Annotated in this window: 55 protein-coding genes and 1 riboswitch (2 of these 56 only partly in view); of the genes, 27 read left to right on the top strand and 28 right to left on the bottom strand. The window is 64.7% G+C overall.

Annotation, left to right across the window (positions count from 1 at the left end; translation table 11 throughout):
- Positions 1–164, bottom strand: partial view of a TrmH family RNA methyltransferase gene (locus GYH26_RS02405; RefSeq protein WP_161540338.1) — the 5' portion only. The gene continues 610 nt to the left of window position 1, outside the view; only the first 164 of its 774 coding nucleotides appear in the window; its start codon is at positions 162–164; the stop codon falls past the left edge of the window.
- Positions 165–263: 99 nt separating this feature from the next.
- Between GYH26_RS02405 and GYH26_RS02400 the strand changes: the two genes are divergently transcribed.
- The 5 genes from GYH26_RS02400 to GYH26_RS02380 all read left to right on the top strand — a co-directional run bounded on the left by GYH26_RS02400 (position 264) and on the right by GYH26_RS02380 (position 5,251).
- Entirely contained in the window at positions 264–851 is a 588-nt protein-coding gene (locus GYH26_RS02400) for a hypothetical protein (RefSeq protein WP_012842977.1), read from the top strand.
- Positions 835–2,502: an Ig-like domain-containing protein gene (locus tag GYH26_RS02395; RefSeq protein ID WP_161540337.1), complete on the top strand. Its 1,668-nt coding sequence runs from the start codon at positions 835–837 to the stop codon at positions 2,500–2,502. The genes GYH26_RS02400 and GYH26_RS02395 overlap by 17 nt, the downstream gene beginning before the upstream one ends.
- A gap of 40 nt (positions 2,503–2,542) precedes the next feature.
- On the top strand, positions 2,543–4,138 hold the full coding sequence (locus GYH26_RS02390) for an NAD(P)H-hydrate dehydratase (RefSeq protein WP_161540336.1): 1,596 nt from the start codon (positions 2,543–2,545) through the stop codon (positions 4,136–4,138).
- Positions 4,139–4,140: 2 nt separating this feature from the next.
- Positions 4,141–4,491: a VanZ family protein gene (locus GYH26_RS02385; RefSeq protein ID WP_014066160.1), complete on the top strand. Its 351-nt coding sequence runs from the start codon at positions 4,141–4,143 to the stop codon at positions 4,489–4,491.
- Between the two features lie 94 nt (positions 4,492–4,585).
- A complete protein-coding gene (locus GYH26_RS02380; RefSeq protein WP_161540335.1) occupies positions 4,586–5,251 on the top strand; it encodes an energy transducer TonB in 666 nt (221 codons plus the stop codon).
- A gap of 277 nt (positions 5,252–5,528) precedes the next feature.
- Here the strand turns inward: GYH26_RS02380 and rpiA are convergent, their stop codons facing one another.
- The 4 genes from rpiA to GYH26_RS02360 form a co-directional block, all read right to left on the bottom strand.
- Entirely contained in the window at positions 5,529–6,239 is a 711-nt protein-coding gene (gene rpiA / locus GYH26_RS02375) for a ribose-5-phosphate isomerase RpiA (protein ID WP_161540334.1), read from the bottom strand.
- 3 nt (positions 6,240–6,242) lie between these two features.
- Positions 6,243–7,466: an ABC transporter permease gene (locus tag GYH26_RS02370; protein ID WP_161540333.1), complete on the bottom strand. Its 1,224-nt coding sequence runs from the start codon at positions 7,464–7,466 to the stop codon at positions 6,243–6,245.
- A 3-nt stretch (positions 7,467–7,469) separates the two neighbouring features.
- On the bottom strand, positions 7,470–8,708 hold the full coding sequence (locus GYH26_RS02365; protein WP_012842970.1) for an ABC transporter permease: 1,239 nt from the start codon (positions 8,706–8,708) through the stop codon (positions 7,470–7,472).
- 65 nt (positions 8,709–8,773) lie between these two features.
- On the bottom strand, positions 8,774–9,280 hold the full coding sequence (locus tag GYH26_RS02360; protein ID WP_161540332.1) for a DinB family protein: 507 nt from the start codon (positions 9,278–9,280) through the stop codon (positions 8,774–8,776).
- A 170-nt stretch (positions 9,281–9,450) separates the two neighbouring features.
- On the opposite strand from GYH26_RS02360, the gene GYH26_RS02355 reads away from it, so the two are divergent.
- The 3 genes from GYH26_RS02355 to GYH26_RS02345 all read left to right on the top strand — a co-directional run bounded on the left by GYH26_RS02355 (position 9,451) and on the right by GYH26_RS02345 (position 11,342).
- Entirely contained in the window at positions 9,451–9,960 is a 510-nt protein-coding gene (locus tag GYH26_RS02355) for a hypothetical protein (protein WP_161540331.1), read from the top strand.
- 45 nt (positions 9,961–10,005) lie between these two features.
- Positions 10,006–10,206, top strand: coding sequence for a hypothetical protein (locus tag GYH26_RS02350; protein WP_161540330.1), 201 nt, complete (start codon positions 10,006–10,008; stop codon positions 10,204–10,206).
- A 275-nt stretch (positions 10,207–10,481) separates the two neighbouring features.
- A complete protein-coding gene (locus GYH26_RS02345) occupies positions 10,482–11,342 on the top strand; it encodes a hypothetical protein (RefSeq protein WP_206751736.1) in 861 nt (286 codons plus the stop codon).
- 33 nt (positions 11,343–11,375) lie between these two features.
- Here the strand turns inward: GYH26_RS02345 and GYH26_RS02340 are convergent, their stop codons facing one another.
- Both GYH26_RS02340 and GYH26_RS02335 read right to left on the bottom strand, forming a co-directional pair.
- Entirely contained in the window at positions 11,376–11,840 is a 465-nt protein-coding gene (locus GYH26_RS02340) for a GNAT family N-acetyltransferase (RefSeq protein WP_242006559.1), read from the bottom strand.
- Entirely contained in the window at positions 11,841–13,886 is a 2,046-nt protein-coding gene (locus GYH26_RS02335; RefSeq protein ID WP_161540328.1) for an ATP-dependent helicase, read from the bottom strand. It lies immediately after the preceding gene.
- Positions 13,887–14,105: 219 nt separating this feature from the next.
- Here GYH26_RS02335 and GYH26_RS02330 point away from each other — a divergent pair, with 219 nt between their 5' ends.
- From GYH26_RS02330 to GYH26_RS02300, 7 genes are all read left to right on the top strand, one after another.
- Positions 14,106–14,993: a ParA family protein gene (locus GYH26_RS02330; RefSeq protein ID WP_161540327.1), complete on the top strand. Its 888-nt coding sequence runs from the start codon at positions 14,106–14,108 to the stop codon at positions 14,991–14,993.
- Between the two features lie 18 nt (positions 14,994–15,011).
- Positions 15,012–15,965 carry a ParB/RepB/Spo0J family partition protein gene (locus GYH26_RS02325; protein ID WP_161540326.1) on the top strand — a complete coding sequence of 318 codons (954 nt, stop codon included), beginning with the start codon at positions 15,012–15,014 and terminating at the stop codon, positions 15,963–15,965.
- On the top strand, positions 15,962–16,486 hold the full coding sequence (locus tag GYH26_RS02320; RefSeq protein WP_161540325.1) for a DUF5683 domain-containing protein: 525 nt from the start codon (positions 15,962–15,964) through the stop codon (positions 16,484–16,486). Before GYH26_RS02325 ends, GYH26_RS02320 begins: the two co-directional genes overlap by 4 nt.
- Positions 16,487–16,579: 93 nt before the next feature.
- Positions 16,580–17,713, top strand: coding sequence for a glycosyltransferase family protein (locus GYH26_RS02315; RefSeq protein ID WP_161540324.1), 1,134 nt, complete (start codon positions 16,580–16,582; stop codon positions 17,711–17,713).
- A gap of 96 nt (positions 17,714–17,809) precedes the next feature.
- Positions 17,810–19,096 (top strand): aminotransferase class I/II-fold pyridoxal phosphate-dependent enzyme, encoded by a 1,287-nt coding sequence (locus GYH26_RS02310; RefSeq protein ID WP_161540323.1) that lies wholly within the window; start codon positions 17,810–17,812, stop codon positions 19,094–19,096.
- A complete protein-coding gene (locus tag GYH26_RS02305; RefSeq protein ID WP_161540322.1) occupies positions 19,083–20,252 on the top strand; it encodes a hypothetical protein in 1,170 nt (389 codons plus the stop codon). Before GYH26_RS02310 ends, GYH26_RS02305 begins: the two co-directional genes overlap by 14 nt.
- Entirely contained in the window at positions 20,227–20,949 is a 723-nt protein-coding gene (locus GYH26_RS02300) for an HAD family hydrolase (protein ID WP_014066147.1), read from the top strand. Before GYH26_RS02305 ends, GYH26_RS02300 begins: the two co-directional genes overlap by 26 nt.
- Here GYH26_RS02300 and GYH26_RS02295 read toward each other — a convergent pair.
- A complete protein-coding gene (locus GYH26_RS02295) occupies positions 20,926–21,303 on the bottom strand; it encodes a hypothetical protein (RefSeq protein ID WP_014066146.1) in 378 nt (125 codons plus the stop codon). The two genes, GYH26_RS02300 and GYH26_RS02295, sit on opposite strands and share 24 nt — an antisense overlap.
- 205 nt (positions 21,304–21,508) lie before the next feature.
- Between GYH26_RS02295 and GYH26_RS02290 the strand changes: the two genes are divergently transcribed.
- Entirely contained in the window at positions 21,509–21,946 is a 438-nt protein-coding gene (locus tag GYH26_RS02290) for a response regulator (RefSeq protein WP_161540321.1), read from the top strand.
- A 1-nt stretch (position 21,947) separates the two neighbouring features.
- Here GYH26_RS02290 and GYH26_RS02285 read toward each other — a convergent pair whose 3' ends face one another.
- On the bottom strand, positions 21,948–22,223 hold the full coding sequence (locus GYH26_RS02285) for a DUF493 domain-containing protein (RefSeq protein ID WP_014066144.1): 276 nt from the start codon (positions 22,221–22,223) through the stop codon (positions 21,948–21,950).
- 207 nt (positions 22,224–22,430) lie between these two features.
- Here GYH26_RS02285 and GYH26_RS02280 point away from each other — a divergent pair, with 207 nt between their 5' ends.
- From GYH26_RS02280 to GYH26_RS02265, 4 genes are read left to right on the top strand one after another with little or no spacing between them, the layout of a single operon-like run.
- Positions 22,431–23,420 (top strand): vWA domain-containing protein, encoded by a 990-nt coding sequence (locus GYH26_RS02280; protein ID WP_161540320.1) that lies wholly within the window; start codon positions 22,431–22,433, stop codon positions 23,418–23,420.
- Complete coding sequence (locus GYH26_RS02275; RefSeq protein WP_014066143.1) at positions 23,417–24,436, top strand: VWA domain-containing protein; 1,020 nt, start codon at positions 23,417–23,419, stop codon at positions 24,434–24,436. Before GYH26_RS02280 ends, GYH26_RS02275 begins: the two co-directional genes overlap by 4 nt.
- 4 nt (positions 24,437–24,440) lie before the next feature.
- Positions 24,441–25,175, top strand: coding sequence for a tetratricopeptide repeat protein (locus GYH26_RS02270; RefSeq protein ID WP_161540319.1), 735 nt, complete (start codon positions 24,441–24,443; stop codon positions 25,173–25,175).
- Positions 25,176–25,180: 5 nt separating this feature from the next.
- Complete coding sequence (locus tag GYH26_RS02265) at positions 25,181–26,899, top strand: BatD family protein (RefSeq protein ID WP_161540318.1); 1,719 nt, start codon at positions 25,181–25,183, stop codon at positions 26,897–26,899.
- Between the two features lie 31 nt (positions 26,900–26,930).
- Here the strand turns inward: GYH26_RS02265 and GYH26_RS02260 are convergent, their stop codons facing one another.
- From GYH26_RS02260 to GYH26_RS02250, 3 genes are all read right to left on the bottom strand, one after another.
- Complete coding sequence (locus GYH26_RS02260; protein WP_161540317.1) at positions 26,931–28,082, bottom strand: TIM barrel protein; 1,152 nt, start codon at positions 28,080–28,082, stop codon at positions 26,931–26,933.
- 3 nt (positions 28,083–28,085) lie between these two features.
- On the bottom strand, positions 28,086–29,582 hold the full coding sequence (locus tag GYH26_RS02255; protein ID WP_161540316.1) for a xylulokinase: 1,497 nt from the start codon (positions 29,580–29,582) through the stop codon (positions 28,086–28,088).
- Between the two features lie 120 nt (positions 29,583–29,702).
- Complete coding sequence (locus GYH26_RS02250) at positions 29,703–29,981, bottom strand: hypothetical protein (RefSeq protein WP_012842950.1); 279 nt, start codon at positions 29,979–29,981, stop codon at positions 29,703–29,705.
- A gap of 258 nt (positions 29,982–30,239) precedes the next feature.
- Between GYH26_RS02250 and porQ the strand changes: the two genes are divergently transcribed.
- The gene (gene porQ, locus GYH26_RS02245) at positions 30,240–31,205 is read left to right on the top strand and encodes a type IX secretion system protein PorQ (RefSeq protein WP_161540315.1); all 966 of its coding nucleotides are present in this window, start codon (positions 30,240–30,242) and stop codon (positions 31,203–31,205) included.
- A gap of 258 nt (positions 31,206–31,463) precedes the next feature.
- Here the strand turns inward: porQ and GYH26_RS02240 are convergent, their stop codons facing one another.
- Genes GYH26_RS02240 through GYH26_RS02230 form a run of 3 tightly spaced genes read right to left on the bottom strand, consistent with a single transcriptional unit; the run spans position 31,464 to position 33,993 of the window.
- Positions 31,464–32,750: a porin gene (locus GYH26_RS02240; RefSeq protein ID WP_161540314.1), complete on the bottom strand. Its 1,287-nt coding sequence runs from the start codon at positions 32,748–32,750 to the stop codon at positions 31,464–31,466.
- A gap of 24 nt (positions 32,751–32,774) precedes the next feature.
- A complete protein-coding gene (locus GYH26_RS02235; RefSeq protein WP_161540313.1) occupies positions 32,775–33,383 on the bottom strand; it encodes a YceI family protein in 609 nt (202 codons plus the stop codon).
- Positions 33,384–33,396: 13 nt separating this feature from the next.
- Positions 33,397–33,993 carry a YceI family protein gene (locus tag GYH26_RS02230; RefSeq protein WP_161540312.1) on the bottom strand — a complete coding sequence of 199 codons (597 nt, stop codon included), beginning with the start codon at positions 33,991–33,993 and terminating at the stop codon, positions 33,397–33,399.
- A 457-nt stretch (positions 33,994–34,450) separates the two neighbouring features.
- Positions 34,451–34,526, top strand: a riboswitch (adenosylcobalamin-variant (AdoCbl-variant) riboswitch).
- A gap of 207 nt (positions 34,527–34,733) precedes the next feature.
- Between GYH26_RS02230 and GYH26_RS02225 the strand changes: the two genes are divergently transcribed.
- From GYH26_RS02225 to metE, 4 genes are all read left to right on the top strand, one after another.
- On the top strand, positions 34,734–37,514 hold the full coding sequence (locus tag GYH26_RS02225; RefSeq protein ID WP_161540311.1) for a ribonucleoside-diphosphate reductase subunit alpha: 2,781 nt from the start codon (positions 34,734–34,736) through the stop codon (positions 37,512–37,514).
- 44 nt (positions 37,515–37,558) lie between these two features.
- A complete protein-coding gene (locus tag GYH26_RS02220) occupies positions 37,559–38,602 on the top strand; it encodes a ribonucleotide-diphosphate reductase subunit beta (protein WP_012842944.1) in 1,044 nt (347 codons plus the stop codon).
- 54 nt (positions 38,603–38,656) lie between these two features.
- Positions 38,657–38,869, top strand: coding sequence for a DUF433 domain-containing protein (locus tag GYH26_RS02215; protein ID WP_161540310.1), 213 nt, complete (start codon positions 38,657–38,659; stop codon positions 38,867–38,869).
- Positions 38,870–39,090: 221 nt separating this feature from the next.
- Positions 39,091–41,415 carry a 5-methyltetrahydropteroyltriglutamate--homocysteine S-methyltransferase gene (gene metE, locus GYH26_RS02210; RefSeq protein WP_161540309.1) on the top strand — a complete coding sequence of 775 codons (2,325 nt, stop codon included), beginning with the start codon at positions 39,091–39,093 and terminating at the stop codon, positions 41,413–41,415.
- A gap of 48 nt (positions 41,416–41,463) precedes the next feature.
- Here the strand turns inward: metE and GYH26_RS02205 are convergent, their stop codons facing one another.
- From GYH26_RS02205 to GYH26_RS02195, 3 genes are all read right to left on the bottom strand, one after another.
- Complete coding sequence (locus GYH26_RS02205) at positions 41,464–41,964, bottom strand: hypothetical protein (protein ID WP_161540308.1); 501 nt, start codon at positions 41,962–41,964, stop codon at positions 41,464–41,466.
- Positions 41,924–42,262, bottom strand: a complete 339-nt coding sequence (locus GYH26_RS02200; protein ID WP_014066131.1) for a nucleotidyltransferase family protein — start codon at positions 42,260–42,262, stop codon at positions 41,924–41,926. Before GYH26_RS02200 ends, GYH26_RS02205 begins: the two co-directional genes overlap by 41 nt.
- Positions 42,263–42,327: 65 nt before the next feature.
- Positions 42,328–44,886 carry a cation:proton antiporter gene (locus GYH26_RS02195; RefSeq protein WP_161540307.1) on the bottom strand — a complete coding sequence of 853 codons (2,559 nt, stop codon included), beginning with the start codon at positions 44,884–44,886 and terminating at the stop codon, positions 42,328–42,330.
- Positions 44,887–45,109: 223 nt separating this feature from the next.
- On the opposite strand from GYH26_RS02195, the gene GYH26_RS02190 reads away from it, so the two are divergent.
- Complete coding sequence (locus GYH26_RS02190; RefSeq protein ID WP_012842939.1) at positions 45,110–45,973, top strand: hydroxypyruvate isomerase family protein; 864 nt, start codon at positions 45,110–45,112, stop codon at positions 45,971–45,973.
- 3 nt (positions 45,974–45,976) lie between these two features.
- A complete protein-coding gene (locus GYH26_RS02185; protein WP_161540306.1) occupies positions 45,977–46,543 on the top strand; it encodes an HD domain-containing protein in 567 nt (188 codons plus the stop codon).
- Positions 46,544–46,649: 106 nt separating this feature from the next.
- Here the strand turns inward: GYH26_RS02185 and GYH26_RS02180 are convergent, their stop codons facing one another.
- The 10 genes from GYH26_RS02180 to GYH26_RS02135 all read right to left on the bottom strand — a co-directional run.
- Complete coding sequence (locus GYH26_RS02180; RefSeq protein ID WP_161540305.1) at positions 46,650–47,414, bottom strand: metallophosphoesterase; 765 nt, start codon at positions 47,412–47,414, stop codon at positions 46,650–46,652.
- 210 nt (positions 47,415–47,624) lie between these two features.
- The gene (locus tag GYH26_RS02175) at positions 47,625–47,906 is read right to left on the bottom strand and encodes a HEPN domain-containing protein (RefSeq protein WP_197738541.1); all 282 of its coding nucleotides are present in this window, start codon (positions 47,904–47,906) and stop codon (positions 47,625–47,627) included.
- A complete protein-coding gene (locus GYH26_RS02170; protein ID WP_161540304.1) occupies positions 47,903–48,232 on the bottom strand; it encodes a nucleotidyltransferase domain-containing protein in 330 nt (109 codons plus the stop codon). The genes GYH26_RS02175 and GYH26_RS02170 overlap by 4 nt, the downstream gene beginning before the upstream one ends.
- A 5-nt stretch (positions 48,233–48,237) precedes the next feature.
- A complete protein-coding gene (locus tag GYH26_RS02165; protein ID WP_012842935.1) occupies positions 48,238–48,591 on the bottom strand; it encodes an ArsR/SmtB family transcription factor in 354 nt (117 codons plus the stop codon).
- 71 nt (positions 48,592–48,662) lie between these two features.
- The gene (locus GYH26_RS02160; protein ID WP_161540303.1) at positions 48,663–50,465 is read right to left on the bottom strand and encodes an ABC transporter ATP-binding protein; all 1,803 of its coding nucleotides are present in this window, start codon (positions 50,463–50,465) and stop codon (positions 48,663–48,665) included.
- A complete protein-coding gene (locus GYH26_RS02155) occupies positions 50,455–51,435 on the bottom strand; it encodes a ribonuclease Z (protein WP_161540302.1) in 981 nt (326 codons plus the stop codon). The genes GYH26_RS02160 and GYH26_RS02155 overlap by 11 nt, the downstream gene beginning before the upstream one ends.
- Before the next feature lie 7 nt (positions 51,436–51,442).
- Positions 51,443–53,245 carry an ABC transporter ATP-binding protein gene (locus GYH26_RS02150; protein ID WP_014066123.1) on the bottom strand — a complete coding sequence of 601 codons (1,803 nt, stop codon included), beginning with the start codon at positions 53,243–53,245 and terminating at the stop codon, positions 51,443–51,445.
- A gap of 66 nt (positions 53,246–53,311) precedes the next feature.
- Positions 53,312–53,524, bottom strand: coding sequence for a hypothetical protein (locus tag GYH26_RS02145; protein ID WP_012842931.1), 213 nt, complete (start codon positions 53,522–53,524; stop codon positions 53,312–53,314).
- Complete coding sequence (locus tag GYH26_RS02140) at positions 53,521–54,249, bottom strand: NapC/NirT family cytochrome c (protein ID WP_012842930.1); 729 nt, start codon at positions 54,247–54,249, stop codon at positions 53,521–53,523. Before GYH26_RS02140 ends, GYH26_RS02145 begins: the two co-directional genes overlap by 4 nt.
- A gap of 16 nt (positions 54,250–54,265) precedes the next feature.
- Positions 54,266–56,339, bottom strand: the 3' portion of a protein-coding gene (locus tag GYH26_RS02135) for a molybdopterin oxidoreductase family protein (protein WP_242006557.1). It continues 197 nt past the right edge of the window; 2,074 of the gene's 2,271 nt are visible here — the last part of the coding sequence; its start codon lies beyond the right edge, outside the window; it ends in the stop codon at positions 54,266–54,268.

The following is a 56,339-nucleotide window of genomic DNA, read 5'->3' as shown; positions in this document are numbered from 1 at the left end:
CGCCTGCGGGCCGTCGCGGTCACCAGCACCTCCACCAGCGGAGCCTGTGCCTCCAACGCCGCGGCCAGCAGGCGCACGCCTTCCACCAGATATTGTCCCAGCGCTTCCCGGTCTTTGCGTCGGTGCAGTCGGGCCAGTTCCTTCAAGCGACGTCGCGTGAGCATGAAGCCATACGAAATCCGACGGGTTGGAAGCCTCTACAGAACGCCCCCGGATGACTTTGGCTTCGGAAATTCGGATCTTCAGGCAAAAGCACGGTTCGCATGCGACGCTTTCTGCTGTTCGGTCTGCTCTGCTGGGGCCTCGGCGTTCCGGCCGGCGCCCAGCCCACCAACCTGGCGCGTTTCCAGGAGCTGGCCCGCTCCTGCCTGACGCTTCCGGACACGCTCCGGGCCTTCCGACTGGAAGCGCCGGACACGCTGCCCTACATCCGGACCGCCCTCGAAGCCCGCTGGCTGCAGGAAGGCCGCCGGGTGTACCGGCGCGACACCTCGGCGCTGCCCACGGTGCGCTACCGGATCGACGCGGCCCGCGTGGCATACGCCCGCCTTGACCACGACCGCCTGCAGCGCACCGTGACGCTGGCGCTGCAGGCCGAACTGCTGGATCCCCGGGGACGCCTGCTCGACGTGCGCGCCTGCCAGCCGGTGGCCGTCGATACCATCGCGCAGGCGCTGCGCGACCGTCTGGAGCACCCGGCCTTCCCGGAAACGCAGGCCCCGCTGCCTCCCGAACGTCCCGGCCTCCTCGAACGCTACGTGATCCCGGCCGTGGCGCTGGTAGCGACCACGCTGAGCGTCTATCTGCTTTTCACCCTCCGGAGTCGTTCTGGCGATGCGTCCAGTCCGTAAGCTGCTGTGGTTGCTGCTGGGACTGGCGGCGTGCGCCAACCCGGTACCGCCCTCCGGCGGCCCCCCGGACCGCACCCCGCCGGCGCTGGTGGAGAGCATGCCACCGCCCAACGCCACCGGCGTACAGGACCCGCGCATTCGGCTGATCTTTTCGGAAGGGATCGATCCGGCTTCCGTCGCCCGGGCCCTTTCGATCACGCCCACCCCGGAGCGCCTGCCCGAAGTGCGCGTCCGGGGCCGCACCGTCACCTTTACGCTCCCCGCGCCGCTACGACCCAACACCACCTACGTGCTGACCTTCGACACCAATCTCCGCGATCTGCACGGGGTCGCCCTCCGTGAACCCATCGTGCTGGCCTTCTCTACCGGCCCCACGATCAACCGGGGCCAGCTGGCCGGACGCGTGCTCGACGCCGCCTCCGGTCGTCCCGTTGCCGGCGTGGACGTGTACGCCTACGCCCTGCCCGATACGCTCCCGCCGCATGCGTGGCCAACCGCTCCGGACTACCGCACGCAAACCGATCCCGAAGGGCAGTTCCGGTTCACCTACCTGAGCCCGCAGCCCTACTTCGTGGTAGCGCTGGCCGACCGCAACCGCAACCGCCACCCGGACCCCGGCGAGGCCTTTGCCGCGCCGCCGATTCCGACGCTGGTGGCCGACACCACCGATCGGCCATTCCCTGAGCCCTGGCTGTTGACCCGACTCGACACCATGCCTCCTGCGCCGCAGCGCGTGCAGCCGCTTTCGAATCGGCGCCTGCAGGTGCGCTTTTCGGAACCGGTCCGGCTTCAGACGCGCGACCCCTCCCGCTGGCGGCTATTCACCGGGGACGCCACCGTGCCCGTCGACGTCGTGTACCAGGTGCCCGAGCGACCGCTCGACGTGCTGCTCTACACGGCTCCGCTTCGGGCCACCACGTATTTCCTGCGTCCAGGCGGCGTGGTGGACACGGCCGGCAATCCGGTGCGGCCGGACACCCTCCGCTTTACAGGAAGCGAACGGCCCGACACACTCCGCCTTCGTTTTCTGGGATTCGAGCCGGCCGCCGAGGCCCTGCTGTTGCCGGACCAACCGCTTCGGCTTCGGTTCAACCAGCCCCCGCCCGATCTGACGCCTTATCTGAGCCTGACCGATACGGCCGGAGCCCCCCGGACCTTCCACCTGGAAAGCGCCGACGGAACGACCTATGCGCTGTGGCCGGACCCGCCGCTGCGCCCAGACGAACGGCTGCACCTGGTGCTGGAGGGGCGGATCGTCGGCCGGCCCGACACGCTCTGGCGCGCCACGCTGGCCCGGATGCCCGCCGCCATGCTGGGCAGCCTGAGCGGCGTCGTGCAGGCGGCCGACACCACCGCGCCGATCGTCGTCGAATTGCTTCCGGAAACGCCTACCTTACCCGTTCGCCGACAGACTTTACCGCCCGGCGGCGGTGCGTTTCACTTCAAACAATTGCCCGAAGGGCGCTTCCGCGTGCGGGCCTTTCTGGACCGCAACGGCAATCGACGCTGGGACGGCGGCCAACTGCTGCCCTACGAGCCGCCCGAACCGCTGCGCCGGTTGCCCGAGCCGCTGCAGACGCGTCCCCGCTGGGAAGTAGCTGCGGCCGACACGCTGCATTTTCCGTCGCTTCATTTGCGCCAGACGCCCTGATGTGCGTTCTTTTTTTGAAAAGCCTGTTCCGAAAAGACCCATGGAAGCCATGCCGGAAGCCCTGCCCGAGCCGGTACTCACGGCCCGGGCCATGCGCGAAGCCGACCGCCGGACCATCGAAGAGCTGGGCCTGCCGGGCCGGGTGTTGATGGAAACGGCCGGACGCGGCGCGGCCGACGTGGCCGCCCGCATGCTGGGCACGGTGGCCGGACGCACCGTCGTGTGCCTCTGCGGCCGGGGCAACAACGGGGGCGACGGCTTCGTGCTGGCGCGCGTGCTGCATGCCCGGGGCGCCCGCGTGCACGTGGTGACGCTGGCCGACGTCTCGGCCATGAGCGACGATGCCGCGGCCAACTACCGACTGCTGGAGCAACTGGCCGCGGCCGACGCTTCCGGACGCCTGCACCTGCACCGCCTGGACGCGCTGGTCGGGCTGGACCACCTGCCGCCAGCCGATCTCTACGTGGACGCCCTGCTGGGCACGGGGCTTTCCAGTCCGCTCCGCTCGCCCATCCGGGAGCTGGTGCAGTGGCTCAACGAACGGGCGGCGCCTGTGCTGGCCATCGACATTCCGACCGGGCTCGACAGCGATACCGGCGAAGTGCTGGGTGCGGCCGTTGCCGCCACCCGTACCGTGACGATGGGCGCGCTCAAGGTGGGCCTGCTGCTGGGCGAAGGACCCCGCCTGTGCGGCGCCATCGACGTGATCGAGATCGGCATTCCCCGCCACGTGCTGGAGCAGGTCGCCCGACAACCGGGTTGCGCCTGGCGTGCCACCGACGCACTCATCCGGCAATGGCTTCCGCGCCGGGCGCACGACGCCCACAAGTACAGCGCCGGAATGGCGCTCGTCGTGGCCGGCTCCCGCGAGTTCACCGGCGCGCCGGTAATGGCTGCCACGGCGGCGGCCCGGATCGGCGCCGGCTACGTGCTCTGCGCCTGTCCTTCGGACGTGCGCCCGATCCTGGCCACCAAGCTGACCGAAGTGGCCCTGCTGGGCCTGCCCGAGACCGAACGCGGCGGCATCGACCAGGAAGACGCCTTCGACGTGCTCGACGGCTGGCTGGAACGCGCCCGCGCGCTGCTCGTCGGACCAGGCCTGGGCCGCCACCCCGACACGCAGCGCTTCGTGCGTGCCCTGCTGGAACGGACGCAACTCCCCACGGTTATCGATGCGGACGGGCTGAACGCGCTGGTCGGTTTTACCGACCTGATCCGCGAGCATGCGCAGGGGCGCTGGATCCTCACGCCACACACGGGTGAGTTTCGCCGGCTGGCGGGCGAGGTGGATCTGACCCGGCGTATCGAAGTTGTGCAGGAGTATGCGCGGGCGTGGGGCTGCGTGCTCCTGCTCAAGGGAATGCCCAGTGTGGTGGGCTGGCCCGACGGCACGGTCTGGATCAATGCCACGGGCAATCCGGCGCTGGCCACGGCCGGCACCGGCGACGTGCTGGCTGGCCTGTGCGTCGGCCTTGTAGCCCAGGGCCTGCCGCCCACGCAGGCGGCCGTCTGCGCGCTACACGTGGGTGGCGCTGCAGCCGACCGCTACGCGGCCCACTACGGCACGGCTTCCATGATGGCACTGGACTTGCTTGCGCACCTGCCCGTTGTCCTTCGCGAACGCTTCGACCGATAAGCATGCGGTTGTTTCGACTGCTGGCGGTGGGCTGGACGCTGGGCGTGCTGGTCGCCTGCTTCATCCCCGGCAAACTCGTCGAGCCCATCGTCTTCGAATGGATCGACAAAATCGCCCATTTCGTGCTGTTTGCCGGGTTTGCCGGGTTCTGGCTCCCGGCCCTTCCCGGAAATCGTCGCTTTGCGCTGGTGCTCGGGACGGGTCTGCTGCTGGCCCTGTTTACCGAAGTCGGCCAGTATGTGCTGTCGATCGGCCGTTCGGCCGAGTGGTTCGACCTGGCGGCCGACGGACTGGGCCTGCTGGCCGGCTATGCCTTCGATCGCTGGCTGATCATTCCCACCACCCGTTCCTGAATGGAACTTCAGCAATCCTTCATGCATAAGCACGGTTGCTTCCATGCTGAAAACACTGTATCTTCGCCGCTACACCAACCAGTAGCTATCTGTCATGGGGATTGTTCGGAAGACGGAAGAGGCCGATCTGCGAAAGCGGTATCCGCTCTATATCGAGATCGGTCTGATCATCACGCTGCTCCTTTTGATCGTCGCCTTCCGCGTCGACTGGCGGCCCGAGCAGGAAATGCAATTTGTGATGGAGGAGCAGGAAGTGGTGCAGATGGAAGAGATCGTGCAGACCAAGCAGGAGGTCAAGCCACCGCCACCGCCGCGGCCGCCCGTCCCGGTAGAGGTGCCGGATGAGACGACGCTGGAGGAGGAAGACCTGAACCTGGACGCCGCGCTGGACATCAACGAGACGGTCACCAACGTCCCGCCGCCTCCGCCGCCTCCTGAGGAAGAAGAAGAGCCCGAGCCGGAGGTGTTCGTGGTGGTCGAGGAGATGCCCGAGATCATCGGCGGCCAGAAGGCGCTCTACGACTGCATTAAGTATCCGGAAATTGCCCGCAAGGCAGGCGTCGAAGGCCGCGTGATCATCCAGTTCGTGGTGGACGAAAACGGCAACGTGACCAACCCGCAGGTGCTGCGCGGCGTCGGAGCCGGCCTCGACGAAGAAGCGCTCCGGTGCGTCAGCCAGCTCAAGTTCAAGCCGGGACGTCAGCGTGGGCGTCCGGTGCGCGTGCGCTTCACGCTGCCGGTGATCTTCCGTCTACAGTGATAATCAGGTCTGTCGAAACAAAAAAGCGCGGTCCGATGGGCCGCGCTTTTTTATTGCACAGCGTCAGGGGAATAGACGCTTATACGATTTCTGAAAAATCGTATCGTAGTGCATGCGAAAAAGCACGGGCGCACACTGTGGTGCGCCCCTACCAGATCATTGACAGTTTCCCTATCCCGTAGGGGCGGACCATTGTGTCCGCCCGATCATACCCGCCGGATCACGTCCGCCACATGGGGTGTGGCCCCTCATGCACCAGTAAAACAACGATTCCATATTACGGACGCCGGATGTGACGCACCTGGCCGTCGGCCTGCCCGACCAGCACGTCGGTGGCCAGTCCCAGAAACAGGCCATGGTCCAGCACGCCGGGCATCGTCGAGAGCGTGACGGCCAGCGCATGCGGATCGTCGATGCCATCGGGAAAGCGCGCGTCGATCACCCAGAAGCCCTGATCGGTCACCACCGGCCCGTCCTTGCACTTGCCCATCCGCAGCACGGGCTCGGCCCCCATGCGTCGGAGCTGTCGCAGCACCGGCTCGGCCGCCATCGGCAACACCTCGATGGGCACAGGCCAGCGCGTGCCCAGCCGATCGACCAGCTTCGACGCGTCCACCAGCACCACGAAGCGCCGGGCCAGCGAGGCCACCACCTTTTCCCGCGTGTGGGCGGCCCCGCGGCCTTTGATCAGGTTCAGCTCCGGACTGACCTCGTCGGCCCCGTCGAAGGCCAGGTCCAGCGCCTCGACGTCCGCCAGCGTCACCAGCGGAATGCCCTCGGCACGGGCCAGCTGCTCCGCGGCATACGAAGTGGGCACGCCCACCACACGGAGCCCTTCTTCGCGCACGCGCCGCCCCAGCGCCCGGATGGCCCAGGCAGCCGTCGAGCCCGTTCCCAGTCCCAGCCGCATGCCCGGCTCCACCATGGCCGCCACCTTTTCGCCCGCGGCCTTCTTGGCCCGATCGGCCGCCGACAGCGTCTCTTCCATAGGCTATTCGTAGCGCAATGCCTCAATGGGATTCAACCGAGCCGCCTTGTACGCCGGGTAGCTACCGAACACCACGGCCACCAGCGTCACCAGCAGCATACCACCCAGCGCCCAGTCCCAGGGAAAGACGGCCGAAATGTCGAAGTACACCGCCACCAGATTGCCCCCCAGCGCACCCAGTAAGATACCGACAAGGCCGCCGATCTGGCACAAGAAAAATGCTTCAAGCAGGAATTGCCGTAGAATGTCGCGTCGCCGGGCGCCCACGGCCTTGCGGATGCCGATCTCGCGTGTGCGCTCGGTGACCGACACCAGCATGATGTTCATGATTCCGATGCCGGCCGCCAGCAGTGCAATCAGCCCGATCCCGGCCCCGCCGATCGAAAGCGTGCGCGTGAACGCCTCGAAAACGCTTCGCATCGAGTCGTTCGTGCTGATCTCAAAATCGTTGGGCTGGCCGGGCGGCACCTTGCGGATGACGCGAAACTTGCTGATCACCTCGTCCATCGCCGCACCCAGCCGTTCCGGACTGCTGACGCGCACGCTGACGGCCGCCAGGTTGCGGTCCGGCTGTCCGTAGCGGGCAAACGCCGTCGTGATCGGAATCAGCACGCGCCGGTCCTGGCTGAAGCCCAGAAAGCTTCCCTTGGTTTTCAGCACGCCGATCACCTCGTAGCGATGCCCGCCGAAGCGCACCACCTTGCCCAGCGGCGTCTCGTTCGGAAACAGCTCCTCGGCGATCACCGAGCCCAGCACAATGACCGGCCGCGCGTAGTGCACATCCTGCGCCGTAATGAAGCGGCCCTCGGCCAGCTCGTAGCTGAAGTTTTCCAGAAAGTTTTCGTCGGTGCCCAGGAGCTGCACGTTCGGCTCGGTCTCCCGGTCCCCGTAGCGCACGGACCCCAGATCGAAATCCTCCAGAATGCTGATGAAGACCGGTTGCGAGAGACTCCGCTTGAGGCGTTCGATCTGTTCGTACGTAATGGGCTGGCGGTAGTCGAACTGCTCGTTGCTCACCCGGATGCTCGGGTAGCGGCTGATCGTGAAGGTGGACGACCCCAGAAAGTTCATCGACTCGCGGAAGTACACGTCGATCACTTCGACGGCCGTCACCGAGCTGATGATCGCGAAGACGCCGATCACCATGCCCAGCAGCGTCAGTCCCGAACGCAGTCGGTTGGTGCGCAGGGCCGTCCAGGCCATCCGGAAGGCTTCGACAAATTCCATGGCTCACTCGTAGCGTAACGCTTCAATGGGTTGGGCACGGGCGGCCGTCCAGGCCGGCGCCAGCCCGAACGTGATACCGGTCAGCACGCAGATCAGGAAGGCAAGGGCGACCGTCGTGGCCGGCAGGAAGGCGTCGATGAACAGGTTGACCACGCCGGTCAGTGCCATGGCCAGCAGCACGCCGATCACGCCTCCGATCATGCAGACCAGGATCGCCTCGATCAGAAACTGCACGAGAATGGCCCGGCGCGTGGCGCCCACGGCCTTGCGGATGCCGATCTCGCGCGTGCGTTCTTTGACCGACACGAACATGATGTTCATCACGCCCACGCCGCCCACCAGCAGCGACAGACCCGTCAGAAACAGCCCCACGCCGTAGATGGCGGTCTTGACCGGCGCCAGTTGTTCCCGGAGCGCCTGCTGCTCGTTGATCTCGAAGTCGTTCTTTTCCAGCGCATCCAGCCGGCGCGCCACGCGCAGGACCCCCGTCAGTTCGTCCTTCGCCAGCGCCATCAGCTCCGGATCGACCACCTTGACGTGAATGGACACGCTCCGGTTGCGAATGCCGAAGAACCGCGCGTAGGTCCGGAACGGAATGAACACCTGGGTGTCGGTCGAAGCCGGACTGTCGGGGCCGCTTCCCTTGCGCTGCAGCACGCCGATCACCTGGCAGCGATGCCCGCTGAGCCGGATGAACTTGCCCAGCGGTTGCTCGACGGGAAACAGTCGGGAGGCCACCTCGGCGCCCAGCACGCACACGGCGCGGGCGCTTCGCTCTTCCACTTCGGTGTAGAAACGGCCGAGCGCCAGGTCCACCGCGTGCACCCGGGGATAGTCGGCTTCGGCGCCCACGATGGTCAGCGACGAGACGGTGGTGCCGCCATAACGGGCCGTGCCCATGCGATCGAGCACCGGCACGGCGGCCACCACGTAGCGGGCCCGCTCCTCGATCACGTCGGCCAGCTCGGGCGTGATGTCCGGGCGGTTGATGTACTCCCACCAGCGCGAGCCGGGCCCGACGATCCAGGGCCACTTCTCCACATACAGCACGTCGGTGCCCAGCTCCGAGAGCGACTCGTTGAAGTCCCGCTCGATGCCGTTGATCACCGTGGCCATCAGTGTGACGGCCACGATGCCGATGATGATGCCCAGCGTGGTCAGGACGGCCCGCAGCTTGTGCGCGGCGATGGCCCGGAGCGCGGCCATCAGGCCCTCCCAGAGTTCGAACAGCAGCAGCGACATACGTCGGTCGATTTCCCGGTGCGACTGTCGTAGCCTACGAGCGGAAGTCGGCCGGGTTGCGTCGCTCAACGACGCGCATAAAGGCGCACAAGCAGGATGAGCTGGCCGCTGTGATGCGCGGCATGTTCGATCAGGTGGTGCAGGATGGTGGCGCGCCGCACGGGCAGCCGACGCCGTCCCACGGGACGCACCGCGTCCAGTTCGGCGTCGGAGAGTGCTTCGATGCGCTCGGCCAGCGCCGCAAACTGCCGTCGGAGCGCGTCCAGCAGTTGCTCCCGCGAATCGCCTCGCGGCGTCCAGTCGGTGCGTGCTTCGGCCGCCAGCGCCTCGGGATCAGGCGCCGGGTCCAGCGCATAGGCGGCCAGTCGGCGGCTGGCGCCCAGGATGTGCTGCACGCGCGCGCCGATCGACGGCACGCCCGGCGCCGGCTCCCACCACAGCGCCGCCTCATCCGGAAGCTGATGCAACGCCTCCTCGATCCAGTACTGCACCTGCTGCAAGCCCTTGAGCAGATCGGCCCGCCGGGCCTCCGCCCCACGCGCGCGGTCCGGCATCAACCAGGGTTCGCTCATGACCTGTCCCGTTTTTTACAGGTTATACCGTCAAACGAATTTCGCCCAAACAGATAAAAGTTACAATTTTACAGGCACTTTTCCTCTTGACAGATTGTGTGTGTGCGTGTGTAACTTAACGGCAGCTTCTCAAAAGCAAGGACTTTTCACCAACCCGGACACTTCGGGCCATGTCGGCGGTGCAGAAAATCGGCCTGGGCCTGCTGCTTCTGGCGCCGAGCTGGGGCCTGCACGCCTGGCGCCTGCATCGAAGCGTGCCCGAGGTGCCCTTCCCCTCCGAGGCCTTCGTGCCGGTCTGGACCCCGGCCGGAAACCCCGAGCCGACGGACGCAGCGGGCGAGGTGCTGCTGTTTTTCAGCCCGAACGAATGCGGCCAGACCGTGGCGCGCACGGCTCAGGCCTGGGTTGAAGGGGCCCATGCACTGGGTTTTCGGGTGGTGGGGATTCTGGAGGATCGGAGTCGGGAGCTGGCGCGGCGCTATGCGGCGGTGATGGGGTTTCCGTTCGGGGTGTGGTGGGATTCGCTGGGGTGGTACGGGCGGCATTTCGGGGAGGCGTTGTTGCCGCGGGCGCTGGTGCGGCGGGAGGGTCGGGTGGTGGTGGAGCTGGGTCCGGAGGTGTTGCGCACGGTGGGGGATGCTTCGTCGGTGCGGCTGTTGTTGTTGGACGATCACCGGTGATCGGATAGAGGGCGTATGTTTCACCAAAACAAAAGGAGGTGAGCGATGAAAGGCTGGAAGGATCGACTGGCGACGTTGTTTCTGGTGCTGGCGCTGGGTCTGAGCCTGGTGCCGTGGGTGTATCGGCCTGATAATGTTGTAGCAGATCCGCCTGATTACATTTGCTCTAACGACTTTACGGTCCCTAATGATTGTGGTGGCGTTCCTGTCAATTGCTTCTGTCCAATAATCATTAAGCCGAAGTGAAGGTGAAGTGTGGAATTACGAATAGAGGGTTTCGACAATGTGCGGTTTATGCCCTTGTCGGAACCCTCCTTGTTTTATGTAGTTGCCTGCTAAAAGAAGAGACAATTGTCTTTTCTGCTACACTATTACCTGTAGATACAATATTTCTAAAAGAGCCGGATACACTCTTTCTGGGGGAGTTCAGATCAGTTGCGGTTTCCTTAGATCCTTTTCGACTATACGTGCCCGACAGACGACTGAGGCGTATCGTTGTATATGACAAATCCGGAATGCCTGTGCAGACTTTCGGATATCCCGGCTTTGAAGAACCGGGCTCTCTCTTGGGGCCTCTGTATGTAACATTATTAAATGATAAGGTATATGTTCAGGAAATATTTAACAGAATCGTTGTTTTTGATCGAACAGGAAGATTTTTATCTCAAAAGAGAATGCCTGAATTTTATTATCCAGAGTTTCCTCTTAGGGTTCTGGATGATCAACATATTGTTGTAGCTTCAACAGATATCAGGGAACCCTGCAGTGATCCTCTTGGGAAGCCCTGTAAGGAGACACGAACGGTTTCTATTCTCGACACTTCCTTTACCCATGTAAAAGGTCGATTTGGCTTTTACCCAACGCTGTATTTTGAAAAGAACCTGGCAACCAGAGCTCCACGCATAGATGTGAATGCAAACCGTAGAATTGCAGCTGTAGGATACAGTCTTTCTCCAGAGATTCAAATTTATGCGCTCTCAGATACTGGAGGTGTGTTTCTTAAAAGCGTGTATTTTCAACATCCTGAATGGCATTCTCCGAATGAAGATATACCTGCAAATCTGGCCATAAACGATCGAAAGAAATGGGAATCCTTAATGTTGCGGACATCACAGACTTTCGAAGTGTTTTTTGTGGCAGACACTTTGATTTTAGCTTTTTTTGCTAACAAAAAGTCAGATTATTACTCAATGAAAGGATGGGATGACAGTAAGATTGAGCCACATGGAGTGCTGGTCTCGTTGTCGGGCGCCTGGCAGCAGGCGTTGGAGCTTCCGGGTCCGGTGCTGGGACGGGACGAAGCTTTTCATCTCTACATCCGGTTGTCGGACGAGCCGGACCGGCGGCTGATCGGCCGCTTCCGCGTGGAGGTGCGACGGTGAAGGGCGTCCATGTCCAGTTCAGAACCTCCGACACTACAGATCCTTCTCCAGTCGCAGGCGGTAGTCGCGGTAGAACGTGTTGTAGTCGGCGCGGGTGACCCGGAAGCCCTCGGTCAGGCCCAGCACGGCCATGCCGGGATGCCGGTTCGGGAACGTGTCGTAGGCGAAGCGCCGATAACCCTTCTGGCGGGCCCGCTCCATCATCACATACAGAAGCTGGCGAGCGATGCCCTGACGCCGGTATTCGGGCAGTACCCCGCCCTTGGCGCTGTAGAACGTACGGCTGTTTTCGCGGTAGCCGATCTTGAAACCGACGGGCACGCCGTTGACCCGGGCCAGCAGGATCATCAGGTCGTCCCGATCGAACGTGTTGATGATACGCTCCTCGTCGAAAATGGCCCGGTTTAGCTCCCGGATCACGTCCAGTTGCTCCAGCCCGACTTCTTCGATGGTCAGGACGGCGCCGTTCTGGACCGGTGCGCGGTAGAGCTCCATCATTCAATCGCCTGGCGGTAAGGCAGATGCGCTCGAACCCGGCAGTTCATAGGCGGAAGAAGCCGTGGGTTCCTCCACGAGCACCCAGGGCTCCAGAATTTCTTCCGGCAGGTCTTCCAGAAAGCGGCTGGGGCTGGTCAGGTACGAGCCGGAGCCGGCCTGGTAACGCACCATCGGATAGGAAATGAACAGATACTCCCGCGCGCGGGTGACGGCCACGTAGAGCAGCCGGAGCTCCTCGTCAAGCGCTTCTGGATCGTTCAGCGCATAGGCCGAAGGCAGAATGCCTTCCAGCGCGTGGATGATGAACACCGTGTGGAACTCCAGGCCCTTGGCCGAATGGATCGTCGAGAGCACCAGCGGCGGTTCGTCTTCGACGAGCGGCTCGACCTCCAGCGCGGTCAGTTCCAGCGGATCGAGCACGAGTGCTTCCAGAAACGCCGCCCGGCTCTGAAAGCGGGCGCTCAGACTGACCAGGTGCTCCAGGTCCTGCAGCCGCTTCGGGTAGTCCTCGTAGTAACGGCGCTCGCACAGCGGCCGGTAGTAGTGCAACAGCTCGGTCAGCTGCGCCTCCAGCGGAAGCTCGGTCTCCCAGAGCTGGCGCAGCAGCGTGAAGAGCCGGATCAGCGCCTCGGCGTAGCGGGGCGAAAACGGTCGCTCTTCCAGCGTAAACGGCGTCGCATCGGCCGACGTGATCCATTCGATCAGTCGCTGCGCCGTGCGCGGGCCGATCCCTTCGATCAATTGCAGCACGCGGTTCCAGGCAGCCGCGTCTTTCGGGTTTTCGAGCAGTCGGAGGTAGGCCAGCAGGTCCTTCACATGGGCCGCTTCGCTGAGCTTCAGCCCGCCGTACTTCACGTAGGGGATGCCCCGGCGGTTGAGCTCCATTTCCAGATCGAACGCATTATGGCTGCTCCGGAACAGCACGGCCATCTGATGCAGCGGCACGCCCTGCTCGCGAAGTGCCAGAATCATCTGACAGACGAAGCGGCTTTCGGTACGCTCGTCCGGTGCCGGGACGATGGCCGGCCGCTCGCCCTGCTTGCGCTCGCTGAAAAGCACCTTGTCGTAGCGGTGGTGCGCCCGCCGAATGATCCGGTTGGCCAGATCCAGAATAGGCTGCGTGGAGCGGTAGTTCTGCTCCAGCTTCAGGATACGCGTGCCCGGAAACAGGCGCGGAAACTCGAAGATGTTGCGGAAGTCGGCACCGCGGAAGCGGTAGATCGACTGCGCGTCGTCGCCCACGGCCATCACGTTGCCGTGCACGGCGGCCAGCGCCTGCACGATCTGCGCCTGCAGGCGGTTGGTGTCCTGGTACTCATCGACGAGCACATGGCGGCACCGCGCCGCTACCTGGCGATGCACGTCGGGGTGCTGCCGGAAGAGTTCGATCGTGCAGGCCAGCAGGTCGTCGTAGTCCATCAGGCCGTGCTGGCGCTTGTAGCGGGCATAGTCCTCGCGTAGCGCCTGCAACGCTTCGAGATGCTCCAGAAACTGCGGATAGCGGGCCTCCAGGATCGTTTCCAGATCGGCGTCGGGGTGGCTGGCCGCCGCCGAAAAGATGGCCTGGATCGTCTGTTTGCGGGGAAAGCGACGGCCGCTCCGATGCAATCCGTGTGCGGTGCGGAGCAGATCGATCACGTCGGCGGCGTCCGAAGCGTCCAGCACGGTGAAGTTCGAGGGGTAGCCCAGCCGGCCGGCATAGCGTCGGAGCAGTCCCAGACAGAAAGCGTGGAAGGTGCCGCCCTGCACCCGCTCGCAGCGTCCGTCGAGCAGCGCGGCGGCCCGCGCCAGCATTTCGCGGGCGGCGCGGCGCGTGAAGGTCAGCAGCACGATTTCCTCGGGCGGTGTGCCGGTCTCGACCAGATAGGCCACGCGGTAGACCAGCGTGCGCGTCTTGCCCGTGCCGGCCCCGGCCACCACCAGGATCGGTCCGCCCCCGGCCGTCACCACCGCATACTGCTGCGGGTTGAGCTGGCCGGCATAGTCCACGGTCAGGCGGGTGGTAGGGGCTTCGGCTTCCGGCTTCAGTACAAAGCGGCGCGCCATTTCGAGCGATGCGAGCGGGTTTTGCCCATTCTCAACGCGAGGCGACAGCGTGTGATCCGGTTCGGTGCTTTTTTGTCGCGGGACTGGCTTACGTGCGCGTTTCTTTATAGATTAAAGAACCTGCAGGTTGCGTGCGCTGCCGCCTGTGCAACAAAGGCCGGCCGCCGTCCGTTTCTGCTCGGTTCGTAGATCCGGTGGCTGCAAGCTCACAGATAGCTCATGGGTAAAGTTATTGCGATTGCCAACCAGAAAGGGGGCGTAGGGAAGACGACCACCGCGATCAACCTGGCCGCTTCGCTGGCCGCCATCGAACATCCCACGCTGCTGATCGACATCGATCCACAGGCCAACTGCTCCTCCGGCGTCGGCATCAATCCGCGGACGGTCCAGAAATCCACCTACGAGGTGCTCATCGGCGACATCTCGCTGGAAGAGGCCATTCAGCCGACGGAGCTGCCGTTTCTGGAAGTCGTGCCCAGCCACATCAATCTGGTGGGCGCCGAAATCGAGATGATCGACGTCATGGAGCGGGAGCGGATTCTGGCCAATGCGCTGCGCCGCGCCCGCCGCAAGTACGATTTCATCATCATCGACTGCCCTCCGTCGCTGGGTCTGCTGACGCTCAATGCACTGACGGCGGCCAACTCGGTCCTGATTCCCGTACAGGCGGAATACTTTGCGCTGGAGGGGCTGGGTCAGCTCCTGAACACGATCAAGATCGTGCGCCAGCACCTGAATCCGGAACTGGAAATTGAAGGGGTGCTGCTCACGATGTTCGATACGCGGCTGCGCCTGTCCAACCAGGTGGCCGAAGAGGTGCGCCGCTACTTCGGCGACAAGGTTTTTCGTACCATCGTGCAGCGCAACGTGCGGCTGTCGGAGGCGCCCAGCTTTGGTCGGCCGGTGCTGCTCTACGACATCACGAGCGTGGGCGCCCGCAACTACATGGCGCTGGCCAAAGAGATTGTCCAGAACAACCAGCGGTTTCTGCTGCCGGAATCGACCACCGAAGAGGCTTCGACGAACGGCCTGTCCATTCCGGCCGGTCGTCGTTCGCCTTCGTCCGACGCCGCGCCGTTTCGACCGCATCCCGAACAAGACGCCTGAGCAAGCAACCAACGGTTTATGGCCACGAAGAAAGCAGCCCTGGGGCGCGGGTTGAGCGCCCTGCTTCCGAGTGTGAACCAGGAAGCGACGCCCCCCGAAGAGGTGACGGGCGTCGAGACGCCCAAGAGCCGCCTCTATCACTTCGAGGAGCGGCTTCGGCTGCTGGGACGAGTGGCGGAGATCGACATCGATCGGATTCGCCCCAACCCGTACCAGCCGCGCAAGGACTTCGACGAGGAGGCGCTGGACGAACTGGCCCGCTCGATCGCCCAGCTCGGTATCATCCAGCCGATCACCGTGCGGGCGCTGGGCAACAACGAGTTTGAGGTGATCTCGGGCGAGCGGCGTCTGCGCGCGGCGCGCCGGGCCGGCCTGAAGCGCGTGCCGGCCTACGTGCGCGAGGCCGACACCGAGGAAATGCTGGAAATGGCGCTGGTCGAAAACGTCCAGCGCGAAGAACTGAACCCGATCGAGGTGGCGCTGGGCTATCAGCGGCTGATCGAGGAATGCGGCCTGACCCAGGAGCAGGTGGCCGAGAAGGTGGGCAAGAACCGCGCAACGGTGGCCAACTTTCTGCGCCTGCTCAAACTACCACCCCGCATTCAGGCCAGCCTGCGCGACGGCACGATCACGGCTGGCCATGCCCGCGCCCTGATCGGCCTGCCCGAACCGGTCCAGCTCCGGCTGCTGCAGGAGATCGAAACGAAGCAGCTTTCCGTCCGCGAAGTCGAAGAACGGGTGCGGGCCTGGCACCGCCGGCAGGAGCGCAAGACGACGGGCGAAGCCGCTACCACGCCGGCCGAACCGGATCCCGAGACGCTCCAGATTCGCGACTACGAAGACCAGTTGCGGCGACGGCTGGGGACCCAGGTGCGTATCCGGCACCGCTCGGGCCGCGGCGGCCGCATCGAGATTGCCTACTTCTCCGACGAGGAACTGGAGCGCCTGCTAAGCCTGCTGCTGGGCACATGACCGGGCTGCTGCTGGCGTGCCTGCTGCTTCCGGCGGGCGCCGCGCCGCCGTCGCCCGATTCGACCCGCACCCACTCGCCCGAAGGGGCGCTCTGGCGGGCTCTGGTGCTTCCCGGCTGGGGCCAGATCTACAACCGCCAGTACTGGAAGGTGCCGTTCGTCTATGCCGGACTGGGCGGCTTTGCGGCGCTGGCCCACTTCATGAACGAACGCTACCTGCTCTACCGCCACGCTTACCTGTACGCCATCGCCCCGGATCGCTACCCCCAGTATCGCGACGAGGGCGAACGCTTCCGCGCCGTGATCGAAGCCGGACGCGCCGACCTGCTGCGCCAGTACCGCGACCGCTACCGCCGCAACCGTGACCTTTCCTACATTGCGCTCGGCTTATGGTATGGACTGACCGTGCTGGATGCCTACGTACATGCCCACCTGTACGATTTCGACGTGAGCGAAAACCTGCAGCTTCGCCTGCTACCCCGCCCGAACGGAGCCGCGCTGCGCCTGCAGGGACAATTTTAAAATTTTGAATTTTGATTTTCTTTTCTGCATAAATTTTACGATCTTCCGGCAAAATGCCCTGACCATCCGGTCTGCAGGGGGAGCTGAAGCTTCATGGCACGTATCGTTTACGCACTGAGCGGCCAGGGACGGGGCCATGCCTCGCGCGTGTTGGCCGTTGCTCGGGCGCTACGTGCGCGCGGCCACGAGCTGCGCTTCTGCGGCGGGGGCACCGCCCGTGCGGTGCTCGAAGCCTGCGGCGAGACCGTCTGGCCCGTGCCCTCGCTCTGCCAGGTGCTGCACGGCAACCGCATGCGCCTGCTGGCCACCCTGCGGGCCAACCTTCCGGTGATGCGTCGGCTGCGCCCGTTGCTCGACGAGTTGACCGAAAAGCTGGCCGACTTCCGCCCCCATCTGGTCATCACCGACTTCGAGGCGCTGACGCCTCGTGCGGCGGCCCGCCTGGGTCTTCCGGTACTGTCGTTCAACCACCAGCAGGTGGTGACCGAAACGCGTTACCGGCTCCCCCTCCGCTACTGGAAAGACGCCCTGCTGGCCCATCTGGCCATTCAATTGATTGTCCCCCGGCGTCCGTTGCACGTGCTGCTGACCTCGTTTTACTTTCCGCCGCTGCGCCATCCCGAACGCGTCACGCTCATTCCTCCGATCATTCGCGACGAAGTGCAGGCGCTGCGGCCCACCACCGGCTCGCACGTGCTGGTTTATTTCAACCAGCCCGAGGGCGTGGACCATCTACCCGAAGTGCTCGCGCGCCTGCCGGCGTCGTTCGTGCTCTACAACGTCCCGCGCCCCCCTGAAGCGGAAAAGTACCCGAACCTGACGTTCAAGGCGCCCTCCATCGACGGCTTTCTGGAAGATCTGGCCAGCTGCCGGGCCGTACTCTGCACGGCCGGCTTCACGCTGATGAGCGAGGCGCTCTACCTCGGCAAACCGTTGCTGGTCGTGCCCAACCGGGGCATCTTCGAGCAGACGCTCAACGCGCTGTTTCTGGAGCGTGAGGGACTGGGCATGGCCGTCTTCGATCGCGAACTCCGGAGCGAAGACGTGCGCCGCTTCCTCGAGGCCTGCCCGCACTACGAAAAACGCCTGCGGGAACGCTCGCTGCGATGCGGCAACGAAATGGCCCTGAACTTCATTGAACGGCTGCTGCAGCGCCTGGAAACGCCCCGCTATCGCGGACGCCCTGCGCGAACCCCCCGTGAAAATACCGCGCTTTCGTTCATCTAAACCGAATAAAAACGACGCGTCATAGATCCTTATACAGTATGCTGCGTTTTAGCGCAAGTTTGAGGATACTGCCCCAGACATAACAACCTGCACGATATGCCCATGTCGGACGCGGCCCGTACGCCACAGGAACGGCTGGAGACCCAGGTTTCGACTTCGGAACCCAGCCTGTTCGCCAAGTGCCACAAGTTCTTCGCGCCGGAGGGCGACTACGCCCGGGTGAAGGCGGCCGGCCTGTACCCCTACTTCCGACCCATCGAGCGCAACGAAGGCACACGTGCCATCATCAACGGCCGGGAGGTGATCATGGCCGGCTCGAACAACTACCTCGGGCTGACCTCGGACCCCCGGGTCAAAGAGGCCGCCATCGAGGCCATCCGCAAGTACGGGACAGGCTGTACGGGGAGCCGCTTCCTCAACGGTACGCTGGACCTGCACCTGCAGCTGGAAGAGCGCCTGGCCCGCTTCATGGGACGGGAAGCCTGCATCGTCTTTTCGACCGGCTACATGACGAACATGGGGGTCATCCAGGCGCTCACCTCCAAAAACGACATCATCTTCTCGGATAAAGACAACCACGCCAGCATCGTGGCCGGTACCCAGGTGAGCCTGGCCGACACGGTGCGCTACCGGCACAACGACCTGGACCATCTGCGACGCCTGCTCGAACGCGCCCAGGCCGAGCGGCCGGAGGCCGGCAAGCTAATCGTCACCGACGGCGTCTTTTCCATGAGCGGCGTCATCGCACGGGTGCCGGAGCTGGTGGAGCTGGCCGAAGAGTTCGGCGCCGCGCTGATGCTGGACGACGCCCACGCCGTCGGCGTGATCGGTCCGGGCGGACGCGGCTCGGCGGCCTACTTCGGCCTGGAGCACAAGGTGCACCTGACCGTGGGCACCTTTTCGAAAAGCTTCGCCTCGCTGGGCGGCTTCTGCGTGGGCGACCGCGACGTGATCGAGTACATTCGTCACACCAGCTCGGCCCACATCTTCTCGGCTTCCATGCCGCCGGCCAACGTAGCCACCGTACTCAAGTGCCTCGACATCATCGAGCAGGAGCCGGAACGGCTCGAACGCCTCTGGAAGATCTCCGACTACATGCGCGAGGGCTTCCGCAGCGCCGGCTTCAACGTGTGGAACAGCCAGACGCCGGTCATTCCGGTCGTGATCGGCGACATGATGACCTGCTTCCGCTTCTGGCGCGAGCTGCTGGAAGAAGGGGTGTTCGTCAATGCGGTGGTGCCGCCGGCCGTCCCACAGGGCCAGGCGCTACTGCGGACGTCCTTCATGGCCACGCACACCGACGAGGAGCTCGACTACATCCTCGAAGCCTTCCATCGCGTCGGAAAGCGACTGGGCGTCATTCAGGCCAATGGAAGCTACTGAAACGCTCCCGGAAGTCCGCGTCGCCCCCCCGGTGCAGGTGGTGCCGGTTCGCGGCCGGCGCCTGCTGCGCAAATTCATCGACCTGCCCTACCGGCTCTACCGGGACAACCCGTACTGGGTCCCGCCGCTGCGCCGGGACGTGGCCCAGATCCTTTCGCCCCGCAAGAATCCCTTTTTCGAGCACGGCCAGATTCAGCCGTTTCTGGCGCTGGACGCGTCGGGACGGGTCGTCGGCCGCATTGCGGCCATCGTCAACGGCATGCACCTGAAGAAGTACGACGACGGCGTCGGGTTTTTCGGCTTCTTCGAGTGCGTGCCGGATTTCGCGGTGGCCGAGGCGCTCTTCAAGGCCGCCGCCGACTGGCTGCGCCAGCAGGGCCTGCAACACATGCGCGGCCCGACCAACCCCTCGCTCAACGACATGGCCGGCCTGCTGGTCAACGGCTTCGACCGCGCCCCCTCCATCCTGATGCCCTACAATCCGCCCTACTACGCCGACTTTCTGGAGCGGGCGGGCTTTACGCGCGTCATGACCATGTGGGCCTACTACGTCCACAAAAAATACCTGAAGGCCGAAAAACTGGAGCGGGGCGTCGAGTTGGTCCGGCGGCGCAACCCCACCATCACGCTGCGCACGCTCGACATGCGCCGCTACGACGAGGAGGCGCGGACGGTGCTGGACATCTACAACGAAGCCTGGTCCGAAAACTGGGGCCACGTGCCCATGACCGAACACGAATTCCAGCACCTGGCCCGCGCCCTGAAGCAGATCGTCGATCCCGAGCTGGTCCTCATTCTGGAAGACAACGGCTATCCCGTCGGCTTTTCGCTGCTGCTGCCCAACCTGAACCAGGCGCTGCGCCATGCCCGTGACGGCCGGCTGTTTCCCTTCGGACTGATCAAGATCCTGCTGGCCGCCAACCTGGGCGCCATCTACGAAACCCGCATGCCCCTGATGGGCATTCGTAAAAAGTATCACGGCCGCGGGCTCGATGCCCTGCTCGTGCTGGAAACGATCCAGCGCGGCAAGCGCCGCGGCTACGAAGCCTGCGAGATGAGCTGGGTGCTCGACACGAACAAGGTGTTGCTGAACGCCCTCGAACACCTTGGGGGTGTGGTGGATAAAGAATATGCCCTCTTCGAAAAACCCCTCTGAAACGATCCGCTTCGTCTATTTCGACCTGGACGATACGCTGCTCGATCATCGGGCGGCCGAGCAGGCGGCACTGGCCGACGTGAAGGCCGCCTTTCCGGACGTGTTCGCCCACGTCCCGCTGGAGCAGCTGCACCACACCTATCACACGATCAACACCGAACTCTGGGAGCAATACCAGCGGGGAAAAATCGACCGTCCGGCGCTGATGCACGCCCGCTTTGCGCGGCTGATCGAAGCACTCGGGCTGCAGGGCGTCACCTCGGAGCAGCTCAACGCCTGCTACATGGAGCGCTACCGCCGGCACTGGCGCTGGGTACCGGGCGCCCGTGAGGCATTTCTGACGGTGGCCCGCCATCTGCCCGTGGGCCTTCTGACGAACGGCTTTGCCGCCGTACAGCACGCCAAGCTGGCGCGCTTTCCGGAGCTTCGCCAGCATGCAAAGGCGCTGGTCATCAGCGAAGAAGTGGGCGTGGCCAAACCCCATCCGGAACTGTTCGCCCATGCCACCCGCGCGGCCGGTGTCACGCCGGAAGCGATCCTCTACGTCGGCGATTCGTTCGGAAGCGACGTGCTCGGTGCAAAAAACGCCGGCTGGCAGGTGGCCTGGTTCACGCCTGCCGCGCTGGCGTCCGTTCCCGAAAGCGTCTTTGTCTTTGCTCACTGGCCGGAGCTGCTACGCTGGCTCAACCTCGGCTGAAGCTACGGTCTCCGTCCGCCGCACACCCCGTCCTTCGATCGGGGGCCGATCTTCCTGCGTGGCTGCCCGGAGCCGTTCGACCAGCTCGCGGGCTGCCCGCACCTGGTCCTTCAGCCCTTCCAGCCGGACCTGCAGGTGCGCCGCGTTACGCCACAGATCCGGCCGCAGGTTCGTCTGCACGTACTGAAGAAGTCGGCCCCCGTCGGCGTACGCCTGCTCGACTTCCTGCGCCAGCGCCTGCAGCTCGCGGGCCAGTTGCTCGAGTACCTGCACGGCCTCCTGCTCGGCCGCCCCGTCCGGCACTACCCGCGGCCAGTGGACGTGCATCGCCCGGTTCGGATTTGCCTCAGCCATAGCGCCCCCCGGTTCTTTAGAAAAGTTTCTCTGTAAAGACCTTCTTTTTCCGGTTCGGATCCCGCTGCGCTCTGAAAAAAATCGTTGCGCTTTAGTTGGCGCAACGCCTTTTCTGCCAGAAATCCGGGGGATAATGCGCCAATAGTACTTTCCAGTTCAGCGCAAAACCACGAGTTTTTGATCAAAAGCCTGCTTCCCACGGTATATGGCCCACAGCGAAGTCAACGGGCAGCGTCGTCTGCTGCTCCTGGTGGATGCCGACACGGCCCTCCATCCTTTCATTCAGGCTGCCCTTCGCCGGGCGCCCTATGCCTCGCTGCGCTACATGATGTGCCACCCGGTAGTCAACGCCGATCAGCTTCGAGAGCATCTACCGCAACACCACTATCACGTGGCGCTGATTTCGCTGGAGTCGATCGGCCACCCCACGTGGCCGCTGGAAGAAAATGCCCACCGCACCATGCAGTTGATCCGGGAAGCGCCGCCCGATCACCAACCCCCCGCCGTTGCGATGACGTCCGTGGGAACGCTACGCCATCGCGATGCCGTCCTGCGGCTGGGATTTGCCGGCTATCTGTGCAAACCGTTTACGCTGTCGGCCCTGTTTGAGGAACTGGCCACGGCGCTGACGCTCAACTCCTGAGCTACAGCGCGATGACGCCGCGCACGCGGGCCGCCGCCTTGTAGATGGCAATGATCTCGTCGCTGGACCGCACCTCCATGCGCGCCGTCAGGCTGATGTAATTGCCCTTGCGGGATTCGCGGATCGTGACCGGGTAGTGTCCGAAAACGGCCCGAAGTGCCTCGCGTTCACTGGAAGGGGCAATGAACTTGAACAGATACTCGGCCGGCCACTCGTTCTGATCGTCCAGAAGTTCCTGAAATCGATCCCACCAGCTCTGCTGTGGTAAACCACCCATCGGTACGTACTTCCTGCTGTTTCGGACTCTCATCGTGCAGAGCAAAAAGTACGCCCTTCGAGCGCATTCGTTCGCCCGCCGGCCATCGGGTAGCCGGCCTGCCATTCGTCCAGTACTCAGCAAGCAGTCCCGTTCGCTTTTGCCAGACGCATCGGGAAACCCCAGCACTTGCTTCACGTGAGATCCCACGATCTAACACCCCTGTCCATGACGTTTGCGCAGCCACAGTGGCTCTGGTTGCTGGCACTGGTGCCGATCCTGGCGCTGGTGCGCTGGTGGCGTGCGCGCCGTCGCGGCGGGGACCTGCTCTTCAGCAGTGCGGCGCTGGTCGAAGCGGCACCGGCCACGCTCTGGATTCGCCTGCGCGGGTTGCCCTTCGCGCTCCGGCTGGCCGTGCTGACGCTGGGCATTCTGGCGCTGGCCCGCCCGCAGGAACGGCACGTCTTCGAAAAACGCACGGTCGAGGGACGCGATCTGATGCTCGTACTCGATCTGTCGTCGTCGATGCTCGCGCAGGACTTCTCGCCCAGCCGCTTCGAGGTGGCACGCCGCACGGCCATCCAGTTCGTCCAGGGGCGCCGGGCCGACCGGATCGGGCTGGTGGTCTTCGCCGGACAGGCCTTCACACAGGTGCCGCCCACGCTGGACTATCGCTTTCTGCTGACCATGCTCCAGCGCCTGCAGGTAGGACGCCTTGAAGACGGCACGGCCATCGGCACCGCCATTGCCACGGCCATCAACCGGTTGAAAAACTCCGAAGCCCGCAGCAGGGTAATCATCCTGCTGACCGACGGCCAGAACAACCGGGGTGAGATCGATCCGCTGACGGCCGCCGAGCTGGCCCGTCAGGCGGGCATCCGCATCTACACGATCGGCCTCAGCGGCCGGGGCGAGGCCCCCTATCCGGTGCAGACGCCTTTCGGCACCCGACCGCAACCCGTACCGGTCGAGATCGACGAGGCCATGATGCGCGAGGTGGCCGAAAAGACCGGCGGCCGCTACTTTCGCGCCACCGATGCCCGTACGCTGGAGGCCATCTACGCCGAGATCGACCGCCTGGAGAAAAGTCCGGTGGCCGTCACCCGCTACGAAACCGCCCGGGAGCGGTACGCGATCTTTCTGGGACCGGCCCTGCTGCTGCTTCTGCTGGAAGTGATCCTGCGCACCACCCGACTCCGCCGCCTGGTCGTCACATGAACCTGCACTGGCTCCATCCCGAATGGCTCTGGGCGCTGGCCGCCGTGCCGGGCACCGCGCTGCTGCTGATGTGGGCGGCGCGTCGGCGCCGGCGCGATCTCGAGCGGCTGGGCGATCCGGTGCTGATCGCCCAACTGGCCGCGCCGGCTCCCGGACGTGCCCGGCTGCGGGCCGCGTTGCTCCTGACCGCCGTGGCACTGCTCGCGCTGGCGCTGGCCGGTCCCCGCCTCGGCCTGCAACCCCGCCAGGCCGAACGGCGAGGCCTCGACCTGCTCATCGCACTGGACGTGTCGAACTCCATGCTGGCCGAAGACGTGGCGCCCAGTCGACTGGCCCGCGCCCGATACGAACTCTATCGCCTGCTCGAGCATCTGGAAGGCGATCGCGTGGGCCTGATTCTGTTCGCCGGCGACGCCTTTCTGCAATGTCCGTTCACCACGGACTACGGCGCCGTACGGCTGTTTCTGGACGTGGCCGATCCGTCGCTGATCCCCACGCCGGGCACCGACTACGTCCGCATGATCCAGGTGGCCCTGCAGGCCTTCGAGGCACCGCAACCGGACGAAGTACCACGTAGCCGGGTGCTACTGGTCGTCTCCGATGGCGAAAACCACGCGGAGGGCTTCGAGCAGGCGCTCCGCCAACTTCAGGAGGCCGGCATCGAGCGGCTGGCTGTCGGCGTGGGCGAAACCGCGGGCGCCCCGATTCCCGTGTACCGCGACGGCCGCCGCGTGGGCGTCCGGCGCGACGCGGAAGGCCGTGTCGTACACACGCGGCTGGAGCCGGCCACGCTACAGGCGCTGGCCGGACCGGACGGCTACTTCCATCTGGGACGCACCGGCGAGGTCGTGCCAGCCCTGCTGAAGCGGCTGGACGGCTTCGCCCGGACCCCGATCGCGACCGAGACGTTCGAAACCTTCGCCGAGCGTTATCAGTGGCCGCTGGCGCTGGCCCTGCTGTTGCTGGTGCTCGAAGCGCTGCTGCCCGAACGCCGCCGAACGCTCCAGACCGCCTGAGACGATGCGCCTACTGATCGGACTTGCGCTGCTGCTGTTGCTGCTTGCCGACGACGGCGCCCGCCAGGGCCGCCGGGGCAACGCGGCCTACCGGGCCGGACGCTACGCCGAGGCGGCCGAGCATTACCGCCAGGGATTGCTGCTGACGCAGGATCCAGCCACGCGCTTCGGGCTGCAGCACAACCTGGGGGCGGCCCTGCTGCGTCTGGGCCAGGCGGGAAGCGCACGTGCCGCTCTCGACGCGGCGCTCCGCATGGCCCCCGACGATGCCGCACGGGCACGCGCCGCCTACAACGCCGGCAACGCGGCCTTCGCCGAGGGCGACCTGCAGGCGGCCCTCCACTACTACCGCACGGCGCTGCTGGCCGACCCCGACTTCGAAGATGCCCGCTTCAACTACGAATACATCCTGCGACACCTGCCGCCTTCCAGCCCGCCCCCTCCGTCGGCAGGCGGGGCCGGACAGAACGATCCGAACGACGCCAACACGCAGAACGCACCCGGACAGGGTGTGGCGGACGGCAACCGCCGGCACAATGCGGAGCGTGCGCCTGCGCAGAACGACCCGTCCGATTCCGCCGCCTCTGAAAGACAATCCCAGACACCCACCTCATCGGCGCAGCTCTCGCCCGAGGCGGCCGCCCGCCTGCTCGACGCCCTGCAACGCCAGGAACAGGAGGCCCTCCGGCGTGCCCTGCGGCTGCCCACCCATCCCCGTACGGTCAAAAAAGACTGGTGAGCGACATGCGGCGCTGGCTGCTTTCGATGCTGTTCTTGAGCGTGGGGGCCATCCCGGCGGCCGCGCAGCGCTGGACGGTAGAAGTTCAGGCCCGCGTCAGTCGCACCCAGGTGGGCATGGGCGAGACGGTCGTCTACACCGTCGACATCATCGGCGCCCTGCCCGACGGATTGCGCATGCCGGAGCCGCCCCCGACCGAAGGGCTGGCGCTCGTCTATCCGACGCCCACCGTACACCGCCAGTACTCGCTGATCGGCGGGCGCATCCAGCAACGTATCCGCTACAGCTGGCGGTTTCGGCCGGTGCGTCCCGGCAAAGCCCGCATCGGCGCCTTCCGGCTTCAGGTGGGCGATCAGACGCTGGCCACCGATCCGATCGAACTGACCGTCTACGATGCACCCACGGCACCGCCCGCCGAAGTGGCGCCGAACGCATCCGCTGCACCCGACCTGTTTATCGAGGCCACCCTGCAGCCCACCATCCCCTACGAAGGGCAACAGACCGTGCTCGAATACCGACTGTTCTTCCGGGAAGGGCTGCAGGTCTGGCGTAGCCGCCTGGTGGGCTCCTGGGAAACGGAAGGGTTCTGGCGCGAGGAACTTGAGGTGGAAGATCGGCCGCTGCCCGAGCGGGTACTTCGCAACGGCGCGGCCTATTACACCTTCGTGCTGCAGCGCATCGCGCTGTTTCCCACGCGGAGCGGAATGCTTCAGATCGATCCGCTCACCATCGAAAGCGAAGTCTCGCTGCAGCCGGATCCGCTCGATCCCTTCGCCTCGCTGCTGCGTCCGGGTCCGAGCGAACCGCAGCGCGTGACGGCTCCGGCGCTCACCGTGACGGTGCGTCCGCTCCCGGACGGAGCGCCGTCGGGTTTCGTCGATGCCGTGGGACGATTCCGGCTGGAAGCCGAAGCCTCACCTACCGAAGTAAGTGTCGGCGAGCCGGTAACCGTCACGATCCGTCTGTCCGGATCAGGAAACCTGCCCACGCTGACGCCGCCCCGGCCGGACGTGGACACCAGCTTCGCCGTCTATCCCGCCGACGATGCGCTGACGCTCGACCGCCGCGGCGCGCGGCTGACCGGCACCCGCACGCTGTCCTACGTGCTCGTGCCCGGCCGGGCCGGGCGTTTCACGCTGCCACCCGTGCGCCTCGCCTACTTCGATCCGGAGGGCGGCGTCTATCGCACGCTGACGGCTCCGCTGCCGGAGCTTGTCGTGCATCCGGCCTCGGCCACGCCCACTGCTCCGGTGGCGACCGCTTCCCCGGCGGCCGTTCATTCTCGGTCATTTTCATGGATCCGGTGGCTGCCCTATGCCGGCGGAGGGCTTCTGGTGATCCTACTGCTGCTGTTGCTGGCGCAGCGACGGCGCGCGGCCCGCCGCCCGCGACCGTCGCCCGTGCAACCCGACGCCCTTCCACCGTCCACACTGGAGCCCCGGCTCTTCTACCGACGGCTGGAAGAAATGCTGCGACGGGCGGCCGGACGCTACCTGGACGAAGACGTGCGCGGCCTGACGCGCACCCGCCTGTGCGACCGCCTGCGCCAACGCGGCCTGCCCGAAGCGGAAGTGGCCCGCATGGCCCGATTGCTGGCCGCCTGCGAAGCCGCCTGCTACGCCCCGACGCCTCCCGACCCCGTCCAGACGCTCCACGACCACCGCGAGGCCGCCCGTCTCCTGGAATCCCTCGAAAAAAAGGCCCCTTCCGAAGAAGGGGCCTGAACGGGACTTCGCTCTGCAAACAGGCGCGTGCTCAGGCGCTGACGGTCGGCTCGTAGAGCGCGTCGAACTGACGCTGTGCTTCGACCAGCGCCGCCCGCATCAGGTCTTCGGCACGCGCCGTCTCGCGCCGGGCCAGCAGCGCCAGCAGCTCCGACACGTCGAGCTGCTGTGCGGCGCGGCGGCAGGCCTCCCAGCTCAGAATGCTGCGCACCACGCGGTCGATGGCCTGTTCTTCGTTGTCGTAGGGCCGGGGCTGCATGTCGTGCCCGAGCCAGCGGTTGTACCCGTCCTGCTCCAGCAGACCGGCCAGCGCGATGTTCATGCCGTTGACGCGCGTGCCGTGGTCGATGTCGTAGCGCCCCGGACCGCCCAGAATGATGCCGTCGTTGTAGCCCTGGCTGTTCAGGTGGAAGTGGACCATGGCCCGTTCTTCGAGCTGCTCCACCACATCGTAGACGGCATCGAGACCGATCATCTCCGAGTGGCCGATTTCCATGTTGACCCCCTTCTTCGACCGATCGATGCCGTACTCGTCGGCGAGCTGGCGCCAGATGAGCAGCGCACTGGCCACGGTCGGCAACAGCATGGCCGGATGTCCTTCGTTCGGCTTGGGCTCGATGCCGATGTACATGAGCCCGCCTTTTTCCTGTTCGAGCTGGCAGAGGCGCGCCAGACTTTCCTTCAGGTTACGGTACATCTGGCGCACCCCCACCGTGGCCAGGTCGTAGCCGAACGAGCCGTTCCAGATGACCAGCGTGGGCGCTCTGTCGGGGTCCGGATGCCAGACCTTGCGCAGCGGACCGTAGGCCAGCTCCACCGTGCGCCGGCCCAGTTCTTCGGCGGCCGCCCGCTCCTTCGGGTCGAGCGAGCAGATGCCGCCATAGCCGAAATGAATATGGGCGCCCGGCGTGATCATCGCCAGATGCAGCCCGGTCTCGGCCAGCGCCTTCGCGACCGCCTCGGCGTTCTGCTCGTTGATCTCGTTGTCGTAGTGCAGCTCAACGCCCAGCGTGATCGTATCGGGCAGGCGCGGTGCGATCTTCTCTTTGACCAGATAGATGAACGCGACCGTGTCGAAGCGATCGGCCGCCCAGGCCGGACGAACGTTGGCCGGGACGAAGCCGCCCTTGCCCGCATTGAACGTCCAGCGACAGATGCTGTGGAAGGTCTGTGCGTTTACCATTGTTCAGTCAGCCGTTTGAAGTTGACGGGAGAGGATTTCAGACCAGTGGTGGTAGGCTTCCACATAGGGTTCCTGCCAGGACGGATCGGGCTCGATCGTGGCCACCGGCGGCACGCCCTGGAAAGCCGCCTCGGGCGAGGCGTACACGCCGGCCCCGACGCCCGCACCCCGAGCGGCACCGGCCGCTCCGTCCGTGTCGTACAGTTCCACGACCGTCCGGTTGACGGTCGCATAGATCCGGCCAAAAAGCGGACTCAGAAACAGGTTGGCGCGTCCGGCCCGGACCTTTTCGACGGCCAGCCCCATGCCACGGATCACTTCGAGGCCGTAGGCCAGTGCGAACACGATTCCCTCTTTGGCCGCCCGGAGCAGATGCGCCCGGCCGTGGCGGTTGAAGTCGAGGCCGTGCACCGAAGCGCCGAGGTTTCGGTTGCGGAGCATGCGCTCGGCTCCGTTGCCGAAGGGGAGCACGCGCACGCCGTCAGCGCCGACCGGCACCGAAGCAGCCTGCTCGTTCATCGCTTCGTAGCTCAGCGTACCGCCCAGCAGGTCCTGTCGGAGCCAGCGGTAGAGGATGCCCGTGCCGTTCAGGCACAACAGAATGCCGTAGCGGCGCCGCTCGGGCGTGTGGTTGACGTGCACGAACGTGTTGACGCGCGTCTGGGGATCATAGCGCGGCGTATCGTCCACGGCGTAGATGACGCCCGACGTGCCGGCCGTTGTGGCCGCCTCGCCCGGATGCAGCACGCCCAGCGAGAAGGCGTTGTTCGGCTGATCACCGGCCCGGTAGGTGACCGGCGTGCCGGGCCGGAGCCCCAGCACCGCAGCCGCTTCCCGCGTCAGTTCGCCCTGTCGGCCGAAGGTGGGCACTAGGCGGGGCATGAGTGCATGGTCGATCCCCAGATGGTCCAGCAGCCAATCGGCGGGCTTTTCTTCCAGGAAGTCCCAGAAGATCCCTTCCGAAAGGCCCGAAACGGTGGTAGTCGGCTCGCCGGTCATGCGAAAGGCCACATAGTCGCCCGGAAGCAGCCACTTGTAGGCCCGACGGTAGATGTCCGGCTCGTTTTCAAGCACCCAGCGCAGCTTGGCGGCCGTAAAGTTGCCGGGACTGTTGAGCAGGTGGCGCAGGCAGCGTTCCTGCCCCAGCTCCTGGAAAGCGCGTTCGCCGACAGGCACGGCCCGGCTGTCGCACCAGATGATGGCCGGGCGCAGCACGCGCCCCTCCCGGTCGATCAGCACCAGCCCGTGCATCTGGTAGGAGATGCCGATGCCGCCAACCGCTTCGGGATCGAACAGGTGGCGCTGGCGCAAGGCAGCCACGGCCTGCTGCACGCACTGCCACCACTGCTCCGGATCCTGCTCAGCCCAGCCAGGATGAATCGATTCAATCTTTAATTCCTGTTCGGGAACCGTTACAGCCGCCAGCACGCGCCCGGACTCCGCTTCAACCAGGGCCCCTTTGATGAACGAGCTGCCGACGTCGAAACCCAGCAATAACATGATGAACCGGATCGTGTCCCGCGTTTTTCGCCTGTAAGAATACAAGATCCGGCCCTGGAATTCAATAGCAAGGCGCACGAAAAGTGAAATAAAAGAAGCGATTCACTTTTCACATACCGCTCAGGTGGGCACGACCGCCCACACCAGCAACAGCAAGGCCAGAAGCAGCAGTTGAGCCAGGGCGGGACGCAGGAGCGGTCGCCGCCGGATGAGCTGCAGCAGATCACCCCCAATGAACCAGGCGACAAATACAGAGAGGGGAAGCGTCCAGACGGCTACCAGCAGACTTTCGGCCGATGGCAGACCGGTACCCAGCAGACGGCTCAAAAGCGCTACCATCCCAGTAACGAATCCGAGATGCAGCCCGAGCAGCAATCCGACAACCTGCCACCGACGCATGCGTGCCTGTATCTGGTGCAACAAATTCTAAAAATAGCTTAGGAATCCCACGGCACAGGCCGTAGCAGCTTCTCCGCATTGGCCATGGCATCTCTGGCGCATTTCTGATGGCACCTCTGGATACATCCGCCGGACCTCGCTTTTGTGCCCGGGCGGTGTTATATTTGGAAAGTACCCCCGATCTCACCAGCCCGGCAGGAAAGCGATCCGATTGCTACAACGCGACGTGCCCACACTCCGAGCAAGCAAGCTGTGCCAATGAAGGGGTGGCGATTCCTGCCGGTGCTCTGGTTGTGTCTGGCCTTACCGGTCCGGGCGCAGGATGCCCCGCTGGGCGGTTTTGCCTTTCTGCGTCTTGCGCCCTCGGCCCGCGTGACCGCGCTGGGCGACACGCCCACAACCGTCGCCGACGACGACGTGGCGCTGTTTCTGCTGAATCCGGCCCTGCTGCACCCCGCGCAGCACCGCCAGTTGCAGGTGAGTTACCTGAACCACCTGGGCGACATCCGTGCCGGTACGATCGCCTACGGCTGGCACCGGGGCGAACTCGGAACGCTCGGCCTGGCGCTACGCTTTCTGGACTGGGGCGCCATCGACGAGGCCGACCTGGAAGGCAACCGCAACGGCACCTTTCGGCCTATCGACCTGGCCCTGACGGTGGGCCTGGGACGCGCCGCCGGCCCGTCGCTGCACTACGGCGCCAGCCTGCACCTGATCCACACGACCTTGGCCGACCGACGGGCGACGGCCCTGGCGCTGGACGCCGGCTTCCGCTACGAGCTGCCCGAGCACCTGCTGACGCTCGGCGCCAGCCTGCACCACCTGGGCGTCACGCTCCAGACGCTGGGGACCACTCCCGACCGCCTGCCCTTCGACGTGCGTCTGGGCCTGCGCAAGCGCCTGCGCTACCTGCCGCTGCAACTGACCCTGACCGCCTACGACCTGCCCCATTTCTGGCAGCGCCCGGAAAATCAGACCTGGCTCGGTCGCCTGTTCTATCACCTGAACTTCGGAGCCGAACTGGGCGCCAGCCGTTCGTTTCAACTGCGCTTCGGCTACAGCTACCGCCGCCACGAAATGCTCAAAATCCGCCCCCGGCTGGACCTGGCCGGCTTCAACGCGGGCTTCGGATTGCGCCTTGCCGGCCTGCACTTCGACTATGCCTTCAGCTCCTGGTCCTCGCTGGGCACGCTCCATCATCTGACCGTTCAGACGCAGCTATAATCCAGACCTTCCCGAATAATTGCGCTTCTGCTGCGGCACAAATCGGCGGGAACGGCGCGTTTTGATGGCGCCAATTTGCCTTTCATCTTGACGAATACCCGGCGCCTCCGTATCGTTGAAGGCGCGCCTCACCCCCCGGGACGTGCTCCTTCCCCGGCGATTTCCCCCGTGATCGCCGGGGTTTTTTGTGGTCGGAAAACAACAGGGCCCCGGCATGATTGCCGGGGCCCCGCACGCTGCCCTCCGCGGCCAGACCGGTCAGAAGTTGATCTGCACGGCCGCCCGCAGGTTGATCACATTCTGCCGCTCAATCGTAACACCTTCCGCTGTGATCTCCTCGGGGTGATCCGTCAGCACATAGGCGCCCACGCCCTCTTCCACGGCCACCGGCACATCCAGCAGAATGCTCCCGTCCAGGATGATCTTGACGTTCTTCTGCAGCCGGTAGGTCAGCATGGGCGTCACTTCGTGGATCGGATCGTCGCCCACGGCATCGCCGCCCAGCTCGTCGAGCTGCACCAGCGCGTAGCGCAGACCGAAGGCGACGGTCTCCAGGCTGTAGGTAGCCTGCGCGCGGACGGCCGTCACGGCCACATCGCCGAAGTCGTTCTTGTACTGCCCGTAGGTGACCTGGCCCTCCAGCCAGAGCGCGCCCTGCGCGGTCGGATAGCCCAGCGCGATGTCGCCGCCCCCGATGAGCAGCTCCCCGGCCTTCAGATGACCGGCCTCACGCCGGGCGATGTGCGGATTCCAGCCGCTCTGCAGCAGGATGGGCTTTTCCTTGTTCCAGACGTTCAGCGCCGAGGAATGCCCGGCGATCACGTCTTTATAGTAGGTGACGTTGGCGCCCAACCGCACCTCCAGTTCGTCGCCGGAGGGCATCGGCTTGAGCCGGAAGAGGTCATGCCCCTGGTTCGGACCGAACTGCACGCGCGCCGTCACGAACGGAAAGCCGAACACCTCGGGCAGATACCGGTTCGGGATGCTCCGGCCCAGACCGGTCTGCAGCGCCAGTGCCAGCGAGACGTTCTCGCTCGGATAGGCGTGCAGCGCCGCGCCGTAGTCCCGCAGCAGCCCCACGAACTTCTGTGCGATCGAGCGTTCCACGAAGGGCAGGTAGGCCGAGTAGGTCAGCCCTTCAGCCCCGGCCGGCACCTTGAACTGGCCCAGCCGGACATAGACGTTCTCGACGCCCGGGAAAGGCACGTCCGCATAGAAGTCCTGCAGGATCTGCGGCATGCCCCAGAAGCCCGAACGCGAGACCGGAATTTCGACCTCCGGACCCGAGAGCCCCAGCTCGACCCGATAGCGCACGCCCTCGTAGGTCCCCTTCAGGTAGACGCGGGTCCGGCTCAGAAAGTGATAGATCCGCAGGTCATCCCGGAACGGGTCGTCCACATTCTGAATGAGCCAGTCGGGCCGGATGAAGCCGTGTACCACCGGCCCCTCGTTTTTCGGCTGGTCTTTATCCTGGCCTGCGGCCGGCAGGGTCCACAACAGCAGCGCGATCAGCGCCAGGATGCCACCGGTTAACCGTGTACGCATGGCTGTTTCCTCCTGGTTGGTTGTTCAGGGTTGGTTCAGGGAATCCGCCGCGGCCACCGCGCACGGCCGCCACGCCACGGGCTGCACGACCAGGTCGAAGTGTACCGTGATCTGATCGTGCACCCGGATCAATCCCAGCAGCGCGGTGGGCGGCTTTACGTTGAAGTCGGTCAGTTTCAGCGGAAGCGAGCCGACCAGCCGGGCGCGCCCGGACGCCAGCAGTTGCCCCGCCGCCTCGAAGTGCACGGTGCGCGTCGTGCCGGCGATCGTCAGCGTCCCGGCCACTTCCAGCCGGGCCGAGTCGGCCGCGGGCGTCTCCAGCACGGCCACCTCGCTCAGTTCGAAGCGGATCTCCGGAAAGCGATCGGCCTGGAGCGCCTCCTGCAGGTCCCGGTTCATGGCCTGCTTGCCGCAGTCGAAAGCCCGAACCGGCACCACGAGCCGCGCCTGCACCGCCCGCCCTGCTTCGACCTCGCCAACCCCTTCCACCCGGGTAGCCGCGCAGGTGAAGCGGTTGACCGTCGAGCGTCCCTCGATCCAGACCCGGCTCGCCACCGGATCGGGCACGTAGCAGGGCGTTCCCCGGAAGCCCAGCAGGAGCAACACCGCGCTCAACAGACCGATCACACGCATGGCGCTTCGCGATTTACGGGTTGCCGGAAGTCGGGCGCGCCACCACGTCGAAGTGCACGACCACCTCGTCGCCCGTCCGAAGCGTGCCCAGCATGGCCGTCGGCGGCTTGATCCCGAAGGCCTTCATCGAAAGGGGCTGCTCCCCCTGAAAGCGCCAACCGCCGTCTTCCGGGCGGGCCAGCACCTGCATCTGCACCGGCTGCTCCGCACCGGCGATCGTCAGCCGTCCCTGCACCTGGAGCCGATAGCCCTCCGCTGCGGCCGCTACCGAGTCGACCCGCGTCAGCACAAAGCGAATCTCCGGATGGTCTTCCGCCTTCAGCGCCTCCCGCATTTTGCGATCCATCGTGCCGTTCTTGCACGAGATGGCCGCCACGGGCACCACTACCTCCGTCGCCTGCAGCGAAGCCAGCTCACCGGCCTGCCCCAGTTCTACCCGACCCCGCCAGTCCGTCACCGCGCATTCCCAGTCGTGCAGCGTCGAGGTGCCCGTCACGCGGAAGGTGCTCCCCTCCGTCTCGAAGGTCAGCACCACCGGCTGCGCCCGCAACCCGAGCGGGAGCAGCAGCCCCAGTGCCAGGATCCAGATCGTGCGGATTATCCTGTTCATGATCGCCTCCCTGATGGCTTCACGTTGCGCGTTCAAACAACGAACAGATGGGTTCTCGCGCCGAAAGCAAAGCTTGATCGGTTGCGTAGGCGCTACCTGCAATCCTATGCCGGGCAATCTCTGACAGGGATGTCGGGGAAACTCCTACACACCCGACAGCGACCTGCTCGCAATACCAGGCACTACCACACGGTTCGCCACCCAATCTTCTTCAATAACGGCTATTTCGACGCTATCGTTGATCCGGGTTTGCGGAATAACGGAAACAGATTGGACAACACTTTTCCACAATCCCCTGTCAGAACCAGGGAGGCGTGACGAATAACGGATATTAAATCCAGATTTTTTCCACACCCCTTGCCGTCGCCTTGCGGGCGTGCTATACTTGCCGCCACAAGGCCCTGCCACTTCCGGGGCCGTGCTGTCGTGGCACGGCGGCCGGTACCGCCCGAGGCGGTGCCGGCGTCACGGGGGAAGCCGGTGGAATTCCGGCGCTGTCGCGCAACGGTAAAAGCCCGAATGCCCGCCCGGAAGTGCGATCACGGCCGGCGCCCACTGCGGGCGATCCGGCACACCCTGCGCGTCACAGGGTGGTGATCGGCTGCACGTGGCTGCTGCGTTCTGGCTCTGCCGCTCGGGCGACCCACCGTCGCCGTTCGCATCGGCTGCTGCTGCCCTTCTCCACCTTCTGGCCGCGGGGGACCTCGATCCTGAACGTTTCACCAACCCGAGGTACCGCCATGGCCACCCTGCATACCCTCGTCACCGACACGCTGCCCACCGTCGTCAAGCGGGACGGCCGACGCGTGTCGTTCGACCCCGAACGCATCCGGCGCGCCCTCGAAAAAGCCTTCCGCGCCACGCTCGAACTACCTGCCGACGCACCTCTTTCGGCCGAGCTGTCCGAAGAGATCGAGGCCCTCACCGGCGCCGTGGTGCGCTGGTGCCGGGACCGCGCCGAGGTGTCCGTCGAAGAAATTCAGGACGAAGTAGAACGCACGCTCATGCGGGCCGGGCGCTACGCCGTCGCCCGTCGCTACATCCTCTACCGCGAGGCCCGCGCCGAAGCGCGCCGCCGTCAGCAGCTCACCTACCGCCGCGCCGACGGCACCGAGGCGCCGTTCCCGCACGAGGCGCTGCGTGCCCGCATCGAAGCGGCCTGCGACGGACTGGACGACGTCGATCCCGAGCTGGTCCGGGAAGAGCTGCTCCGCACGGTCTATCCGGGCATTCCCGAAGACGAACTGGACCGGGCGCTGATTCTGGCGGCCCGCACGCACATCGAACGCGAGCCCGACTACACGTACGTGGCCGCCCGGCTGCTACTGGACGCGCTCTACCGCGAAGTCTTCGGCCGCCCGATACCTCCCTCCGAGCAGGCCAAAGCCTGCCGCGCCGGTTTCCGGGCGTACCTGGAGCACGGCGTCCGCCTGGGCCGCCTCGACGAGCGCCTGCTCCGGACGTTCGACATCGACCGCCTGGCTGCCGCGCTGCATCCCGAACGCGATCGCCAGTTCACCTTCCTGGGGCTGCAGACGCTCTACGACCGCTACCTGCTGCACGAGCCCGAAGGCCGCCGCTTCGAGCTGCCCCAGTACCTCTGGATGCGCGTGGCCATGGGGCTGGCGCTCGCCGAAGACGATCCCACCGCCCGCGCCATCCAGTTCTACGAGCTGCTTTCCAGCTTCCGCTTCATGAACTCCACGCCCACGCTCTTCAACGCGGGCACGCCCCATCCCCAGCTTTCTTCCTGCTACCTGACCACGGTGCAGGACGACCTGGGCGCCATCTTCAAGGCCATCCGCGACAACGCGCTGCTTTCGAAGTGGGCCGGCGGGCTGGGCAACGACTGGACGCCCGTCCGCGCCCTGGGCGCCCACATCCGGGGCACCAACGGCCGCAGCCAGGGCGTCATCCCCTTCCTGAAGATCGTCAACGACACGGCCGTGGCCGTCAATCAGGGCGGCAAGCGTAAGGGAGCCGTCTGTGCCTACCTGGAGGTCTGGCATTTAGACATCGAAGAATTTCTGGAGCTGCGCCGCAACACGGGCGACGAACGCCGCCGCACGCACGACATGAACACAGCCTGCTGGATTCCGGACCTGTTCATGCAGCGCGTGCGGGAGCGCCGGCACTGGACGCTCTTTTCGCCCGACGAGGTGCCCGACCTGCACGACCTGTACGGCCGCGCCTTCCGCGAGCGCTACGAGCACTACGAACGCGAGGCCGAGGCCGGCCGCATCCGCAACTGGCGCCGCGTCGAGGCCGTCGATCTCTGGCGTAAAATGCTTTCGATGCTGTTCGAGACCGGCCATCCCTGGCTCACCTTCAAGGATCCCTGTAACATCCGCTCGCCCCAGGATCACGTGGGCGTCGTCCACTCCTCGAACCTCTGTACCGAGATCACGCTGAACACCTCGCCCGAGGAGGTGGCCGTCTGCAACCTGGGGTCGATCAACCTGGTGGCGCACGTGGACGAGCAGGGCGAGCTGGATCGGGAAAAGCTGCGCGACACGATCCGCACGGCCGTGCGCATGCTCGACAACGTGATCGACCTCAACTTCTACCCGATTCCGGAAGCGCGCACGTCGAACCTGCGCCACCGGCCGATCGGTCTGGGCCTGATGGGCTTTCAGGACGTGCTCTACCGTCGGGGACTCTCCTACGCCAGCGAGGCCGCCGTGGAGCTGGCCGACGAACTCATGGAATTCATCGCCTACTGCGCCTACGAGGCCTCGTCGGACCTGGCGGCCGAACGGGGCGCCTACCCCACGTTCAAGGGCTCCAAGTGGGATCGCGGCCTGCTGCCGCTCGACACGCTCGACCTGCTCGAAGCCGAACGCGGCGAGCCGGTGCCCGTCCCGCGCACGGCCCGCCTCGACTGGGACGCGCTGCGCGAGAAAATCCGCCGCCAGGGCATGCGCAACTCGAACGTGCTGGCCATCGCCCCCACGGCCACCATCGCCAACATCTGTGGCGTGAGCCCGTCGATCGAACCCACCTACAAGAACCTGTACGTGAAAAGCAACCTGTCCGGCGAATTCACCCAGCTCAACCCCTACCTCGTGCGCGATCTCAAAGCGCGGGGCCTCTGGGATGAGGAAATGCTGGACGATCTGAAGTACTACGACGGCTCGGTGCAGGAAATCGACCGCATCCCGCCCGAGCTGAAAGCGCGCTACCGGACAGCCTTCGAAATCGAACCGCGCTGGCTCATCGAGTGCGCGGCCCGGCGCCAGAAGTGGATCGACCAGAGCCAGTCGCTCAACCTGTATCTGGCCGAACCCAGCGGCCGCAAGCTCAGCGAGATGTACCAGCTCGCCTGGCAACTCGGCCTGAAGACCACCTACTACCTGCGGGCGCTGGCCGCCACCCAGATCGAAAAATCCACGCTCGACATCAACCGCCGCGGCATCCAGCCCCGCTGGATGAAAAGCCGCTCACCGTCGAGCGACATCGTCGTCCGCCGCGACGGCCCCGCCTGCTCGCCGGACGACGAAAGCTGCGAAGCCTGCCAGTGATCTCTGTTCAACATTCCCGTCCCACACCAAAACCGAGTACAGCCATGATGGAGCTTCCCGCTTTCGGATCGCGCCGCATCCGCGTCGAAGACAAGCGCCTGATCAACTGCCACGAGGTGGACGTCAACCAGCTCATGCCCATCAAGTATGCCTGGGCCTGGGAGCACTACCTCAACGGCTGCAAAAACCACTGGATGCCCAGCGAAATCCCCATGGCCCGCGACATCGAGCTGTGGCGCTCCGATAAGCTGACCGACGACGAACGGCTGGTCATCCTGCGCAACCTGGGCTTTTTCGCCACGGCCGAAAGCCTGGTGGGCAACAACATCGTGCTGGCCATCTTTCGCCACGTCACGAACCCGGAGTGCCGCCAGTACCTGCTCCGCCAGGCCTTCGAGGAAGCCATCCACACGCACGCCTTCCTCTACATCGTCGAAAGCCTGGGCCTCGACGAGGGCGAAGTCTTCAACATGTACCGCGAAATCCCGGCCGTGGCCCGCAAGGACGAATTCGAAATGGAGCTGACGCGCGAAGTGCTGCGGCCCGACTTCACCACGGCCACCGTCGAAGGCGCTCAGGCCTTTCTGAAAAACCTGATCGGCTACTACGTGATCATGGAGGGGATCTTCTTCTACAGCGGCTTCGCGATGATCCTCTCCTTCCACCGCCAGAACAAGATGACCGGCATCGGCGAGCAGTTTCAGTACATCCTGCGCGACGAGACGATCCATCTGAACTTCGGGATCGACCTGATCAACGGTATCAAGGCCGAAAATCCCGAACTGTGGACGCCCGAGTTTCAGCGCGAGGTGCAGCAGCTCATCGAAGAGGCCGTCGAGCTGGAAGTGGCCTACGCCTACGACTGCCTGCCGCGCGGCGTGCTGGGCCTGACGGCGCCCATGTTCCGGGAGTACGTCCAGTACATCGCCGACCGACGTCTGGAGCGCATCGGTCTGAAAGCCCGCTACGGCTCGAAAAACCCGTTCCCCTGGATGAGCGAAACGATCGACCTGCTCAAGGAAAAGAACTTTTTCGAGACGCGGGTCACCGAATACCAGCAGGCCGCTGCACTCTCGTGGGATGAATGAGCAGGAGGAACTGGATTGGAACCAGCCGGTCTCAACGCAAAACAAAACAGCAAGATGAAACCACTGGATCGCATCACGATCAACCCGGAAATCTGTCTGGGTCAGCCCACCATCCGGGGAACGCGCATCACGGTCAGCACCATCCTGAAGCTGCTGGCCTCGGGTAAAACCGTACAGGAGGTGCTGGAAGCCTATCCGGAGCTGGAAGCCGAAGACATCTACCAGGCGCTTGCCTATGCGGCCTGGCATGTTTCGGAACAGCCATAATCGCACTGCGGCATCGGGCCGCCAGGATGTCGCGAACGCGCGCCATCTGCCCAGGAAAAAGCCGTTTTCCGACGTCACTTCGGCTGCGCCTCCGTGGCTTACTACCGGCGGAGACTTGCTTGCAGTCAGGCACGAAGTGTCAGCGACCGGTTCCGGGGCTTACTGGCCGTGTACCAGATCCTTGCCGTAGTACTCCTTCAACCCTTTAACGTAAACGATCCATGATCCAGGCAACGAATCTTGGTTTTCCCCGCATCGGGCTCGCGCGTGAACTGAAGTGGGCCGTCGAGGGCTACTGGGCCGGACAGGTCTCGGAAAACGAATTGCTGGAGACGGCACGCCGGCTCCGCGCCCGGCACTGGCAATGGCAACAGGAGGCCGGGATCGACCAGATTCCCTCAAACGACTTCTCGCTCTACGACCACGTGCTCGACACGATCGCGCTCGTGGGCGCCGTGCCCGAACGCTTCGGCTGGCAAGGCGATACCGTCGACCTGGCCACCTACTTTGCCATGGCCCGGGGCGTCCAGGAAAAAGAGCTGGAAGCCCGGGGACTGGAAGGCACCGGCGTGCCGCCGCTGGAAATGACGAAGTGGTTCGACACGAACTATCACTACCTGGTGCCTGAATTCCACCCGGAGCAGACCTTCCGGCTCGCTTTCACGAAACCCATCGACGAGTATCTGGAAGCAAAGGCACTGGGCATCGAAACGCGGCCGGTGTTGCTGGGACCGGTCTCGTTCCTGCTGCTGGGCCGGGCGACGGTGGCCCACTTCGACCCGCTGACGCTACTCGATCGTCTGCTGCCCGTTTATGCCGAGGTGCTGTGCCGCCTGAAGGCGGCCGGCGCCCGCTACGTGCAGATGGACGAGCCCTGTCTGGTGCGCGACCTGCCGCCCGGCGCTCGCCAGGCCTTCCAGCAGGCCTATGCGGCGCTGAGCCGGCCCGAACACCCGGCACTCGTGCTGACCACCTACTTCGGCGGCCTCGAGGAAAACCTGCCGTTGGCGTGCTCGCTGCCGGTGGCGGCCGTCCACCTCGACCTGGTGCGCGCGCCCGAGCAGCTCGAGCCGGCCCTGGCCCACCTGCCCGAAGACCGCATCCTCTCGCTGGGGCTGGTGGACGGCCGCAATGTCTGGCGCACCGATCTCGACGCGGCCGCCGCCATGCTGCGGCGGGCCGTCGACGCGCTCGGCCGCGAGCGGGTCTGGATCGGTCCCTCCTGCTCGCTGCTGCACGTGCCGATCGACCTGGACGCCGAATCCGAACTCGACCCGGAAATCCGTCCCTGGCTGGCCTTCGCCCGCCAGAAACTCGAGGAGCTGGTCACGCTCAAACGCCTGATCAACGAGGGCGAGGCGGCCGTACACGATCGGCTCGAAGCCGCCCGCCGGGCGCGCCAGGAACGTCTGACCTCCCCGCGTCGGATCGATCCGGAAGTGCGCCGGCGCCTGGCTGCGCTTTCGCCCGAGATGACCCGCCGGGGCCGTCCTTTTGCCGAGCGCTACGCGCTGCAGCGCGCGCGACTGAAGCTGCCCCTGCTGCCCACCACCACGATCGGGTCGTTTCCCCAGACCGACGAGCTGCGCCGGAAGCGTGCGGCTTTCCGGCGGGGCGAGCTGTCCCGCGCGGCCTACGAGCAGTTTCTGGAAGCCACCATCGCCGAAACGATCGCCCGCCAGGAGGCCATCGGGCTGGACGTGCTCGTGCACGGCGAGCCCGAACGCTCCGACATGGTGGAGTACTTCGCCGAGCAGCTTCAGGGCTTTCTGGTCACGCGCAACGGCTGGGTGCAGAGCTACGGCACGCGCTGCGTGCGCCCGCCCATTCTCTACGGCGACGTGGCGCGGCGCGGCCCCATGACCGTACGCTGGACTACCTTTGCGCAACGCTGCACCGCACGCCCGGTCAAAGGCATCCTGACCGGCCCCGTGACGATCCTGCAGTGGTCCTTCGTGCGCGACGACCAGCCCCGGGCCGACACCTGCCGCCAGATCGCGCTGGCACTCCGCGACGAGGTGGCCGACCTCGAAGCCGCCGGTATCGCCGTCATCCAGATCGACGAACCGGCCCTGCGCGAAGGGCTGCCGCTGCGTCGCCGCGAACGGCCTGCCTACCTCAAATGGGCCGTCGAATGCTTCCGCCTTGCCTCCTGCGTCGTGCGCGACGAGACCCAGATCCACACGCACATGTGCTATGCCGACTTCGAGGACATCCTGGAGGCCATTGCCGCGCTCGACGCCGACGTGATCTCCATCGAGGCGGCGCGCTCGCGCATGGCGTTGCTGGAGGCCTTCCGGCGCTTCCGCTACCCGAACGCCATCGGTCCCGGTGTGTACGACATCCACTCGCCGCGCGTGCCGTCGGTGGAAGAGATCGAGACGCTGCTGGAACGGGCGCTGGAGGTGATCCCGGCCGAGCGGTTGTGGGTCAACCCCGACTGTGGGCTCAAAACGCGCCGTTGGGCCGAAGTCGAGCCCGCCCTGCGCCACATGGTGGAAGCCGCCCGCCGCCTGCGCGCCCGCGTAACAGCGGAGGCTATGTGAGCCACCATCGGGCTGAAACGTCCAGGCGGTCCTTCAAGGCCCCATCGCTCAGAATTCCTTTCCACGCGCTCCGGGATTTAATTGCGCTTCAAAAAATGCCGAGATATCTGCTCTGACCTGTTTCAAAACAACCGCTACATGCGTAATCAACGGCTGCAGCTTATTCCAGTCAATTTCAAAGGTATAGGCATGCCGAAAGAAATGCCGAAATCCCAAATAAGGCTCAAGCATGATTACCGTGTCTGGCCGAAGAATGGCGGACCGAATTCCCGGTACTGCAACGGACATACGTTGCAGCAGCGCGCGGTGCCATCCTTCTCCTTTCGGTACATTTTGATCAATCTCCCGGGCCAAATGCTTCAGGATGTTCTCTATCCCGTTATAAAAGCTATGCAGAAAAGCACCAATCGCAGCCTTATCTCTGTGCGAAGGTTCAGCCTGAGCGGGTAAGCCCGCTACAAGCTGCTGCAATTCTTGAACGAGCATCTCCAGGCGCGGCCATTCCGTCTCAATTTCCGACCGAAGCCGCATCAGGTGTGTCTTCCTCATAAAGTATGATCCCCTCCTGTAAAACCCTGGCACGAAGTGTCTGTGGTAAGGCCGGGTCTTCCAGATCGATCAGATCTACCGGTATGGGAAGCGTACGAAGCAGACGCCCCAGTGCCTCAAAAAAACGCGTAGCTGGCAATCCCTCGCAGGCAAGATCAAGATCTCCGAGCTGCAAGGATATCTCCGGCTTACCGCGTGCCGCCGACCCAAATAAAACAACCTTTCGAACGCCGAAAGCTTTTAGAATGGCAACGGCCTGCCGGAGGACTTCTGCAAGTTCAACCGTATTCGTTTGCATAACCTTCTCCCATCACCTCATCTCCAGGGTACTGGCACGAATTGGAGTGTTACCGGTTTCCCGCATCATCTCTCCACCGAGGCGGAAGTGGGGCGGGCGGAGGGGAAGCGCTGGCGGAGGGACCGGATGGCGGACGCCTCGCCGATGAGAATCAGCCGATCCCCTTCCTGCAGCTGCGTGTACGGCCCCGGCACGAAGCGTTTCTGCTGGCGCTGCACCAGCGCCACCTGGCACGAGGGCGGGAGTTCCAGTTCGTCCACGTCGTGGCCGATCCACGCGGCCGTCTCGTCGTCGGCGCGTAGCGTCAGCATCAGGAAGTGTTCGGGGTCCAGCAGCGTCGCCTTCAGTTCCAGCTCGTCAGCGGCGTTGCGCCAGCGCTCCAGGAAGTCGGGCTCGTCGATCCGTGAGGCCAGGTAGGCGAGCGTGCGCAGGTGCTTGCCGGGGTTTTCCTCGGGACTGACCAGAAACAGTATGGCATAGACCGTCTCCGGCTGGCCCGAGGCTGGCGCCTCCACGGCCTCGCCGTCGACGGTGATCTGTACGCCCTCGCGGCAGCGCACCAGCAGCAGTTCGGGCTCCTCGATCTCGGGCACGCGCAGGTGCGCCAGCGCCACGCCGTGCGTGATCGGCATCAACCCGTAGCGGGCGCCGTCGAGAAAGCCCCGGCTCAGGCGGGCGGCCGTCACCGGCAACCGCTGCGCCAGCAGCGCCGAGACGTCCTCGACCAGCTCCTCGAACGGCGCGCAGCGGTCCAGATCGCGCACGAAGGCCCGCGTGACAAGCTGCTCGAACGAAACCGCCTCGACCTCCTCTTTTTCGCGGGCCCGCGGCGGCAGAAACACCACCACCTTGTCGCCGGGCTGCGGCGTGAGCTGTCCCTCCTCGGCATGGACAAGCAGCTCGTTGCCCCGCACCACGAAGAGCAAGATCAGATCGTTCTCGTACTCCTCCAGTAGTGCCTCGTAGGTCAGCTTCTCGGAAAGCTCGATCACCCGGATTTCCCCGCCCTGGTTGAAGCGCTCGGTGAGCGTCGCATAGGTGACCTTCCCGCCGAAGAGCGGCCGTCCCCGCAGGTGGGCGGGCAAGTCCTGCTCGCCGTCTTCCGAACGCATGGCCAGCTGAAAAACCGAGGTGCTGTCGAACACCTCGGCGAAGTGCAGCGCCGCCAGGGCGTTCACCTCGTCGTTGGGCGTCAGCGCCAGAAAATACCCGATGCCGCTCAGATCCAGCTCGTCCAGCACCTCTTCCGAGAGCGCGTTCACCCGGGCTGCCGGTAGCCGGGCCCGTCGCGCCCGCGCAATGTTGTCGGCATTCGAGTCGATCAGGAGCACCTTGAAGCCCAGATCGCGCAGGACCGTCGCCAGGCGCCGCGCCCACAGGTGAGCGCCCAGAATCAGCACGCCCTGCGGGTTCGGATCGGCCAGTTTCAGGAAGCGGGCCAGCGGTGCGATCGTCAATCCGTAGAGCGCGACGGTGCCCACGATCACCAGAAAGACGAGCGGTACGATGGTCTGTGCCTGGCCCGGATAGACGGCCTCCATGCGAAAGGCGAACAGCGAGGCCACGGCCGCCGCCACGATCCCGCGGGGCGCCAGCCACGACAGAAACACCTTTTCGCGCCAGTTCAGGTTCGTGCCCAGCGTCGAGATCCACACGGCCACCGGCCGCACCACCAGCACCAGCGCCGCCAGAAACAGCAGAGCTTCCTCTTCGATGAAGCGCAGCGATTCGATGTCCAGACGGGCGCTCAGCACGATGAACAGGCTGGAGATCAGAAGCACCTGCAGGTCCTCTTTGAACTCCGTGATGCGCCGCACCGGCACGTAGCGCTGATTGGCCAGAATGATGCCCAGCAGCGTAACCTCCAGCAGGCCCGATTCTTCCTGCAGCACGTTCGACAGCGCAAATGTCGCCACCACGATCATCAGTGCGATCGGGCTCTGCAGATAGTCGGGGATGAGCCGTCGGTAGAGCAGCAGAATCAGCAGGGCCGCCCCCAGCACACTGATACCCACGCTGATCGTGATGGTCAGCAGCAGGCCCTCGACGGCATGCCAGACCGCTTCGCTCAGGCTCTCGCCCGCGCCCGGCGCCGCCTCCAGCAGCAGAATCGTCTCCAGCACGAGCACGGCCAGAATGGCCCCCACCGGGTCGATCGTGATCCCTTCCCACTTGGCCACGGCGCCCACCCGCCCCGCAGGTCGGACGTGGCGTAGCAGTGGAATGACCACGGTCGGTCCGGTCACCGTCAGGATGGCGCCCACCAGCACGGACAGGCTCGGATTCAGCCCGACGAGGTGGTAGGCGGCCAGTCCGGCCAGCACCCAGGTCACCAGCACCCCGATCGTGATCAGGTTGCGGACGGCCTTGCCCACCTCGCGCAGCTCCGACAGCCGCAGGTTCAGTCCGCCCTCGAACAGGATGATCCCGATCGAAAGCGAAACGAACGCGAACACCCAGTCGCCCTGCAACGCCTCGGGTGGCAGCAGTCCGGTTACCGGTCCGGCCAGAAATCCGAAGGTGAGTAGCAGCAGAATCGAAGGCAAGCGGAAACGCCAGGCCAGCCACTGAGCGCCCACGCCCAGCACCAGCACGGCCACGATGCCCAGTACGATGGACTCCATACGAGTCGCCTGTCGTTGGAAAATCGCGCACAGAGAGGCCGTCCGAGTGCACCGGCCATGGGCGGCGCCCCAACGGTTCGGCGTTACAAGATAACAAAGAAGGCATCTATCCGATGAGGCCCCGCAGGGCGGCTCCTTATAAATTCTCCCGATCCCTTGCGCAACAATCCATCATGTCGTTTTTTAACGGTGCTTCGTTCACCAGACCGGTTTATAAAAGGCCATGGCTCTGACCCGCCGACAGGCACTGCGCACGCTGGCCGGAGCGGCCGCGCTCGGCAGCATGGGTGCTCCCCTGGTGCTGACCTCCCGCAATCGCCCGCAGTTCAAAGGGCGCATCAAACATTCCGTCTGCAAGTGGTGCTACCCGAACCTGAGCGTCGAGGAGCTGGCAGCGGCAGGCGTCAAAATGGGGCTGCAGTCCATCGAATTGCTGGACCCACCCGACTGGCCCATCGTCAAAAAGTACGGCCTCACCTGTGCCATGGGGAACGGTCCTTCCCGCATTCCGGACGGCTTCAACCGACGGGAAAACCATGAGTGGCTCATCCCGCAGTTCAAAAAGCGGATCGAAGAGGCCGCCGAAGCGGGTATCCCCAACATCATCTGCTTTTCGGGCAACCGTAACGGCATGGACGACGAGGAGGGGCTGGAAAACTGTGTGATCGGCCTCAAAGAAATCCTGCCAACGGCCGAAAAGTACGGGGTCACGATCTGTATGGAACTGCTCAACAGCAAGATCGACCACCCCGACTACATGTGCGACCATACGGAATGGGGCGTGCGGCTCGTCAAGCGCCTGGGCTCCGAGCGCTTCAAGCTGCTCTACGACATCTACCACATGCAGATCATGGAAGGCGACATCATCCGCACGATCCGAGAGAACATCGAGTACATCGCCCACTTCCACACGGCCGGCGTGCCGGGCCGCCACGAGATTGACGATTCGCAGGAACTGTATTATCCTGCCATCATGCGGGCCATTGCCGATGCAGGATTCGACGGCTTCGTGGCCCAGGAATTCATTCCCACCGCCGACGATCCGCTGGAATCGCTTCGTCGTGCCATCGCCATCTGTGACGTGTGAGCCATGCCGACCTACGAAGACGCCCTGAAGCTCTTTCACGAGTGGACGCAATCGGAAAATCTCCGGCGCCACGGCTATGCCGTGGAAGCGGCCATGGCGCACTACGCTCGCCATTTCGGCGAAGATGAAACGCTCTGGCGCATGACGGGTCTGCTGCACGATCTGGACTACGAGCGCCATCCCACGCCCGAGGAACATCCGTACGTGGGTGTGCGCGTGCTCCGCGAGCTGGGCTATCCCGAAGAAATGCTCGAGGCCATCCTCGGCCACGCCGACTACACGGGCACGCCGCGCCGCACGCTTCTGGCCCGGGCGCTGTTCGCCGTCGACGAGCTGGCGGGCTTCATCACGGCCGTGGCCTACGTGCGCCCCACGCGGCTCGAAGGGCTGACGGTCAAATCCGTCAAGAAGAAGCTCAAGGACAAAGCCTTTGCGGCCGGCGTCAGCCGCGAGGACATCTACCGGGGCGCCGAAGAGCTGGGCCTTCCGCTCGAAGAACACATCGCCCACGTGATCGCCGGCATGCAGGCCGAGGCCGAACGGCTGGGGCTGGCGGCGCCGACCTCGTAGCGCGGCTCAGGAGACGCTCCTGATCCTCTGAGCAAAGGCCCGTACAGATAAAGAAAACGCCACGTCGCCTGACAGCGCGACGCGGCGTTCGTGTGCGTTTCGCAACTTATCGCAGATTCCCGAAGGCCACCTCTTTCTCCCGCGTGTCGATGATCGCGTAGTCGCCTTCGGCCAGCGAGCCGGGGAAGACCACCAGCGTATTCCCCAGCTGCTTCTTTTCCTTGCGGCCGCCCACGCCTGCACACACCACAAAGTGCGGATCGTAGGTCTTGATCAGGTGCGCCACAGCGGCCGGACCGCTCTGGTCGGCCGGTTCCTCGAAACGATCGGCCGGCGCCGTGTAGAACAGCAGAATCTTGGGCGGATCCAGGTGCCGCAGAAAGTCCAGCGAGAAAATCGCCTCCCAGCCCGGATAGCGCAGGAAGAACTCGTGATCCCGGGCTTCGACGGTCACCTCACCACCGAAGCCCGCCACCATGTAACGGCCGCCCAGCGGCGCAAAGCTCCGGTGCACCATGTGCACATGCGGCGTCACGATCTCGCTGTTGAAGGCGGCCTGCATGAAGAAACGCTCCGGCGCGTCGTTCCGGCCTGGAATCACGTACACCGGCACGCCGATCGTATTCAGCCGCCGGAAGAAGGTCATCAGCGACTCGGCGTCGTTCCTGCGCTCCTCGACCACCTCAGGCCGGGCCCGATCCGGCGGCCGTTGCTCGCGCACGGCCCGTTCCCACTCGGCTTTGCGGGCCTCAGCCTGCAGAATCTCGCCGGCAAAAAGCACAGCATCAATACGAGCTTCCTGCACGACCTCGGGAAGCCGGTCGATGTAGTCGAACGCTTCGCGCAGATCGCTTATGGCCAGCAGTTTCATCGTTGCCTCCGGGTTGGTGTTGACAGGTCTTCTTAAGAGAGAACTTTCCCGGGACAACGGTTTCGCACCAAACGTGACGAGGTGTTAACAAGAACCGCCCAGCTGTTTCAATTCCGGAAGCTTTGCACACATGAACTCCTTGATCTGCAATGCCAACGCATAGCACTGTCATGCTTCCTCATAGGAAGGAGCATAGAAATCATCCGGATATCAGACCTGAACGGCATAATCTGTCAAATTCCCCACCTCGATCTGAGCGAAATCTTTATCCACCTGTTGACAGCGGGCCAACAAATATTCCAGATTGTGTGTTCGCCCAAAGGCAATACCCCGGGATACCAGATAAGCCTTCAACAACTTCTCGACAAACTGTTGCGCATGAAAGCAAACTCCGCTGGTTACCACCTCCTCCGAAGGCAAACGCATTTCGTGTGTCATAAGCCTCAGGTCTTCGATCGCTTTTATGACCCAGAGACGCACTTCTTCTTTCATAACTTTAAAACATTGCCTTCTGTAAACACAGCCTGCACGACGGTACCCGGTACCTCTTTAAGCCGGGCAACCTCTTTCTGAGAAAAGATCAGTACATCGACATCCAGTAGCGCGGCGGCCAGCCGTCGGCGTATCTCCCGGCTGAGCTGCATTTTTTGAGGCACCGTCAATGCTTCGAAGGTGACGATCAGCACATCCCAGTCGCTGTAAGGTCCGGCCGTGCCCCGCGCCCGCGAACCAAATAGCAGAATCTGATCAGGCTCCAGGCCATGCTCCTGGAACACCTCGCGAATTGCAGTTCGAATCTGATCCAATGTCGCCTCCATGACTTTCACGCGACGTTCGGGGGAAAGCCGGGTTCGGGGGAAAGGGCCGGGCGCAGTTGCATCATGAGAAAGCGAAAGGCGCGGTCGAGCTCCTGCAGCGCCTCGGGACGGATGCGGTAGTAGGAGCGTGGTCCGTCGGTCTGGAACGTGATGAGCCCCACCTCGCGCAGCGTGCGCAGATGTTGCGAGATGGTCGCCTGAGCCAGCGGAAGCTCCTCCACCAGCTCGAAGCACGGCATGGCGCCCCGCTCGGCCAGCAGCTTCAGGATCGCAATTCGCGCCGGATGCCCCAGCGCCCGCATGAGCGCCGCCATGCGCTCCTCCGGCGGCAGGAATCGTTTCGTTTCGCTTCGGGCCATGTTTTTCCTGAAAAATCGTTTTTCGACGATAAACAATGATATAACATCCGGCCGGAAAATACAAGCAGGACTCAGGCGGCCGAGCGGGCCTGCTCCATAAACTGCAGCTCGTAGAGCTTCCGGTAGAGGCCGTCGCGGGCCAGCAACTCCTGATGGGTGCCGCGCTCGCGGATTTCGCCCCGGTGCATCACCAGAATCTGATCGGCGTGCTGGATGGTCGAGAGTCGGTGCGCAATGATGATGGCCGTACGCCCGCGCAGCAGCGTCTCCATGGCCCGCTGGATGAGCTGCTCCGTCTCGGTATCGACGCTGGAAGTCGCCTCGTCGAGCACGAGTACCTCGGGATCGTAGACGAGCGCGCGCACAAACGACAGGAGCTGGCGCTGGCCGTGCGAAAGCGTCAACCCGCGCTCCCGTACGTCCTGGAAGTAACCGTTCGGCAGGCGTTCAATGAAGCGATCGGCCCCGATCAGGCGGGCGGCTTCCTGCACCTTTTCGAAAGGAATGGACGGATCGCCCAGCGTGATGTTGTCGAGCACCGTCCCGGAGAAAAGAAACACGTCCTGCAGCACCAGGCCGATGTGGCGACGCAGGTCGCGCAGGGCGTAGTCGCGCACGTCGTGGCCGTCCACCAGAATCTGGCCGCGCTGCACGTCATAGAAGCGCAGCAGCAGGTTGATGATCGTGGTCTTGCCGGCACCGGTGGCCCCCACGATCGCCAGGTGCTGGCCGGGCTCGACGGTGAACGAGACGTCGCGCAGTACCCAGTTGGGCTCCTGGCCGTCGGTCGGCAGCTCGTCGTAGGTGAACCAGACGTTGCGGAATTCGATGTGGCCGCGCAGGCGTTCGACGCGCACGGGACGGGCCGGCTCGGGCAGCGCCGTGTCCTGGTCGAGCAATCCGAAGATGCGCTCGGCCCCGGCCATGGCACTCTGCAGCATGTTGTACTGGTCCGACAGGTTGCGGATCGGCTCGAAGAACTGGCGCACGTACTGAATGAACGCGATCAGCACACCGAGCGTCAGTGTGCCTTCAAGCGCCCGCAGGCCCCCCACCCAGAGCACCAGCCCCAGCGCCGTGTCGGAGACCAGTTGCACGGCTGGCCAGAAGAGCGCAAAGTAGAAGACCGTCTTGATCTGGGCCTGGCGATGCGCGTCGTTGATCTCGCGGAAGCGGCGCAGCTCCTCGGCCTCGCGATTGAAGAGTTGCACGATCTTCATGCCGCCGATGTGCTCCTGCAGGAAGGCGTTCAGCCGGGCGATCTGACGCCGCGTCTCGCGGTACTGCTCCCGCACCTTGCGCCGGAACCAGGCCACGGCCGCCATCATGAGCGGCATGACCGCAAGCGTCACGAGCGCCAGCCGCCATTCCAGCATGAACATGAAGGAAGCGATGAAGACGATCCGGAACAGGTCGCCCAGAATGCGCACCACGCCGGCCGAGAGCATGTCGCTGAGCGACTCGACGTCGTTGGTGACGCGCGTGATGAGTCGCCCGACGGGCGTCCGGTCGAAGAACCGCAGCGACTGGCGCTGAATGTGACGATAGACCTTCGTGCGAATGTCGTAGATCGCCCGCTGGCCGATCCATTGCGTCAGGTAGTCGTTCACGAACGACAGCGCCGCTTCCACGACGAGCACGCCCACAAGCAACAGGATGATCTGCTGCAGGCCGCTCCAGTCGCCTTCGACGATATGGCGGTCGATGGCCACCTGCACCAGTTTGGGCCGGAGCGGTCCCAGAAACGCCTCGGCCATGACCGTGCAGAAGGCCAGCGCCACCCAGCCCCGGTAGGGCCACAGGTAGCCGGCCAGGCGCCACAGCAGCCGTCGGTCCAGTCCCGGCGCCTCGTCGCGTGTCGTTTTATCGCTCACGGTCGTCTGCCATGTTGGCCGTTGCCTGCAGGGCCGCCCGCCGCGGCGCGTGCGGCGGCAGCACGTAGCGCTTCAATTCCTCGGCCGCTTCGGTGTTCGGGAAGACGGCGCGGGCCTCGGCCACCAGCGGCGCCGGGTCTTCGTAGCGGGCACTGAAGTGCCCGAGCAGCAGCCGTCGCGCCCCGGCCGCCCGGGCCAGTTCGGCCGCTTCGCGGGCGGTGGCATGGCCGCGTTCGACGGCCAGCGCATGGTGCACTTCGCCGAAGGTCGCCTCGTGGTAGAGCAGGTCCACCCCTTTGGCCAGCAGGCGGCCGTTCTCGCAGGGACGCGTGTCGGTCAGGTAGGCGAACGTACGCCCCGGGATGGGCGGCCCGAGCACCTCCTCGGGGCGCACCCACCGATCGCCCACCCGCACCGGACGCCCTTCTTTGAGCGCTCGGTACTGTTCGGGTTCGGTCACCCCGAGCGCCCGTGCCCGCTCCACATGCAGACGCCCCGGCCGCGTGCGCTCCTCGAACCGATACCCCACCGTGAACACCCGGTGCTCCACCGGCCGCGCCGTCACCACGTAGTCGGCTGTCTCGAACACCACCGCGTGTTCGAATCCCTCCGCCAGCTCCACGTAGCGAATCGGGAAGCCCCGCTCCGCCTCCGACAGCCCGGGCATCGACTCGATCAGGCGTCCGATTCCCTCCGGTCCCACGACCACCAGCGGTTCGGTGCGGTTCAGCATCGCCAGCGTCGCCAGCAGGCCGAACAGCCCGAAGAAGTGGTCCCCGTGAAAATGCGTGATGAAGATGGCCTCCAGGCGCGGGGCCTTGAGCTCGGCCGCCAGCAATCGGTACTGGGTGCCCTCGCCGCAGTCGAACAGCAGCAGCCGGCCGGCCCGCCAGAGCGCCACCGACGACAGATGCCGCGTGCGGGTAGGAACGGCCGAAGCGGTCCCCAGCGGAATGACAAACAGCTCCACGATCGCGCTACAGTTGTTTCAGCTCCTCCTCCAGCAACTGCTGCCGGTACAGGCGGGCGTAGAGACCGTCCTGTTTGAGCAGCTCGGCGTGCGTCCCGCGCTCGACGATCCGGCCTTCGTCGAGCACCAGGATCAGATCGGCCTCCTGCACGGCCGAAATGCGATGGCTGACGATGACCACCGTCCGCTTGCCGTAGTGCCGACGCAGCTGGCGCAGAATGCGTCGCTCCGTCTCAGTATCGACGGCCGAGAGCGCATCGTCCAGAATGAGAATACGGGGCCGCCGGATGAGCGCCCGGGCGATCGCCGTGCGCTGCTTCTGTCCGCCCGAGAGCGTGATGCCGCGCTCCCCGACGAACGTCTCGAAGCCGTGCGGGAAGTGCCGCACGTTCTCCAGCAGATCGGCCTCGCAGGCGGCTTCTTCGATGCGGGCCAGGTCGGCCTCCAGTTCGCCAAAGGCGATGTTGGCCGCCACCGTGTCGCTGAAGAGAAACACGTCCTGGGGCGCGTAGCCGATGGCGCGGCGCAGCACGGCCAGCGGGATGCGCCGCACGTCGTGCCCGTCGATCTCCACCACGCCACGCACCGGCTCAATGAGCCGGGGAATCAGTTCGACCAGCGTGGTCTTGCCCGCTCCGGTGCGTCCCACGATACCCAGCACGCCGCCGGCCGGCAGGTCGAAGCTGATGTCTTCGAGCACCCAGGGGCCGTCTTCCTCGTAACGGAAGTACACGTTTTTGAACGTGATCCGCCCTTCGATCTGCCGGATCGAATCGTCTGTCCAGGCCGGATCGTCCCGGATTTCCGGCTCGGTATCAAAGATCTCGACGAGCCGATTCATCGAGGCCGACGCCCGCTGAATCATCGACAGGACAAAGCCCACCGACGCCACCGGCCAGGTCATGAGCGCCACGTAGATGATGAACTCGGCGATGTTACCGATCGTGATGGCGCCGGCCATGGCCAGCTGGCCGCCTTTCCAGACGACCAGGATCGTCGAAAGTCCTGTCAGCAGCAGAAAAATCGGCGACCAGAAGGCATCGACGCGGGCCAGGTCGAGCATGCGGCGACGGTAGGCCTCGCTTTCGGCGTCGAAGGCGCGGGCTTCGGCCTCCTCACGCGTGTAGGCCTTCAGCACGCGGATGCCGTTGAGCGCTTCCTGCACCCGGCTGGTCAGGCGCGCATACTGGGCCTGCAATGCATCGCTTCGCTGATGGACCAGGTGCGCCACCCAGAAGACGCCTACCGCCAGCAGCGGCATGGGCAGCAGCGTGTAGAGCGTCAGCTCCGGCGAGATCAGCAGCATGGCGGTAATGGCGGCCACCATGAGCACCACGGCCCGCGTGGCGTACATGATGGCCGGTCCCACGTAGCGCCGTACCTGCTCGATGTCGCTGGTCGCGCGCGTGAGCACGTCGCCCGTAGGAAACTTCCGGTAGAAGCTCGGCGGCAGCCGCTGCAGGTGTTCGTAGAGCGCGTTACGCAGGTCGAACTCGATGTGGCGCGAGGCCACCACGAGCGTCCGGCGCATCAGAAACGTGAACAGCCCGCTGAGCAGGCTCAGTCCCAGAATGACGCCGCCGTAGAAGAGCAGGCCCGTCAGCGCATAGGCGTAGAAGAACGGCTGGGCTTCGGTACCCTCGACGGCCCGATAGTAGGCCACGAAGCGGGGCACGCTATCGACGGCCTGGCGGACGACGCCCGGCGCGAGCATCGCGAACAGCGCCGACGCGATGGCGCAGAGCAAGCCGGGGCCAAACAGCCGCCGGTACTTCCAGAAGTACGGATTCAGCCGGGCGAGCGTCCCCATACGCCAACCAGTCCACAGCAGCAGCCCGTCTCGAACGCCCGAGCCGGCCCGGCTGATCCGGTCGGTTCAGAGCGCCCCGCGCCGCCGCAGATCGCGAATCACCACGAGCACGTAAAGCACCAGCGCCACCATCAGCAGCGGCACGCCCAGAAAGATCCCGAGGCCCACGCTCCAGGCGGCAAAGCCGCTGAGCAGGAAAATCAGCAGACAGCTCAGGCCGACGATGGCCAGCACGACGGCCGTACGCAGCAGACGATCGACAGAAGCAGCAGCGTTCATGGCATTTCGCGGGATGAGTGTACGGGAGCAGCCGAAAGCAGGCGCGTCCGCTCGGGCGGCGTCGGATGCGGCGGACCGTGACAGCTTGTGCAGGCTACCCGATCGGCCTGCAGCTCGGTCATCAGCGCACCATGCGACGGTACGCGCTGAAACGCATCGGTCTCGCCGTGACAGTTCAGGCAGTTGATGTTGGGATAGGATCCGCTGTACTGGATTGGCTCGTCCCAGCTCCGGGTCACATAGAGCAACCAGTGCCGAAAGCCGTCCCGCTTGGCCTCGAACGAGCCATGCAGGCCGTAGGTCGTGTGGCAGGCGTAGCACTGGTTTTCCGGAATCCACTTGTTGCGATAGTGCCGGGCGGCCAGCGTAGCGCTGTGCGGATCCTGCAGGTCGCGCACGAACGGCTCCATCACATGGCACGAATTGCAGGAGGCGACCGTCTTCGTCTCTTCGAAGACGAACTCGACGGCCCCCATCAGCGCCAGGGCCGGCAGCGCAAAGAGCCCCAGTAGCATGGCCCAGTGGTAGAAGGTGCGGGGCAGTCGGTCGCGCAGCAGCCAGTGGCTCACCACCAGCCAGCCGATGCCCAGCAGCGCGGCCACAATGCCGATGATCCGAAACAGTTCGGCCGACGTGATACCGGGCGTTTCACCCTCGGCGGCCCAGGCCAGTCCGGGCCAGCCGACCACCAGTACCCGCAGCAGGATGCGTTGTAGACGGTTCATAGGAATAACCGACGTTTCAGGCCGCAGAAGAGGCCGGACGAATACGCACGGCGCTCTCCTTAAAGGCCGGTTCTTTGGAAATCGGATCGACGGTATTGTTCACCACCCGATTGACCAACGCCTCGGGCGAATGGAAAGGCGCAAAAACAACCCCCGGCGTGATGTCGGTGCTCACCCGCGCCTTCAGCACGGCACGCCCGCGTCGGCTCTCGACCAGCACGGGCTCGCCGTCACGGATGCCGTAGCGATGGGCATCGCGGGGATGCACTACCAGAAAGTCGGTGGTGATGTCTTCCAGCTCCTCGAGTTTGCCGGTGATCGTCAGTGTGTGCCAGTGCTCGTAGACGCGCCCGGTCACCAGCGTGAGCGGGTATTCGTCCGAGCGCGGATCGCTGGACGGCTGCTGATGCTCCAGATAGACGACCGCCCGTCCGTCGGGCCGCCCGTAGAAGTCGAAGCGGCCGGTGCCTTTTGCCATGGGGTCCTCACCCGGCACGTAGCGCCGGCAGGTGCCCGGATGGTCCTCTGTCGGGGCCGGCCAGAGAACCCCCCGCTCTTTTTTCAGCCGCTCGTAGGTGATGCCGGCGAAGTTGTAGGGCGAATGCGCCGAAATCTGCCGCCACTCGTCCCAGACCTCCTCCGGCGTGCGTGCCTTGATCAGGTCGCCGTAGCCCAGGCGATCGGCCAGTTCGACCAGAATCTCCAGGTCCGAGCGCGCCTCGCCCGGCGGCTCGACCAGTTTGGGCACCAGATGGTAGCGTCGCTCCGACTGACTGAAGACGCCGCCTTTTTCGACCCACATGGCCGACGGTAGAAAGACGTCGGCAAACTGAGCCGTCTCGGTGGGATAGATGGCGTCGGCCACCACCAGGAAGGTCCGCTGCATGGCCTCGCGGTAGCGCTCGGCGTGCGGGAGCGACTGGGCCGGATTGGTCCCCATGATGAGTACACACTTCAGATCGCCCCGCGCCATGGCTTCGAACATGGCCACGGCGTGATAGCCGGGCTTCGGGCTGATGCGGCCACGCGGCACGCCCCAGAGGTCCTCCATCTCGGCCCGATGTTGCGGATTGGCCACCACGCGGCCGTTGGGCAACGCGTGGGCCAGCGCGCCCGTGTCGCGCACGCCGCCGCCGGCGTTCGGCTGCCCCGTCAGCGAAAACGGCGTGGCACCCGGCCGCCCGATATGCCCGGTGAGCAGGTGCATGGCGTTGACCAGCCGGTTGGCCGCCGTGCCCTGCGCCTGCTGGTTGAGCCCCATCGTCCAGATCGACATGGTTGCCTCGGAGGCGGCAAACAGATAGGCCACCTCTTCGATCTGCCGGGCATCCACCCCACAGACAGGCGCTACCCGCTCCGGCGTGTACTGCGCCACGTGCCGCTTCAGGTCCTCGAACGTGCGCTCGGCGTCGCCTTCCCGGAACGTCAGGTAATTTTCGACCATGTCCTGGTCGATGAAGCCGTTCCGGATGAACTCGTAGATCATGGCATTGTAGAGCGCCACGTCGGTGCCCGGCCGGATGGCCAGATGGTAATCGGCATGGCGCGCCGTGCGCGTGCGCCGCGGATCGACCACGATGATCACCGTCTCGGGCCGACTCCGCTTGCGGTCCATGATGCGTTCCCAGACGATGGGATGGCAGTCGGCCGTGTTGGAGCCCGTGATGAAGAAGCACGTGGCATAATCGATGTCCTCGTAGCAACCCATCGGCTCGTCTTTTCCGAAAACCGAGATGTATCCGGCCGCCGCCGAAGCCATGCACAGCCGCGGGTTGCCGTCCACGTTGTTCGTGCCGATGCCGGCCTTGAAGAGCTTGTTGGCCGTGTAGCTTTCTTCGGTAAAGAGCTGGCCGCTGCCGTAGAAAGCCACGCTGTCGGGCCCGTAGCGATCGATGGCCTCCCGGAAGCGTTCGGCCACCAACGACATGGCCTCGTCCCAAGAAGCCCGCTCCAGCCGCCCGTTGCGGCGGATCATCGGGTACAGCGCCCGATCGCGGACGTAGAGAATTTCGCGATTCAGCACCCCTTTGATGCAGATCCGCCCCCGGTTGTGCGCGTACTCGTCGCCTTTGACGTCGACCACCTTGCCA

Source organism: Rhodothermus marinus, assembly GCF_009936275.1.
Taxonomy (GTDB): Bacteria; Bacteroidota; Rhodothermia; order Rhodothermales; family Rhodothermaceae; genus Rhodothermus; species Rhodothermus marinus_A.
This window is presented reverse-complemented; position numbering and strand designations above follow the sequence as displayed.

Coding starts and splice junctions, on each gene's coding strand:
- GYH26_RS02400 (WP_012842977.1), top strand. CDS start 264: ATGCGACGCTTTCTGCTGTTCGGTCTGCTCTGCTGGGGCCTCGGCGTT.
- GYH26_RS02395 (WP_161540337.1), top strand. CDS start 835: ATGCGTCCAGTCCGTAAGCTGCTGTGGTTGCTGCTGGGACTGGCGGCG.
- GYH26_RS02390 (WP_161540336.1), top strand. CDS start 2,543: ATGGAAGCCATGCCGGAAGCCCTGCCCGAGCCGGTACTCACGGCCCGG.
- GYH26_RS02385 (WP_014066160.1), top strand. CDS start 4,141: ATGCGGTTGTTTCGACTGCTGGCGGTGGGCTGGACGCTGGGCGTGCTG.
- GYH26_RS02380 (WP_161540335.1), top strand. CDS start 4,586: ATGGGGATTGTTCGGAAGACGGAAGAGGCCGATCTGCGAAAGCGGTAT.
- rpiA (WP_161540334.1), bottom strand. CDS start 6,239: ATGGAAGAGACGCTGTCGGCGGCCGATCGGGCCAAGAAGGCCGCGGGC.
- GYH26_RS02370 (WP_161540333.1), bottom strand. CDS start 7,466: ATGGAATTTGTCGAAGCCTTCCGGATGGCCTGGACGGCCCTGCGCACC.
- GYH26_RS02365 (WP_012842970.1), bottom strand. CDS start 8,708: ATGTCGCTGCTGCTGTTCGAACTCTGGGAGGGCCTGATGGCCGCGCTC.
- GYH26_RS02360 (WP_161540332.1), bottom strand. CDS start 9,280: ATGAGCGAACCCTGGTTGATGCCGGACCGCGCGCGTGGGGCGGAGGCC.
- GYH26_RS02355 (WP_161540331.1), top strand. CDS start 9,451: ATGTCGGCGGTGCAGAAAATCGGCCTGGGCCTGCTGCTTCTGGCGCCG.
- GYH26_RS02350 (WP_161540330.1), top strand. CDS start 10,006: ATGAAAGGCTGGAAGGATCGACTGGCGACGTTGTTTCTGGTGCTGGCG.
- GYH26_RS02340 (WP_242006559.1), bottom strand. CDS start 11,840: ATGATGGAGCTCTACCGCGCACCGGTCCAGAACGGCGCCGTCCTGACC.
- GYH26_RS02335 (WP_161540328.1), bottom strand. CDS start 13,886: ATGGCGCGCCGCTTTGTACTGAAGCCGGAAGCCGAAGCCCCTACCACC.
- GYH26_RS02330 (WP_161540327.1), top strand. CDS start 14,106: ATGGGTAAAGTTATTGCGATTGCCAACCAGAAAGGGGGCGTAGGGAAG.
- GYH26_RS02325 (WP_161540326.1), top strand. CDS start 15,012: ATGGCCACGAAGAAAGCAGCCCTGGGGCGCGGGTTGAGCGCCCTGCTT.
- GYH26_RS02320 (WP_161540325.1), top strand. CDS start 15,962: ATGACCGGGCTGCTGCTGGCGTGCCTGCTGCTTCCGGCGGGCGCCGCG.
- GYH26_RS02315 (WP_161540324.1), top strand. CDS start 16,580: ATGGCACGTATCGTTTACGCACTGAGCGGCCAGGGACGGGGCCATGCC.
- GYH26_RS02310 (WP_161540323.1), top strand. CDS start 17,810: ATGCCCATGTCGGACGCGGCCCGTACGCCACAGGAACGGCTGGAGACC.
- GYH26_RS02305 (WP_161540322.1), top strand. CDS start 19,083: ATGGAAGCTACTGAAACGCTCCCGGAAGTCCGCGTCGCCCCCCCGGTG.
- GYH26_RS02300 (WP_014066147.1), top strand. CDS start 20,227: ATGCCCTCTTCGAAAAACCCCTCTGAAACGATCCGCTTCGTCTATTTC.
- GYH26_RS02295 (WP_014066146.1), bottom strand. CDS start 21,303: ATGGCTGAGGCAAATCCGAACCGGGCGATGCACGTCCACTGGCCGCGG.
- GYH26_RS02290 (WP_161540321.1), top strand. CDS start 21,509: ATGGCCCACAGCGAAGTCAACGGGCAGCGTCGTCTGCTGCTCCTGGTG.
- GYH26_RS02285 (WP_014066144.1), bottom strand. CDS start 22,223: ATGGGTGGTTTACCACAGCAGAGCTGGTGGGATCGATTTCAGGAACTT.
- GYH26_RS02280 (WP_161540320.1), top strand. CDS start 22,431: ATGACGTTTGCGCAGCCACAGTGGCTCTGGTTGCTGGCACTGGTGCCG.
- GYH26_RS02275 (WP_014066143.1), top strand. CDS start 23,417: ATGAACCTGCACTGGCTCCATCCCGAATGGCTCTGGGCGCTGGCCGCC.
- GYH26_RS02270 (WP_161540319.1), top strand. CDS start 24,441: ATGCGCCTACTGATCGGACTTGCGCTGCTGCTGTTGCTGCTTGCCGAC.
- GYH26_RS02265 (WP_161540318.1), top strand. CDS start 25,181: ATGCGGCGCTGGCTGCTTTCGATGCTGTTCTTGAGCGTGGGGGCCATC.
- GYH26_RS02260 (WP_161540317.1), bottom strand. CDS start 28,082: ATGGTAAACGCACAGACCTTCCACAGCATCTGTCGCTGGACGTTCAAT.
- GYH26_RS02255 (WP_161540316.1), bottom strand. CDS start 29,582: ATGTTATTGCTGGGTTTCGACGTCGGCAGCTCGTTCATCAAAGGGGCC.
- GYH26_RS02250 (WP_012842950.1), bottom strand. CDS start 29,981: ATGCGTCGGTGGCAGGTTGTCGGATTGCTGCTCGGGCTGCATCTCGGA.
- porQ (WP_161540315.1), top strand. CDS start 30,240: ATGAAGGGGTGGCGATTCCTGCCGGTGCTCTGGTTGTGTCTGGCCTTA.
- GYH26_RS02240 (WP_161540314.1), bottom strand. CDS start 32,750: ATGCGTACACGGTTAACCGGTGGCATCCTGGCGCTGATCGCGCTGCTG.
- GYH26_RS02235 (WP_161540313.1), bottom strand. CDS start 33,383: ATGCGTGTGATCGGTCTGTTGAGCGCGGTGTTGCTCCTGCTGGGCTTC.
- GYH26_RS02230 (WP_161540312.1), bottom strand. CDS start 33,993: ATGAACAGGATAATCCGCACGATCTGGATCCTGGCACTGGGGCTGCTG.
- GYH26_RS02225 (WP_161540311.1), top strand. CDS start 34,734: ATGGCCACCCTGCATACCCTCGTCACCGACACGCTGCCCACCGTCGTC.
- GYH26_RS02220 (WP_012842944.1), top strand. CDS start 37,559: ATGATGGAGCTTCCCGCTTTCGGATCGCGCCGCATCCGCGTCGAAGAC.
- GYH26_RS02215 (WP_161540310.1), top strand. CDS start 38,657: ATGAAACCACTGGATCGCATCACGATCAACCCGGAAATCTGTCTGGGT.
- metE (WP_161540309.1), top strand. CDS start 39,091: ATGATCCAGGCAACGAATCTTGGTTTTCCCCGCATCGGGCTCGCGCGT.
- GYH26_RS02205 (WP_161540308.1), bottom strand. CDS start 41,964: ATGAGGAAGACACACCTGATGCGGCTTCGGTCGGAAATTGAGACGGAA.
- GYH26_RS02200 (WP_014066131.1), bottom strand. CDS start 42,262: ATGCAAACGAATACGGTTGAACTTGCAGAAGTCCTCCGGCAGGCCGTT.
- GYH26_RS02195 (WP_161540307.1), bottom strand. CDS start 44,886: ATGGAGTCCATCGTACTGGGCATCGTGGCCGTGCTGGTGCTGGGCGTG.
- GYH26_RS02190 (WP_012842939.1), top strand. CDS start 45,110: ATGGCTCTGACCCGCCGACAGGCACTGCGCACGCTGGCCGGAGCGGCC.
- GYH26_RS02185 (WP_161540306.1), top strand. CDS start 45,977: ATGCCGACCTACGAAGACGCCCTGAAGCTCTTTCACGAGTGGACGCAA.
- GYH26_RS02180 (WP_161540305.1), bottom strand. CDS start 47,414: ATGAAACTGCTGGCCATAAGCGATCTGCGCGAAGCGTTCGACTACATC.
- GYH26_RS02175 (WP_197738541.1), bottom strand. CDS start 47,906: ATGAAAGAAGAAGTGCGTCTCTGGGTCATAAAAGCGATCGAAGACCTG.
- GYH26_RS02170 (WP_161540304.1), bottom strand. CDS start 48,232: ATGGAGGCGACATTGGATCAGATTCGAACTGCAATTCGCGAGGTGTTC.
- GYH26_RS02165 (WP_012842935.1), bottom strand. CDS start 48,591: ATGGCCCGAAGCGAAACGAAACGATTCCTGCCGCCGGAGGAGCGCATG.
- GYH26_RS02150 (WP_014066123.1), bottom strand. CDS start 53,245: ATGGGGACGCTCGCCCGGCTGAATCCGTACTTCTGGAAGTACCGGCGG.
- GYH26_RS02145 (WP_012842931.1), bottom strand. CDS start 53,524: ATGAACGCTGCTGCTTCTGTCGATCGTCTGCTGCGTACGGCCGTCGTG.
- GYH26_RS02140 (WP_012842930.1), bottom strand. CDS start 54,249: ATGAACCGTCTACAACGCATCCTGCTGCGGGTACTGGTGGTCGGCTGG.